Annotated in this window: 51 protein-coding genes and 1 pseudogene (2 of these 52 only partly in view); 24 read left to right on the top strand and 28 right to left on the bottom strand. The window is 71.9% G+C overall.

Going from position 1 to position 57086, the window contains the following annotated elements; all coding sequences use genetic code 11:
• Together DT019_RS09430 and DT019_RS09425 are read right to left on the bottom strand one after the other, a co-directional pair.
• Positions 1 to 610 carry the beginning of a M20/M25/M40 family metallo-hydrolase gene (locus tag DT019_RS09430; RefSeq protein WP_114036257.1) on the bottom strand. 722 nt of this gene lie to the left of the window's left edge, so the window shows 610 of its 1332 coding nt (coding positions 1–610); the start codon lies at positions 608 to 610; its stop codon lies off the left edge, out of view.
• On the bottom strand, positions 603 to 1436 hold the full coding sequence (locus DT019_RS09425; protein ID WP_114036256.1) for a M55 family metallopeptidase: 834 nt from the start codon (positions 1434 to 1436) through the stop codon (positions 603 to 605). Before DT019_RS09425 ends, DT019_RS09430 begins: the two co-directional genes overlap by 8 nt.
• A gap of 255 nt (positions 1437 to 1691) precedes the next feature.
• Between DT019_RS09425 and DT019_RS09420 the strand changes: the two are divergent.
• Positions 1692 to 2039: pseudogene (locus DT019_RS09420) on the top strand (flavin reductase family protein); the annotation flags it as partial.
• A gap of 49 nt (positions 2040 to 2088) precedes the next feature.
• Positions 2089 to 2259, top strand: a complete 171-nt coding sequence (locus tag DT019_RS39480; RefSeq protein WP_189389382.1) for a hypothetical protein — start codon at positions 2089 to 2091, stop codon at positions 2257 to 2259.
• 25 nt (positions 2260 to 2284) lie between these two features.
• Here DT019_RS39480 and DT019_RS09415 read toward each other — a convergent pair whose 3' ends face one another.
• Positions 2285 to 3421, bottom strand: a complete 1137-nt coding sequence (locus DT019_RS09415; protein ID WP_114036254.1) for a hypothetical protein — start codon at positions 3419 to 3421, stop codon at positions 2285 to 2287.
• Positions 3422 to 3622: 201 nt separating this feature from the next.
• Between DT019_RS09415 and DT019_RS09410 the strand changes: the two genes are divergently transcribed.
• The 3 genes from DT019_RS09410 (at position 3623) to DT019_RS09400 (ending at position 5215) form a co-directional block, all read left to right on the top strand.
• Entirely contained in the window at positions 3623 to 3835 is a 213-nt protein-coding gene (locus DT019_RS09410) for a hypothetical protein (protein WP_114036253.1), read from the top strand.
• Between the two features lie 60 nt (positions 3836 to 3895).
• A complete protein-coding gene (locus DT019_RS09405) occupies positions 3896 to 4288 on the top strand; it encodes a response regulator (RefSeq protein ID WP_189389380.1) in 393 nt (130 codons plus the stop codon).
• 102 nt (positions 4289 to 4390) lie between these two features.
• A complete protein-coding gene (locus DT019_RS09400) occupies positions 4391 to 5215 on the top strand; it encodes a VOC family protein (protein ID WP_114036251.1) in 825 nt (274 codons plus the stop codon).
• Here DT019_RS09400 and DT019_RS09395 read toward each other — a convergent pair.
• The 5 genes from DT019_RS09395 to DT019_RS09375 all read right to left on the bottom strand — a co-directional run bounded on the left by DT019_RS09395 (position 5196) and on the right by DT019_RS09375 (position 12706).
• Positions 5196 to 6098 carry a hypothetical protein gene (locus DT019_RS09395; RefSeq protein WP_147267291.1) on the bottom strand — a complete coding sequence of 301 codons (903 nt, stop codon included), beginning with the start codon at positions 6096 to 6098 and terminating at the stop codon, positions 5196 to 5198. The genes DT019_RS09400 and DT019_RS09395 overlap by 20 nt on opposite strands.
• A gap of 137 nt (positions 6099 to 6235) precedes the next feature.
• Entirely contained in the window at positions 6236 to 6979 is a 744-nt protein-coding gene (locus tag DT019_RS09390) for a class I SAM-dependent methyltransferase (protein ID WP_114036249.1), read from the bottom strand.
• A gap of 146 nt (positions 6980 to 7125) precedes the next feature.
• The gene (locus tag DT019_RS09385) at positions 7126 to 9552 is read right to left on the bottom strand and encodes a SpoIIE family protein phosphatase (RefSeq protein WP_189389375.1); all 2427 of its coding nucleotides are present in this window, start codon (positions 9550 to 9552) and stop codon (positions 7126 to 7128) included.
• 134 nt (positions 9553 to 9686) lie between these two features.
• Positions 9687 to 12077 (bottom strand): MFS transporter, encoded by a 2391-nt coding sequence (locus DT019_RS09380; protein ID WP_114036247.1) that lies wholly within the window; start codon positions 12075 to 12077, stop codon positions 9687 to 9689.
• Between the two features lie 185 nt (positions 12078 to 12262).
• The gene (locus DT019_RS09375) at positions 12263 to 12706 is read right to left on the bottom strand and encodes an SRPBCC family protein (RefSeq protein WP_114036246.1); all 444 of its coding nucleotides are present in this window, start codon (positions 12704 to 12706) and stop codon (positions 12263 to 12265) included.
• Between the two features lie 164 nt (positions 12707 to 12870).
• On the opposite strand from DT019_RS09375, the gene DT019_RS09370 reads away from it, so the two are divergent.
• Both DT019_RS09370 and DT019_RS09365 read left to right on the top strand, forming a co-directional pair.
• Entirely contained in the window at positions 12871 to 13908 is a 1038-nt protein-coding gene (locus DT019_RS09370; protein ID WP_114036245.1) for an Rv2578c family radical SAM protein, read from the top strand.
• Positions 13909 to 13975: 67 nt separating this feature from the next.
• Positions 13976 to 14380, top strand: coding sequence for a RidA family protein (locus DT019_RS09365; RefSeq protein ID WP_114036244.1), 405 nt, complete (start codon positions 13976 to 13978; stop codon positions 14378 to 14380).
• Between the two features lie 35 nt (positions 14381 to 14415).
• Here DT019_RS09365 and DT019_RS09360 read toward each other — a convergent pair whose 3' ends face one another.
• Positions 14416 to 15000, bottom strand: a complete 585-nt coding sequence (locus DT019_RS09360) for an adenylosuccinate lyase (protein ID WP_114036243.1) — start codon at positions 14998 to 15000, stop codon at positions 14416 to 14418.
• 378 nt (positions 15001 to 15378) lie between these two features.
• Here DT019_RS09360 and DT019_RS09355 point away from each other — a divergent pair, with 378 nt between their 5' ends.
• From DT019_RS09355 to pssA, 9 genes are all read left to right on the top strand, one after another.
• Complete coding sequence (locus DT019_RS09355) at positions 15379 to 17160, top strand: 3-hydroxyacyl-CoA dehydrogenase family protein (protein WP_114036242.1); 1782 nt, start codon at positions 15379 to 15381, stop codon at positions 17158 to 17160.
• A 91-nt stretch (positions 17161 to 17251) separates the two neighbouring features.
• Entirely contained in the window at positions 17252 to 18058 is an 807-nt protein-coding gene (locus DT019_RS09350; protein WP_223279368.1) for a TetR family transcriptional regulator, read from the top strand.
• Between the two features lie 401 nt (positions 18059 to 18459).
• Positions 18460 to 19797, top strand: a complete 1338-nt coding sequence (ccrA, locus tag DT019_RS09345) for a crotonyl-CoA carboxylase/reductase (RefSeq protein WP_114036240.1) — start codon at positions 18460 to 18462, stop codon at positions 19795 to 19797.
• Between the two features lie 14 nt (positions 19798 to 19811).
• Complete coding sequence (locus tag DT019_RS09340; RefSeq protein WP_114036239.1) at positions 19812 to 21839, top strand: protein meaA; 2028 nt, start codon at positions 19812 to 19814, stop codon at positions 21837 to 21839.
• On the top strand, positions 21836 to 22801 hold the full coding sequence (locus DT019_RS09335; protein WP_114036238.1) for an HpcH/HpaI aldolase/citrate lyase family protein: 966 nt from the start codon (positions 21836 to 21838) through the stop codon (positions 22799 to 22801). The genes DT019_RS09340 and DT019_RS09335 overlap by 4 nt, the downstream gene beginning before the upstream one ends.
• A gap of 5 nt (positions 22802 to 22806) precedes the next feature.
• On the top strand, positions 22807 to 23319 hold the full coding sequence (locus DT019_RS09330; protein ID WP_114036237.1) for a MaoC family dehydratase: 513 nt from the start codon (positions 22807 to 22809) through the stop codon (positions 23317 to 23319).
• Positions 23320 to 23321: 2 nt separating this feature from the next.
• Positions 23322 to 24527 carry an acyl-CoA dehydrogenase family protein gene (locus tag DT019_RS09325; RefSeq protein WP_114036236.1) on the top strand — a complete coding sequence of 402 codons (1206 nt, stop codon included), beginning with the start codon at positions 23322 to 23324 and terminating at the stop codon, positions 24525 to 24527.
• A 173-nt stretch (positions 24528 to 24700) separates the two neighbouring features.
• A complete protein-coding gene (locus DT019_RS09320) occupies positions 24701 to 25366 on the top strand; it encodes a phosphatidylserine decarboxylase (protein WP_114036235.1) in 666 nt (221 codons plus the stop codon).
• Positions 25353 to 26207: a CDP-diacylglycerol--serine O-phosphatidyltransferase gene (gene pssA, locus DT019_RS09315; protein ID WP_189389371.1), complete on the top strand. Its 855-nt coding sequence runs from the start codon at positions 25353 to 25355 to the stop codon at positions 26205 to 26207. The genes DT019_RS09320 and pssA overlap by 14 nt, the downstream gene beginning before the upstream one ends.
• A gap of 447 nt (positions 26208 to 26654) precedes the next feature.
• Here pssA and DT019_RS09310 read toward each other — a convergent pair whose 3' ends face one another.
• Together DT019_RS09310 and DT019_RS09305 are read right to left on the bottom strand one after the other, a co-directional pair.
• The gene (locus tag DT019_RS09310; protein WP_114036233.1) at positions 26655 to 28178 is read right to left on the bottom strand and encodes an MFS transporter; all 1524 of its coding nucleotides are present in this window, start codon (positions 28176 to 28178) and stop codon (positions 26655 to 26657) included.
• Between the two features lie 228 nt (positions 28179 to 28406).
• Entirely contained in the window at positions 28407 to 29561 is a 1155-nt protein-coding gene (locus DT019_RS09305) for a glycerate kinase (protein ID WP_114036232.1), read from the bottom strand.
• Between the two features lie 142 nt (positions 29562 to 29703).
• On the opposite strand from DT019_RS09305, the gene DT019_RS09300 reads away from it, so the two are divergent.
• Both DT019_RS09300 and DT019_RS09295 read left to right on the top strand, forming a co-directional pair.
• Complete coding sequence (locus tag DT019_RS09300; protein ID WP_114036231.1) at positions 29704 to 31419, top strand: BCCT family transporter; 1716 nt, start codon at positions 29704 to 29706, stop codon at positions 31417 to 31419.
• A gap of 25 nt (positions 31420 to 31444) precedes the next feature.
• Complete coding sequence (locus tag DT019_RS09295) at positions 31445 to 31948, top strand: NUDIX domain-containing protein (RefSeq protein ID WP_114036230.1); 504 nt, start codon at positions 31445 to 31447, stop codon at positions 31946 to 31948.
• Between the two features lie 89 nt (positions 31949 to 32037).
• Here DT019_RS09295 and DT019_RS09290 read toward each other — a convergent pair whose 3' ends face one another.
• Both DT019_RS09290 and DT019_RS09285 read right to left on the bottom strand, forming a co-directional pair.
• Entirely contained in the window at positions 32038 to 32535 is a 498-nt protein-coding gene (locus tag DT019_RS09290) for a methylated-DNA--[protein]-cysteine S-methyltransferase (protein ID WP_114036229.1), read from the bottom strand.
• A 12-nt stretch (positions 32536 to 32547) separates the two neighbouring features.
• On the bottom strand, positions 32548 to 34017 hold the full coding sequence (locus tag DT019_RS09285) for a DNA-3-methyladenine glycosylase 2 family protein (RefSeq protein WP_114036528.1): 1470 nt from the start codon (positions 34015 to 34017) through the stop codon (positions 32548 to 32550).
• Positions 34018 to 34101: 84 nt separating this feature from the next.
• On the opposite strand from DT019_RS09285, the gene DT019_RS39475 reads away from it, so the two are divergent.
• Positions 34102 to 34263 carry a hypothetical protein gene (locus tag DT019_RS39475; protein ID WP_189389369.1) on the top strand — a complete coding sequence of 54 codons (162 nt, stop codon included), beginning with the start codon at positions 34102 to 34104 and terminating at the stop codon, positions 34261 to 34263.
• Between the two features lie 93 nt (positions 34264 to 34356).
• Here DT019_RS39475 and DT019_RS09280 read toward each other — a convergent pair whose 3' ends face one another.
• From DT019_RS09280 to DT019_RS09265, 4 genes are all read right to left on the bottom strand, one after another.
• The gene (locus DT019_RS09280; protein WP_114036228.1) at positions 34357 to 35013 is read right to left on the bottom strand and encodes an HAD family hydrolase; all 657 of its coding nucleotides are present in this window, start codon (positions 35011 to 35013) and stop codon (positions 34357 to 34359) included.
• 75 nt (positions 35014 to 35088) lie between these two features.
• The gene (locus tag DT019_RS09275) at positions 35089 to 36084 is read right to left on the bottom strand and encodes a ScbA/BarX family gamma-butyrolactone biosynthesis protein (protein ID WP_189389367.1); all 996 of its coding nucleotides are present in this window, start codon (positions 36082 to 36084) and stop codon (positions 35089 to 35091) included.
• Positions 36085 to 36311: 227 nt separating this feature from the next.
• A complete protein-coding gene (locus DT019_RS09270; protein ID WP_114036226.1) occupies positions 36312 to 37526 on the bottom strand; it encodes a cytochrome P450 in 1215 nt (404 codons plus the stop codon).
• Positions 37527 to 38935: 1409 nt separating this feature from the next.
• Positions 38936 to 40513: an MFS transporter gene (locus DT019_RS09265; RefSeq protein WP_189389365.1), complete on the bottom strand. Its 1578-nt coding sequence runs from the start codon at positions 40511 to 40513 to the stop codon at positions 38936 to 38938.
• A 68-nt stretch (positions 40514 to 40581) separates the two neighbouring features.
• Here DT019_RS09265 and DT019_RS09260 point away from each other — a divergent pair, with 68 nt between their 5' ends.
• Positions 40582 to 42171 carry an FAD-dependent monooxygenase gene (locus tag DT019_RS09260; RefSeq protein WP_114036224.1) on the top strand — a complete coding sequence of 530 codons (1590 nt, stop codon included), beginning with the start codon at positions 40582 to 40584 and terminating at the stop codon, positions 42169 to 42171.
• Between the two features lie 68 nt (positions 42172 to 42239).
• Entirely contained in the window at positions 42240 to 42587 is a 348-nt protein-coding gene (locus tag DT019_RS09255) for an ArsR/SmtB family transcription factor (protein WP_114036223.1), read from the top strand.
• A gap of 97 nt (positions 42588 to 42684) precedes the next feature.
• Here the strand turns inward: DT019_RS09255 and DT019_RS09250 are convergent, their stop codons facing one another.
• A complete protein-coding gene (locus DT019_RS09250) occupies positions 42685 to 44109 on the bottom strand; it encodes a phytoene desaturase family protein (RefSeq protein WP_189389359.1) in 1425 nt (474 codons plus the stop codon).
• Positions 44110 to 44189: 80 nt separating this feature from the next.
• Between DT019_RS09250 and DT019_RS09245 the strand changes: the two genes are divergently transcribed.
• Complete coding sequence (locus DT019_RS09245; protein WP_114036222.1) at positions 44190 to 45008, top strand: nucleotidyltransferase domain-containing protein; 819 nt, start codon at positions 44190 to 44192, stop codon at positions 45006 to 45008.
• A 24-nt stretch (positions 45009 to 45032) separates the two neighbouring features.
• On the opposite strand, the gene DT019_RS09240 is transcribed toward DT019_RS09245, so the two are convergent.
• Complete coding sequence (locus DT019_RS09240) at positions 45033 to 45860, bottom strand: inositol monophosphatase family protein (protein ID WP_114036221.1); 828 nt, start codon at positions 45858 to 45860, stop codon at positions 45033 to 45035.
• Positions 45861 to 46031: 171 nt separating this feature from the next.
• On the opposite strand from DT019_RS09240, the gene DT019_RS09235 reads away from it, so the two are divergent.
• Both DT019_RS09235 and DT019_RS09230 read left to right on the top strand, forming a co-directional pair.
• Positions 46032 to 47087, top strand: coding sequence for a biotin/lipoate A/B protein ligase family protein (locus tag DT019_RS09235; RefSeq protein ID WP_114036220.1), 1056 nt, complete (start codon positions 46032 to 46034; stop codon positions 47085 to 47087).
• 25 nt (positions 47088 to 47112) lie between these two features.
• A complete protein-coding gene (locus DT019_RS09230; protein WP_114036219.1) occupies positions 47113 to 47994 on the top strand; it encodes a hypothetical protein in 882 nt (293 codons plus the stop codon).
• Here DT019_RS09230 and DT019_RS09225 read toward each other — a convergent pair.
• The 9 genes from DT019_RS09225 to DT019_RS09185 all read right to left on the bottom strand — a co-directional run.
• Positions 47958 to 49484, bottom strand: a complete 1527-nt coding sequence (locus DT019_RS09225) for an NCS1 family nucleobase:cation symporter-1 (protein WP_114036218.1) — start codon at positions 49482 to 49484, stop codon at positions 47958 to 47960. The two genes, DT019_RS09230 and DT019_RS09225, sit on opposite strands and share 37 nt — an antisense overlap.
• A gap of 72 nt (positions 49485 to 49556) precedes the next feature.
• Positions 49557 to 50555, bottom strand: a complete 999-nt coding sequence (locus tag DT019_RS09220; protein WP_114036217.1) for a TIGR03842 family LLM class F420-dependent oxidoreductase — start codon at positions 50553 to 50555, stop codon at positions 49557 to 49559.
• 12 nt (positions 50556 to 50567) lie between these two features.
• Positions 50568 to 51971, bottom strand: coding sequence for a dihydropyrimidinase (hydA, locus tag DT019_RS09215; protein WP_114036216.1), 1404 nt, complete (start codon positions 51969 to 51971; stop codon positions 50568 to 50570).
• A 47-nt stretch (positions 51972 to 52018) separates the two neighbouring features.
• Complete coding sequence (locus DT019_RS09210; protein ID WP_114036215.1) at positions 52019 to 53302, bottom strand: aspartate aminotransferase family protein; 1284 nt, start codon at positions 53300 to 53302, stop codon at positions 52019 to 52021.
• A complete protein-coding gene (locus DT019_RS09205; protein ID WP_114036214.1) occupies positions 53299 to 54141 on the bottom strand; it encodes a nitrilase-related carbon-nitrogen hydrolase in 843 nt (280 codons plus the stop codon). Before DT019_RS09205 ends, DT019_RS09210 begins: the two co-directional genes overlap by 4 nt.
• A gap of 173 nt (positions 54142 to 54314) precedes the next feature.
• Positions 54315 to 54815 carry a haloacid dehalogenase-like hydrolase gene (locus tag DT019_RS09200; protein WP_189389357.1) on the bottom strand — a complete coding sequence of 167 codons (501 nt, stop codon included), beginning with the start codon at positions 54813 to 54815 and terminating at the stop codon, positions 54315 to 54317.
• Between the two features lie 90 nt (positions 54816 to 54905).
• Positions 54906 to 56156: an alginate lyase family protein gene (locus tag DT019_RS09195; protein ID WP_223279366.1), complete on the bottom strand. Its 1251-nt coding sequence runs from the start codon at positions 56154 to 56156 to the stop codon at positions 54906 to 54908.
• A gap of 219 nt (positions 56157 to 56375) precedes the next feature.
• On the bottom strand, positions 56376 to 56891 hold the full coding sequence (locus tag DT019_RS09190) for an NUDIX hydrolase (RefSeq protein WP_411292694.1): 516 nt from the start codon (positions 56889 to 56891) through the stop codon (positions 56376 to 56378).
• Positions 56888 to 57086, bottom strand: partial view of a helix-turn-helix domain-containing protein gene (locus DT019_RS09185; RefSeq protein WP_114036211.1) — the 3' portion only. The gene runs 62 nt beyond the window's last position; the window shows 199 of its 261 coding nt (coding positions 63–261); the start codon falls outside the window, past its right edge; its stop codon occupies positions 56888 to 56890. Before DT019_RS09185 ends, DT019_RS09190 begins: the two co-directional genes overlap by 4 nt.

The raw sequence follows: 57086 nt of genomic DNA, 5'->3' as shown, positions 1-57086 counted from the left end.
TGCCGCGCTCCCCCGCGCCGATCGGGTAGATCTCCATGCCCCGCCCGGCGTGGAAGGTGACCCCGCCCGACTCGCTGATCCCCTCGGTGCACCCTTCGAACAGCTCGGGGTGGTGGTCGGCGAGGAAGCCGGAGCCGTCGACCGCGCTGGCCTCCTCGTCGGCGGTGTACGCGAGGACGATGTCCCGCCGGGGCCGCACCCCGTGCCGGGCCCAGGCCCGTACGACCGCGAGGACCATCGCGTCCATGTTCTTCATGTCGACCGCGCCGCGGCCCCACACCACGCCGTCGGCGACCTCGCCCGAGAAGGGGTGCACGCTCCAGTCGGCGGCCTCGGCGGGCACCACGTCCAGGTGCCCGTGCACCAGGAGGGCGTCGGCCGACGGGTCGCTGCCCGCGATCCGGGCGACCACGTTGGTGCGCCCCGCGGTGCGCTCAAGGAGATGGGGTTCCAGGCCCGCGGCGGCGAGCCGCTCGGCCACGTACTCGGCGGCCGGGCGCTCCCGGCAGTCGCCGCCGCCCCGGTTGCTGGTGTCGATCCGGATCAGCTCGGAAGTGAAGGCCACCACCTCGTCGAGCGCCACCTGATCGGCCGTCTCCACCTCAGCCATACTGCTCCTCCACCGCGGACGAGACGATCGTCGTGACCGCCTTGAAGGTGCGAATGCCCTCATACATCGTCAAACTGGTGTAGGAGACGCGGCGTTCACCCGTACGCGCCACGCCGGGCACCACAGTGGCCGCGTCGGCCAGGTGCTCCGCGTCGAACTCGATCTCCACGGTGAACGGCCCGCCGTCCACCGGCTCGGCCCGGCGCGCGAGGGTGGCCGCCTCCTTCGCCGCGGACCGGATGTCACCGGCGGTACGCGCCGGGGTGCGGCACACCGCCGCGTACCGCGAGACATGGTCCTTGACGGCCACCTTGCGGGCGTGCGGCGCGTACCCCTCGGCGTCGGCGCAGGTGAGGTCGTCGCCGGTCACCAGGACCACGGGCACCCCGTACTCGGCGACGACATGCGCGTTGAGCAGCCCCTCGCTCGCGCGGACGCCGTTGAGCCACACCCCGGTGATGGAGTTGGCGAGGTAGGTGTGGGCGAGCACGCCCGCCGTGCCGGCCCCCGTGTGATAGCCGACGAAGGCGATGCCGTCCACGTCGCCGTGCTGGATCCCCTCGACCATGGAGAGCGACTTGTGCTTTCCGGTGAGCATCTGGGCCCGCTCGTCGAGCCGTTCGAGCAGCAGATTGCGCATGGACCAGTGCGCCTCGTTGATGAGCACCTCGTCGGCGCCCCCGTCGAGGAATCCGAGCACCGCCGCGTTCACGTCGGACGTGAACATCGCCCGGCAGCGCTCCCACTGCGGCGTCCCCGGCAGCACGTCGGCCGGCCAGGTGACTCCGGTGGCGCCTTCCATGTCCGCACTGATGAGGATCTTCATGGCGCCCCACGGTACCCGCCGCCCCCTGCCCCGGCCAGGCACCGGGCGGCCACCAGAGGTCCATACCTGTGGAGGCCCTGGCCCGCGTCGGGCCTGGCTGCGGCCCACTGGGTCAAGGGAGTTGAGCGGCGACGCTCTTGCTCCAAGCCACCGGCGCGCGACCGCGTCCCCCCACGGGGATTGCCGTGACCGGTATCGCGGGGCGGACGACGCTTCCGGGGCGTGAAGGGGTCGACGGATACGGGCGGGATGCCGCTCCACACGGAGATCAACGACACGGCGACCGACTTTCCGCGCGGGGTCAGTGAGTTCACGGAGGTGGGCCTCGCCACCGAGCCGAGCCTGCGGGTGAAGCCGCCCCGGGTGGCGCTGTCGCCGGTGGCGCTGGAGTGCGAACTGCACAGCACCCTCGGGATCGGCGACTCGACGGTCGTGTTCGGTCGCGTGGTGCACGCGGTCGTCTCCGAGGAGGTCATGGTCGACGGCCACCCCGAGATCACCCTGCTGCGGCCGCTGTCCAGGCTCGGCAGGGACGAGTGGGGCACCCTCGCCGCGCCGCGCGAGCTCAGCCGCGTGCCGTACACCGGGCAGGCGGGGGCCTGAGCGCCGCGCCCGGCGTGCGGGAGCCGCGCGGGCGGACCACGCTGGGGGCATGGGCAGTCCGAGCACACACAGCACCCGCATGTCCGTACGGCGCGGGGCGGTCCGCGCACGGGCCCGCCGGGCGGGGTGGGCGGCCCGGCTGGGGGGCCGGATCTGGGCGGCCGGGCGGGTGACGGGCCGCTGGGAGGAACGCCTGCGGCGGTTGCGGCGCCGCCGGTAGCGGCACCTCCTGAAGAGCTGCCGCGTTAGCGCCCGGCAGCCGGTACGGCGTGCAGCTGCTCAAGGCGCCGCTGCACCGCGTCCAGCGCGCCGCGCTGCCGCCCCGGGACCTGTCGGCGCAGGGCGACCAGGGCCGGGGCCAGGGACCGGGCGCGTTCCGGGTCGCGCAGCTGCTCCCACTGGTGGTGGGCCCGGTCGACGGCGGCCTGGACGTCGGCGTCGTCCGTGGTCTGCCCGCCGGCGAGCCGGGCCTGGGCGGAGGCCATCCAGCCCTCGCAGGAGCGTGCCGGTTCCCCGGCGAGCCGGGCCAGATCGGCGCGGACCTCCAGCCAGTGAATGGCTTCGAGGGAACCCGGCCCGTGCGCCCGCAGCGCCTCGCTCTCCCACATCGCCGCCATCGAGGCGGCCTCGCCGTGGCGCCCCGCGGCCGCGGCGGCGAGGATCGCCGGATGCGGATCGGTGCCGGGCGCCGCGCCACCGGGCGGCGCGGAATGCCGCGGCTGGTCGGCGGAGTCGGGGGCCGACCCGTCTTCGGCCAGGAAGAGCGCGTCACCCGGGCCCACCTGGTCCGCTGCGTAGGCGTGGAGCTGGGCGAGGGTGGGCCGGGCGCCGCCGCGCCACACCTCGGCGTACACCTTCAGGTAGTCGGGCGCGGTTGTCCCCCGGCGCGGCGCGGGACCGGTCACCCGGCCGTACAGGTGGACGCCCGACCCGAGGCCCAGGCCCTCGTGCCGCAGCCACTGCCAGGCCGCCGCGTCCGCAACCAGGTCGACGACCACCGTGGTGGTGCCGGGCCGCCGCACCTGGAACTCGTGCGCCAGCCACGCCCACGGAAGAGCCGTGTAGCGCAGGGCCGCCTGCGTGGTGCGGGCGAGCGCGACATGCGGGAGGCCCTGCTTGGCATCCAGATGCACCTGACCCGCCAGGTACACGGAGACCGGGCCCGGTGTGGCGGCCACGGCCCGGATCCGGGTCAGCACGGTCTGCGGGTCGACCGGATCGGCGAGCTCCACGACGGTGGCCGCGGCGGTACCTGCGAGCACGCCCGGGGCGACCGCGGCGAGCCCCGGCAGGACGGACGCGGCGTCGACGAGACGGCCCTTGTTCGCCGGAGCGGCCGCCAGCAGCAACGCCGTCCCCGGTCCCTCCCCCTTGATCAGCACACCAGCACCGTATCCGGTCGGCCACGCCCCTCGCCGCACCCGGGGACCAACTCCGCGACAAGCGACGGCAGTTATGGGAACAAACGGCGATCGAGGGCATTCAGGATCATTTCCCCCCACGTTCCCTCCGGACACCCGTATCCCCGGCAAGCGGCCAGGCCCCCAGCCGGGCCACCCCCGCCTCGGCCGCCGACGGACACGGTGGTCGCCTGTCACCACTCCCGCGATTTCCACGCCGCGCTCGTCGAGCGGCACCGGCCCGCCCGGCTGCACGAGGCCGGGACCGATCACGCGGGGGTCATCATGACCACGTACGCCCCGGGGCTCGGTCACTGTGTGCCCGCCACCGACGCGGGTGCGCTGCGGGCCGGGCGGGAGACGGCCCGGCTCGTCGCGCGAGCCGCGCTCGGCTGATGCCGGGGCTGGGTCGGTCCTCGCGTGGCTGCGCCGGGCTCGTGCGGCCATTCTGGAAGCGTGATGACCGTCCTGCTCGTAGCCACCGACGAGGAAGCCTCCGTGCTGCGCGAACTCATCCATCGCAACGCCCACTTCCGCGTCGTCTCGCACACCCCGAGCCCCCGGCACGCCCTGGCCCAGGCCCGGGTTCTGCTGCCCGACCTCACCGTCCTCGACCCGAGCATGAACGGCGATGGCGATCCGGTCGCGCTGTTCACGGGGTTGCGGGCGCTGACTCCGCCCAGCGGTGTCATCCTGCGGACCACCCCGGCCACGGCCGGGCTGCCCGAGCTGGACGCGGTCCTGGAGGAGGGCGCCGTGCACGTGGCGGCGCGGGACGACGACGAGGCCCTCATGGCCGCGCTGATCACGATCGGGCGGCGCCGGGAGAGCTGCGATCCCGACCAGTGACCCACGCTCCGGGCGGCTCCCGGATGGCGGGTGGGGACCGGCGGCGAGACAATGGTCGGGTCTATGTGCCGGTACGCCGAATTCCTGAGAGCGAGGGTTTTCGTGACGCCGTCACCGAGTGATCCCGACGCCACGGCGGAGCGACGCGGCGCGGCCGACGCGAGCGCGGCCGTGTGCGGCGCGCCGTGCTGGGTGAGCCTGATGGCCCGCGACCTGGGCGCCGCGCTCGACTTCTACGGCGCGGTGATGGGCTGGACGTTCCGGGGCGGGTCCCTGGGCGAGGAGTTCCGCGTCGCGCTTGCCGACGGCGTCCCCGTCGCCGGCATCGGAGCGCTCGCCCCCGCCCTCCAGGTGGCCGTGGCGTGGACGCCGTACTTCGCGGTGGAGGACGCGGATGTCACCGCGGCCCGGATCCGGGAGCGCGGCGCGACGGTCGCGGTCGGACCGGTCGCCCTGCACACCGGGCGCGGGGCACTCGCCGCCGACCGGGACGGGGCCGTCTTCGGGATCTGGCAGGGCCACCTCGTGTCCAACTGGGAATCCTGGCGCGACACCGCACCGGCCTGGACCCGGCTGCACACCCGAAACGCCTTCGACGCGGCGATCTTCTACGGCGAGGTCCTCGACTGGGCCTGCGACCGCCCCGGCTGCTGCGACGTCCAGTACGAACACGACGAGGTCGTGCTGCGCCACGCCGGGCACATCGTGGCCCGCCTGACCTCCGGCGCCGTCGAGGCCGCCCCCGACCCCAGCCTGCGGCCCCACTGGCACACCCACTTCGCCATCGAGGATCCCCGCGGCCATGCCGAGAAGGCCCTCGACCACGGCGCGACCGTGCTCGCCGACGGCACCTCGCCCACCGGCGTCTGGGTCCGCCTCAGCGACCCCGACGGCGCCACCTTCACCCTCAGCGACATCCCGCACTGACGCCGTCGGGCCGCCCGCGCCGCCGGCGCAGAAGGTGGCGCAGGACGAGCGCGAGGACGCCGGTCAGCGCCAGGGCCGCGGCCCCTGCGGTCAGCCAACTCCCGTGGTGCGCAAGGGGTTTGCCGCCGACCCGCAGGCGTGCGGTGCTGGTGTGGTTCCCCTCGTGACTGACGACCGTGATCGGGTAGGACCCGGCGGGGAGATCGTCACGCACCGTGGTGTGTCCCGTGTACACGGTGGCGCCGTCGTCGCACTTGCAGCCGGGGTCGTCGTCCTCGTCGTCGGTGCTGATGGTCATGGGCGCCTCGAACGCCGTGGACCGGACGGTGAGGGTGTCCTCGGCGGGGGCGGGGCTGTGGTCGGCGAGCAGCACGACGATCTCGCTGCCCGGCCGTACGGTCACGCGGGGTGTGGCGTCGGCCCCGCCCAGGTTGCCGCTCTTGGGGCCGGCCACGAACCGGGTGATGAGCGCGGGTGCCTGCGGCGTGACCGTCAGCCGGGCGCTCGCCACGGTGTGGCCGTCGCGGGTCGCGGTCACCGGGTAGCTGCCGGGCGCGATGTCACCGCGCACGTCCTGGCCCTCCGATGCGGGGAACCGGCGCGATTCGCGCGCGCCCGCCTTCTTGGGTGTGAGGCGGACCGGAGCCGTCAGGGCGGGCGAGGTGACGGTCACCGCGTCCCAGCCCGGGGGCATGCCGGTGATGGCGACCCCGGCCCAGCCGCCCACCTCGACCTTGTCCCAGTCGAACGCCAGATGAGGCCCGGCCGGGCTCGCGCCGGGTGCGGGTGCGCCCCCGTCCCGGGCGGCCGTGCCGGGTCCGGCCGCCAGGAGTGGCAGGGCCAGACCGGCGACGGCCACGGCGCGGGCTGCTGTGCGGAACACGGTGCTCCTTCTCGCGGGGGCCGGCCCGGCTCCCGGATGTTCTCGGGGGTGCTCGTTCGAGAAGAGGGAGGCCGGGCGCCTTACGTTGCTCCGCACCCGGGTGAAGTTGGGCCGCCCTCAGGTGGACGCCCGCGGTGTCACGCCGGGGCGCCGTCGCTTCCGCTCGGACCCAGCACCAGCCATCTGGACGGCAGCTCGATGCGGCGTCCGTCGGGGTCGTACTCCGTGGTGGTGAGCGGGAGTTCGCCCTCGGCGAGCACGGTCAGACCGGCGGTGGTGAGCAGGTCCACGAGCGCGCTGTCGGAGACCTCGCCCGGCGCGATGCCGTGCGCGAAGACCGGGCGGAGCTTGGGCGGCGGGCCCGCCGGGCTCTGCGCGAGCCCCATCAGGACCGGCTTGGCCGCCTCGGCGAGCTCGACCACGCAGGCCCGGCCGTGCGTGCCTATCAGGGTGGCGATGGCGTCGGCCACGGGCTGGCGGTCGGCGGGTTCGCACTGGTGCAGGACGCCCCGGACGTACACGTTGGCGTCGCCGACGCGGGCGTGCAGCTCATGTACGGCCTTGGCGTCGGTGGCGTCGAGCTGCTCGAACTCCGCCTCGTCCGACGGCACTTGGTGCCGGGCGTGCTCGACCGCGGCCAGGGACAGGTCGGTTCCGATCACCTTCGGGAAGCGGCCCGCCAGGTAGCGGGTCTGGGTGCCGTTGCCGCAGCCGAGGTCCACCAGAGGCAGCTCGGGCCGGTCGATGCGGGCGCCGAAATGCGCCAGGTGACGGGCGGCCGTCAGGGCCGGTTCGGCGTCCCAGAAGACCGCACCCGGTTCGTCGGGCGCCTCGCGCCAGAAACCTTCCCAGGCGTCCTTGTACCTGCTCGTCACGCTCATGACCGACTCCCCAGGCTGCGCGCACAGTGTCAAGATCGGTCTACCGCGTGAGCGCACGCCGGACAAGAACCCGGCGCATACCTTCACCTGCCGTTCGACCGGCCGGAGTTGGGATGTGGTCCCGGCGCACGCCCCGGGGCCTTCCGTCAGCGCGTGCGGCGCTCCGGGCGCGGCAGTGCCACGTCGAACCAGACGGTCTTGCCGTCCCCGGTGCGGCTGGTGCCCCACTCCCGGGCGAGCGCGCTGACCACGCGAAGGCCCCGGCCCGCCTCGTCGTCCGGGCCCGCGCTCAGCAACGACGGCAGGGTGTGGTCGTCGTCGACCACCTCGCACAGGAGCGCCTCGGCCCGCACCAGACGCAGTTCGACCTGGTGGCCGTGCGCATGCCGGATGCCGTTGGTGACGACCTCGCTGACCAGGAGCTCGACGGTCTCCGCGACGCCGGACAGGCCCCAGCGCGCGAGCTGGTCGCGGACCAGGCGGCGGGCCCGGCCCACCTCGGCGGGCTCCGCGGCGAGCCGCCACTCGGCCACGTCCTCGCGGGCGATGCCGTTGAGCCGCGCCATGAGCAGGGCCACGTCGTCCTTGCGGCCGCCCCGGGTGTTGAGGGAGCGGATGATCGTGTCGCAGGCGTCGTCCATGGAGGCGGCGGGGTGCGCCGCCGACTCGCAGAGGGTGGCGAGGCCGACGCCTATGTCCTCGCCGCGCACCTCGACGAGCCCGTCCGTGCACATGACGAGGCGGTCGCCGGGCTCGACCCGGATGCGGGCCGTCTCGAACGGCACCCCGCCGACGCCGATCGGGGCGCCGGTGGGCAGTTCCAGGAGCTCGCTGCGGCCGTCCGCCGACCGTACGATCACCGGCGGCACATGGCCCGCGTTGGCCATGAGGAGCTCGCCCCTGATGGGGTCGTAGACGGCGTACAGACAGGTGGCGAGGTAGTGCTCGCCCAGGCGCTGCGCCAGGTCGTCGAGGTTGCGCAGGAGCTGGTCGGGCGGCAGGTCGAGCGCGGCCATGGTCTGCACCGCGGTCCGCAGCTGGCCCATCATGGCGGCCGAGTTGAGGCCGTGGCCCATGACGTCGCCGACCACCAGGGCGGTGCGCGAGCCGGGCAGTTTGATCGAGTCGAACCAGTCGCCGCCGACCCGGCCGAGCAGGGTGCCGGGCAGGTAGCGGGTGGCCGTGTCGCAGCCCGCCATGCGCGGGGTGACCTGCGGCAGCATCGAGTCCTGAAGCGTTTCCGCGACGCTTTCCTGGTAGGTGTACATGCGCGCGTTGTCGAGCACGAGGCCGGCGCGCGCGGCCAGTTCGGCTCCGGTGACGCGGTCCATGTCGTTGAACTCGGCCCGTTCGGCGTGCCGCAGCAGGATCATGAAACCGAGCACCACGTTGCGCGCCTTGAGCGGAACCACCAGCATCGAGCGGCCGTTGATGAGCGGCCGGATGTCGCGCTTCTCGAACTGCGAGGCGATGGCGGTGCCCATCTGCTCGCTGATCCTGGGCACGAGCACGGGCTCGCCGGACGTCATGCACTGGAAGAACGGGGTGTGCGCGGGGAACGGCATGGACTCGCCGACCGGCACCACGTCGTCCCAGCGGCCCGGCTCGTCGACGTGCTCGACGGCGACGCGGTGCCACAGGGTCCGTTCGTCGGGCGGCCCGTCGGGGAAGCCCTCCCCCGCGATGACCTGCTCGCGCAGATAGGTGCCCGCGACGTCGGTGAACCGCGGCACGACGGCGGCGCTGACCTCGTGGATGGTGCGGGACAGGTCGAGGGAGGAGCCGATGCGGCCGCTGACCTCATTGAGGAATTCGAGCCGCTCGCGGACCGCCGCGTATTCGAGGTCGGCCGCGAACTCGGGCGAGGGCGGGCTGGTCCGCGTCACCGGCTCCATGGGGTGGCGGCGCCCGAGGGGCCGGTGTTCGGCACGTCGGGGCACGCCCCAGTCGGGGGTCACCGGCACCCGGTCGTGCTGGCTGAACTCCAGCACGGGATAGCCCAGTTCGAGGACCTGGGAGACGATGCGGGAGCTCTCGCCGACGCTCATGCTGGGCAGGATGTCGGGCAGCCGCCTGGCCAGTTCGTCGGCCCCGGGGAAGTCGGTGTGCAGGGCGAAGCCCGGCGCTATGCGCTCGATGGAACCGCCGTCGTCGTCGGCCTCGTGGTGCAGTTGCGCCGCGTCGGCGGCGAGCACCAGGAGCCGTTCGGGCCCGGGGCCGATCAGCGGATAGGCCCACCACAGCACGTCGGTCCGCTCGCGGCCGGGCTCGCAGAGCGCGGCCCGGCCCGCGGTGGGGTAGGCGGTGCGCCCGGTCAGCGGGCCGTCGAGCCCGGGTCCGAAGGCGTCGAACAGCTCGTAGTCGTCATAGCTCTGCTCCAGCGCGCCGGAGACCGGGAGCAGATCGGCGGCGGCCCTGCCGACCGCCTCCTCCTTGCCGGGACCGAACAGCCTGCGCGCACCGGAGGACCAGTGCGACACCAGGCCGTCGCCGTCCACGACGATCACGGCAAGCGGGATCCGGCCGGCCACGGCGAACTGGTGCGGCAGCTTCGGCGGAGTACCACTGTCCATGGGTGGGAGGCTCCTTCCCCGCCGCGAGAATCGGCGGCTGTACCACCACCGTACGGCCATCGGGACACCGCGCGCGGGCCAACTCCACAATAGGCGTACGCCCGCGCGCACATGCCGCACGCATTGACCAAAGGTCAGTCCTCGTGGCCCAGTTGGAGATCCCTTTCGGTCCGGCCGCCGCCCGCGACCTGCAGCACCGTGGCCACCGGCGGATAGCCCGCCGCGATCACCGTGTACTCGCCCGAGGACAGGTCGACGAAGCGGAAGGTGCCGTCGGGGCCGGTGGTGAGGGTGTCCACGACATTGCCCGCGGCGTCGAGCAGCGTGACCCGCGCGTCCTCCACCGGCCGCCCGCCGCCGGCCCGCACGGTGCCGCGCAGGACGGCCCCGCCGGCCAGCTCGATGTCCTGCCGGGTCTCGCGCGAGGCCTGCACGCTCACGGGGAGCGCGGCGGGGCGGAAGGCGGGTGCGCTGGCGGCCAGGGTGTACTCCCCCGCCACCAGCTCCGTGATCACATAGCCGCCCTCGCGCCCGCTGCGGGTGGCGGCCACCACCTCGCCGCGTACGTCGGTGAGGGTGACGGCGGCGTCCCGCACCGGGGTGCCGTCGGCGGTGACGACGCTGCCCGCGAGGCGGCCGGCGCCGCCGAGGACGACGTCGAGGTCGACGGGGCGTTCGCCGACGGTCACGGCGACGGCCTGCGGCTGGTGGCCGCCGGCCGCCGCGATCAGGACGTAGGAACCGGCGCCGGGCACGCTGAGCGCGTACCGCCCGTCCGCGCCGCTGGCTCCGCGTCCGACCTGCTGGCCGCGTACGTCGACGAGGGTGAGGGCGGCGCGTGGCACGGTGGTCCCGTCGTGGTGCTGGACGGTGCCGCAGACCGGGACGCCGCCGGTGGGGGCGGGGGCGGCGGTGCGGGCGTGGGGCAGGGGCGCGGTCTCGGCGGCGGGGGCGTTGTGGGACACCAGCGGTTGCTCCTTGAGGAAGAAGGCGAGGACGAAGCCGAGCACGAGCACCGGCACGAGGTAGAGGAAGATCCGCGGCATGGCGTCGGCGTACGCCCGGATGTATCCGTCGCGCAGCGCGGGCGGCATGGCGTGGACCAGCTGCGGGGTGATCGACTCGGGATCGGGCAGGCGGGCCCCGGCCGGGAGCCGTTCGGTGAGCGCGTGGGCGAGGCGGTTGGTGAACAGGGTGCCGAAGACGGCGGCGCCGACGCTGCCGCCGATCTGCCGGAAGTAGTTGTTGGCGCTGGTGGCGGTGCCGAGGTCGGCGGGGTCGACGGCGTTCTGCACGGCAAGCACCAGGACCGGCATGACCAGGCCGATGCCGATGCCGAGCACGGCCATCCAGATGCTGTAGTGCAGCCGCGGGGTGTCGGTGCCGAGCCGGGACAGGAGCCACATGCCGACGGCGGAGACCGCGCCGCCGAGGATCGGGTAGATCTTGTAGCGGCCGGTGCGGCTGATGAGCTGGCCGGAGATGATCGAGGCGCCGACGATGCCGCCCATCATGGGCAGCACGAGCAGTCCGGACCCGGTGGCGCTGGCCCCGTCGACCATCTGCAGGAAGGTGGGCAGATAGCTGGCGGCCCCGAAGAGGGCGACGCCGACGACCGCGCCCACGAGCCCGGAGACGTTGAAGATCGAGCCGCGGAACAGCCGCAGCGGGATGACGGGTTCGGCCGCGTAGTTCTCGACGACCAGGAACAGCAGGGTCGTTCCGGCAGCGCCCGCGGCGAGCCCCAGGATCGGCCGCGAGTCCCAGGCGTACCGCGTGCCGCCCCAACTGGTCAGGAGGACCACGCAGGTCGAGGCGGCGGCGAGGAGCAGCATGCCGAGCACGTCGAGGCGGGGCCGCACGCGAGGCCGGGGCAGTTTCAGGACGACGGTGATGACGGCCAGGGTGACCAGGCCGAACGGCACGTTGATGTAGAAGCACCAGCGCCAGGAGGCGTGGTCGGTGAAGAAGCCGCCGAGCAGGGGCCCGGCCACCGAGGCGAGTCCGAAGACCGCGCCGATCAGGCCCATGAACCGGCCGCGCTGCCGGGGCGGCACGATGTCCGCGATGATCGCCTGCACGCCGATCATGAGCCCGCCGCCGCCGATGCCCTGGACCGCCCGGAAGGCGATCAGCTCGTCCATCGTGCGCGACCAGCCGGCCAGGGCCGAGCCGACGACGAACACGACGATCGCGAACTGGAAGACCGGTTTGCGGCCGAAGAGGTCGCCGAGCTTGCCGTAGATCGGCAGCCCGACGGTGGAGGCGAGGAGGTAGGCGGTGACGGCCCAGGACACCTTGTCGAGGCCGTGCAGATCGCCGACGATCTTCGGCAGGGCGGTGGCGACGATCATCTGGTCGAGCGCCGCGAGGAGCAGGGTGAGCATCAGCCCGAGAAAGACGGTGCGCACCCGGCGGGGCGTCAACGGCTCCCGGGGTGCCGGGAGTTCGCCCGCCGGCTCGGCCGCCGGGGCCGGAGCGGGCTCGGCGGCCCGCTCGTCCTTCACCAGAGTGATCCCGCCCACGAAACTGCTCCCCTCGTCGCGCTTGCGCCGACCATTTCTCGCATTACGCGACAACCGGGGCAAGCGAGACGAGCGGTGCGGGAGGCGTACGCCGGGGGCTTAAGCGCTGGCGGGAGCACCTACGGCGCACAACGGGCCGGAACGGAAATCCACCCGAACCGGTGACCGCGGGGAGGGGTCGCGGGCTACTTCTCGACTTCGGTGGCCAGCTTGTCGAGCATCGCGTCGTAGATGCGGCCAAGTCCCTTGGGCGCAAAGGTCCTTTCGAAGAATCCGCCGATGCCTCCGGCGCCGTTCCACACGGTGCTGACGACGACCTTGGAGCGGCCCTCGCCCGCGGGCGTGACGGTCCAGGTGGTGACCATGGAGGAGTTGCGGTCCTTCTCGACCAGCTGACCGTCGGTCGGCTCCGCGACCTCCAGGAGGCAGTCGCGGACGCGCTTGCTGGTGGCCTGGAGCTTCCAGTGGACGAGGGTGCCCTCGCCGTCGCCGCCCTCGCGGACCTGGTACTCGCTGAAGTGCTCCGGCAGGAGCTTGGGGCGGCTGTCCTTGTAGTCGGCCAGCGTGTCGAACACGGTCTCGGGATCCGCCGCGACGATTCGCTCCGTCGTGGCCTCGACCTGCGCCATGGCACTTCCTCCAGCAGTTGTGTTTCCGGGGTTTCGGGGGTGGGCCAAGCCAACCACCTCACGCTCCGCCGTCACAATCCGGGTTGCGATCAAGAAGGGAACGTGTGTTCTATTCAGGGGTGGGGAGTGATCGACCAGGCCCCACGGGAGCAAAGGAGGCGTGCATGCGCTGGGAGAATCTCGCCGACGACGACGCCTTGGCCGGCCGGGCCGGAGCGGCCGCGCTCTTCGCCGCGGACGCGGTGACGACCCGCACCTTCGACACCCCCGAGTTCCGCGGGATCACCTTCCACGAGATCCGGGCACGCTCGATCGTCAACCGCGTGCCGGGCGCCTCCCGCATGCCGTTCGAGTGGACCGTCAACCCCTACCGCGGCTGCTCGCACGCCTGCGTGTACTGCTTCGCCCGCAAGACGCACAGCTATCTGGACCTGGACACCGGGCTCGGTTTCGACTCGCAGATCGTGGTGAAGGTCAACGCCCCGGAGCTGCTCCGGGCGCACCTCGCCTCGCGCCGCTGGCAGGGCGCGCACATCGCGATGGGCACGAACGTGGACTGCTACCAGCGCGCGGAGGGCCGCTACCGGCTGATGCCGGGGATCATCGCGGCCCTGCGCGACCGGGCGAACCCGTTCTCCATCCTGACCAAGGGCACGCTCATCCTGCGCGACCTGGAGCTGCTCAAGGAGGCGGCCGCGGTGACCGAGGTGGGCATCTCGGTCTCGGTCGGCTTCCTCGACCAGGAGCTGTGGCGCACCGTCGAGCCGGGCACCCCCGCGCCGGACCGCCGTCTGGACGTCGTGCGCACCCTGACCGAGCACGGCATCGGCTGCGGCGTCCTGATGGCCCCGGTGATCCCGTTCCTCGGCGACCACCCCGACCAGCTGCGCGCCACCGTCCGCGCGATCGCCGCCTCGGGCGCGACCTCGGTGACCCCGCTCGTCCTGCACCTGCGGCCGGGGGCGCGCGAGTGGTTCATGGCGTGGCTGGGACACCACCACCCCCACCTGGTGCGCCGGTACGAGCGGCTGTACGCGGAGGGCGCCTACGCGCCGAAGTGGTACCAGCGCCGGATCACCGGGCAGGTGCACGAGCTGGCCACCGAGTTCGGCATCGGCCCGGCCCGTCGGGGCGCGGCCCGCCGCATCCCCGCCCCGCCCGAGCCCGTCGGCCCGGAGCCGACCCAGCTCACCCTGCTCTGAGCCGCGCCGGCCCCAAGTGCCGGGGGCCGGGGCCCGGTTGTCAGTGGTGTGCGCGAGGATGGTCCGCATGACTTCGCTGACTCGCATTCCCGCCCCCGAAGGCGTCGCCCCCGGCCGCGGCTACCACCACGTGGTCTGGGGCACCGGCCGGTTCGTCGCCATATCGGGCCAGTGCGCGCTGGACGAGAAGGGGGACGTGGTCGGCGAGGGCGACGCGCGGGCCCAGGCGGACCAGGTCTTCGAGAACCTGCGCCGCTGCCTGGCCGCGGCCGGAGCCACCTTCGAGGACGTGGTGAAGCTGACCTACTTCGTGACGGACGTGGCCCATCTGCCCGCGGTCCGCGCGGCGCGCGACGCCGTCATCGGCCCCGACCAGCTGCCGGCCAGCTCGGCCGTCCAGGTCAGCGCCCTGTTCCGGCCCGAACTCCTGGTGGAGATAGAGGCCTTCGCCGTGACCGACCAGGCGTCCTGAAGGGCTCGGGGAGCGCTCCAGCGGGCGGCGCCCCGCTATCCGCGACCCCGGCCCGCCTCGATGCGCCGCAGGGCCCAGGCCGCCGACCGCGCCAGACGGGGATGGGCCAGGGCCTCGGTCAGGACGTCGACGGCCCGCTTGTCGCCCAGTTCGCCAAGACCCTCGATGCAGGCCAGGGCCACCCGCCAGTACGGGCTGTGCGGCGACAGCAGCGGCCGCAGCGTCTTGATCAGGGCCGGTACGGATTCGGGGGCCCGCAGCGCGGTGAGCAGCCGCACCGGATGCAGGGCGTACGCGGTGCGCAGCTCGTTCGTCGCGAGGGCGGCCGCCGCGCGCGCGGTGCGCGGGTCCGCGAGCCTGGCGAGCGCGTACGCGGCGCTGACACAGCGCTCCGGGTCCCGGTGGTTGAGCAGCAGGATCAGGGCTTCGAAGGCCCGGCGGTCCCCGGCCACACCGAGCCGGAACGCCGCGATCTCCCGCGCCCAGAGCGGGCGTTCGGGCTCGGTGAGCACCGCCGCGAGCTCGTCCTGGTCGACCGTGGCGATCAGCCGCTCGTACGCCGCCGACCCGCCGGTCTCGGCCCGCACCCGGTCCACGAGCGACCGAAACTCCTCATCCATGCCGAAAGCCTATTGACCTCCGCCTCCCCGCGCTGAGTCACCGGGAATTCTCCGTCCCCGGGTGATCCGGCCCGTCCCGGTCCGGGGGCGAGCCAGATCACACGGGTTCGGCACGACGGAGGGCTGGCGCGCTCGTTACTCGCCGGTTAACCTCAAGTGAGCGGGTAACCCCCGCGGCTCCGGTGGCCTGGTGACGCAGCCACCGCGAGTGATCGTCGGTTCGGCAGTTCTGTACGACGTGCCCCGGGACAGGGCCGTCGGCCCTTGGCACCACGACACAACTCCCGCACGCCGTGCGCCCGTTGGCGTATCCGAGCGCCCCTCGATGCCGGTCGCGTGCGCCCTCTCTCAGTCGTCACTCATCCCTGGAGTCCCGTGATGGACATCCCCCTGAACACTGTCGCCGTGGTCGGCCTCGGCACGATGGGCACCGGCATCGCCGAGGTCCTGGCCCGGGCGGGCCGCGAGGTCATCGGCATCGACATCAGCGAGCGCGCCGGTCGCCAGGCCGTGGCGGCCCTGGAGGCCTCCACCGCCCGTGCGGTGGACCGCGAGCGGATCACCTCGCAGGAGCGCGGCGACATCCTCGCCCGGTTCCGCACCTTCACCGACCTCCAGGCAGCGGCCGAGGCCGAGCTCGTCATCGAGGTCGTGCCCGAGTCGTACGAGCTCAAGCAGCAGGTCTTCCACGCGCTCGACGCCATCGTCGCGCCCACCGCGATCCTGGCGACCGGCACCAACGCCCTCTCGGTGACCCGGCTCGCCGCCGACTCCGCGCACCCCGAGCGCGTGCTCGGCCTGCACTTCTTCAACCCGGCGCCCGCGATGAAGCTCGTCGAGATCGTCTCGTCGGTGCTCACCGCGCCCCCGGCCGTCGACGCGGTCACCGCGCTCGCCCTCGACCTCGGCAAGGAGCCCGTCGCGGTCGGCGACCGGCCCGGATTCGTCGCCGACGGGCTGCTCTTCGGCTACCTCAACCAGGCGGCCGCGATGTACGAGTCCAAGTACGCCTCGCGCGAGGACATCGACGCCGCGATGAAGCTGGGCTGCGGCCTGCCGATGGGCCCGCTCGAACTGCTCGACCTGATCGGCATCGACACCGCCCGCACCGTCCTGGAGGCGATGTACGCCTCCTCCCAGGACCGCCTCCACGCGCCCGCCCCCATCCTCGGCCAGCTCGCCGAGGCCGGGCTCACGGGCCGCAAGAAGGGCCGCGGCTTCTACACGTACGAGGGCGAGGGCAGCCCGGTCGTGGTGGCCGACGCCCAGACCCCGGACGCGATCGCGGGGGCCGGGGGCGGCCGCGAGATCCGCTCGGTCGGCGTGGCCGGCTCCGGCACCATGGCCTCCGGCATCGCGGAGGTCTTCGCCAAGGCCGGGTACCAGGTCGTGCTCGCGGCCCGCAGCCTGGAGAAGGCGGAGACCGCCAAGTCCCGTATCGCCAAGTCGCTTTCGCGCTCCGTCGACAAGGGCAGGCTCACGGCCGAGGCGCGCGAGGAGACCCTCAACCGCATCACGGCCGCGGGCGCCCTGGAGGCCTTCGCCGAGGTCGACCTCGCCGTCGAGGCGGTCGCCGAGGACCTGGAGGTCAAGCAACAGCTCTTCGCCTCCCTCGACAAGATCTGCAAGCCGGGCGCGGTCCTCGCCACCACCACGTCCTCGCTGCCCGTCGTCGCCTGCGCCCGCGCCACCTCGCGCCCGCAGGACGTCATCGGCATGCACTTCTTCAACCCGGCCCCCGCGATGAAGCTCGTCGAGGTGGTCCGCACCGTGCTCACCTCCGACGAGGTGCACGCCACCGTCCGCGAGGTCACCGCGAAGATCCGCAAGCACCCGGTGGACTGCGGCGACCGTGCCGGGTTCATCGTCAACGCGCTGCTCTTCCCGTACCTCAACAACGCGATCAAGATGGTGCAGGAGCACTACGCGACGCTCGACGACATCGACGCCGCGATGAAGCTGGGCGGCGGCTACCCGATGGGCCCGTTCGAACTGCTCGACGTGGTGGGCCTGGACGTCTCGCTCGCCATCGAGAAGGTGCTGCACGCCGAGTTCCGCGACCCGGGCCTGGCGCCCGCGCCGCTGCTCGAACACCTTGTCGCGGCCGGCTGCCTGGGCCGCAAGACGGGCCGCGGATTCCGCGAGTATGCCCGGCGCTGATCCGGAAGCAGGATGGGGCGGGCTGCTGCAACCTCCGGGCAGCTCGCCCCCGTGGGCACGGCTTCCCACAAAGATGCAGTACGTTCGGTCCATGCCCCAGCCAGCCAGGTCCTCCCGTACGAACGCCGTGCCCGACGCCCCGGAAAGCGCCGCGGGCAGCCGGGCGGCCGCCCAGCGGCTCAAGATGCGCCGAGAGCTGGCGGCCGCGGCCATGGACCTGTTCTCCGCGAAGGGGTACGAGGCCACCACCGTCGACGAGATCGCGGCCCGGGCCGGGGTCGCCCGGCGCACCTTCTTCCGCCACTTCCGCTCCAAGGAAGAGGCGATCTTCCCCGATCACGACGACACCCTCGTGCGGGCCGAGGCGGTCCTCAACGCCGCGCCCCCGCACGAGCACCCGCTCGACACGGTGTGCCGGGGCATCAAAGAGGTCATGAAGATGTACGCGGGCTCCCCCGCGGTCTCCGTGGCGCGCTACAAGCTGACCCGCGAGGTGCCCACCCTGCGCGAGGCCGAGATCGCCTCGGTCGCCCGCTACGAGCGCCTCTTCACCCGCTATCTGCTGGGCCACTTCGACGAGCACGACCACCAGCCGGGCAATGACGACCCGCTGCTCGCCGAGGTCGCCGCCTCCGCCGTCGTCACCGCCCACAACCACGTGCTGCGCCGCTGGCTGCGGGCCGGCGGCCAGGGCGACGTGGAGTCCCAGCTCGACCACGCCTTCGCGATCGTCCGGGAGACCTTCGGCTCGGGCATCGGAGCGGGCCGCACGGCCAAGCCGAAGCAGGCCGCGGCCTCCGTCTCGGCCGGCGACGAGGTGCTGGTCGCGGTGGCCCGCACGGACGCGCCGCTCGACGAGATCATGCAGACCATCAAGCAGGCCCTGCAGACCAGATAGCCCGCTCGCCCTTCCTGTTCCGCGCCGGTGGCCGCATCCCTCGCTCAGGGATGCGGCCACCGGCGTATGCGCTGACCTGCAACGATCGATCATCGCTCATCTGTGCAGGTCATTCCGCAATTGAGAGAAACTCTTGGCACGCAGTGTCTTGTCACTTGGCACCCGGTGCCATACGTTGATGTTGTCCGGGCGGCCGGCGTGCAGAGCAACCTCGTACGCCGGCTGTCCCCACAAGCCGCCACTGGCGCGTGCGCCCGGACGCCTGCGTCACAGGCAACCCTCCCGCGCCCACCAGGCGCTGCCGTACTCGCACCACACCGCCGAACCGACGGCACACCTCCACAGCACCACCCCCGAAGACCCTCAACGCCCCTCAGGGGCGCTTCGCCGGAGGCAACACCGTGAAGGAAATCCTGGACGCGATCCAGTCGCCGGAGTCCACCTCCGCCGACTTCGCCGCTCTGCCGCTCCCCGACTCGTACCGCGCGATCACCGTGCACAAGGACGAGGCGGAGATGTTCGCCGGGCTCAGCACCCGCGACAAGGACCCCCGCAAGTCGATCCACCTGGACGAGGTCCCGGTGCCCGAACTCGGCCCGGGCGAGGCCCTGGTGGCCGTCATGGCCTCCTCGGTCAACTACAACTCGGTCTGGACGTCGATCTTCGAGCCGGTCTCGACCTTCAGCTTCCTGGAGCGCTACGGCCGGCTCAGCGAGCTGACCAAGCGCCACGACCTGCCGTACCACGTCATCGGCTCGGACCTCGCGGGCGTCGTGCTGCGCACCGGCCCCGGCGTGAACGCCTGGCAGCCGGGCGACGAGGTCGTGGCGCACTGCCTCTCGGTCGAGCTGGAGAGCTCCGACGGGCACAACGACACGATGCTCGACCCCGAGCAGCGCATCTGGGGCTTCGAGACCAACTTCGGCGGGCTCGCCGAGATCGCGCTCGTCAAGTCCAACCAGCTCATGCCCAAGCCGCGGCACCTGAGCTGGGAGGAGGCGGCGGCCCCCGGCCTGGTGAACTCGACCGCCTACCGCCAGCTGGTCTCCCGCAACGGCGCCGGGATGAAGCAGGGCGACAACGTCCTGATCTGGGGCGCCAGCGGCGGACTCGGCTCCTACGCCACGCAGTTCGCGCTCGCGGGCGGCGCCAACCCCATCTGCGTGGTCTCCAGCCCCGAGAAGGCGGACATCTGCCGCGCCATGGGCGCGGAGGCGGTCATCGACCGCAACGCCGAGGGGTACAAGTTCTGGAAGGACGAGCGGACCCAGGACCCCAAGGAGTGGAAGCGCTTCGGCAAGCGCATCCGCGAGTTCACCGGCGGCGAGGACATCGACATCGTCTTCGAGCACCCGGGCCGCGAGACCTTCGGCGCGAGCGTCTACGTCACCCGCAAGGGCGGCACCATCACCACCTGCGCCTCCACCTCGGGCTACATGCACGAGTACGACAACCGCTACCTGTGGATGTCCCTGAAGCGCATCATCGGCTCGCACTTCGCCAACTACCGCGAGGCGTGGGAGGCCAACCGCCTCATCGCCAAGGGCAAGATCCACCCGACGCTCTCCAAGGTGTACTCCCTGGAGGACACCGGGCAGGCCGCCTACGACGTGCACCGCAACCTCCACCAGGGCAAGGTCGGCGTGCTGGCGCTCGCGCCCCGCGAGGGCCTCGGCGTCAGCGACCCCGAGCTGCGCGAGAAGCACCTCGACGCCATCAACCGCTTCCGCAACATCTGAGGCTGGGAAGGTTCATGACTGAGCGTCAGAAGGATCGGCCGTGGCTCATGCGGACGTATGCCGGGCACTCGACCGCCGAGGCGTCCAACGAGCTCTACCGCAACAACCTCGCCAAGGGTCAGACGGGTCTGTCGGTCGCGTTCGACCTTCCGACGCAGACCGGATACGACCCCGACCACATCCTCGCCCGCGGCGAGGTGGGCCGGGTCGGGGTCCCGGTCTCCCATCTCGGTGACATGAGGCGGCTGTTCCAGGACATTCCCCTGGAGCAGATGAACACCTCGATGACGATCAACGCCACCGCGATGTGGCTGCTCGCCATGTACCAGGTGGTCGCCGAGGAGCAGGGCGCGGACATCACCAAGCTCCAGGGCACCACCCAGAACGACATCGTGAAGGAGTACCTCTCGCGCGGGACGCACGTCTTCCCGCCGGGTCCTTCGCTGCGGCTGACGACAGACATGATCTGTTACACCGTGAACAACATCCCCAAGTGGAACCCCATCAACATCTGCAGCTACCACCTGCAGGAGGCGGGAGCGACCCCGGTCCAGGAGATCGCGTACGCGATGTCCACCGCGATCGCCGTGCTCGACTCGGTGTTCGCGTCGGGCCAGATCCCCGAGGACCGCAAGGGCGACGTCGTGGCCCGCATCTCCTTCTTCGTGAACGCGGGCGTCCGCTTCATCGAGGAGATGTGCAAGATGCGTGCCTTCGGCCGCATCTGGGACAAGATCACGCGGGAGCGGTACGGGATCGAGGACGCCAAGCAGCGCCGCTTCCGCTACGGCGTCCAGGTCAACTCCCTCGGCCTGACCGAGGCGCAGCCCGAGAACAACGTCCAGCGGATCGTCCTGGAGATGCTGGCCGTGACCCTCTCCAAGGACGCCCGCGCCCGCGCGGTCCAGCTCCCGGCCTGGAACGAGGCCCTGGGGCTCCCCCGCCCCTGGGACCAGCAGTGGTCGCTGCGCATCCAGCAGGTCCTGGCGCACGAGAGCGACCTGCTGGAGTACGAGGACATCTTCGCGGGCTCGCACGTCATCGAGGCCAAGGTGGACGCCCTGGTCGACGAGTGCCTGGCCGAGATCGACCGGATCCAGGAGATGGGCGGGGCGCTCGCGGCCGTCGAGTCGGGCTACCTCAAGTCGCAGCTCGTTTCCTCGCACGCCGAGCGCCGGGCCCGTATCGAGGCCGGTGAGGAGAAGATCGTCGGCGTCAACTGCTACGAGTCGACCGAGCCGAGCCCGCTCACCGCGGACCTGGACGGCGCGATCATGACGGTCGACCCCGCCGTCGAGGCCCGCGTCGTCGCCTCCCTCAAGAACTGGCGCGACACCCGCTACCAGCCGCCGTTCAACCATCCCCGCCCCTGCAAGGCGCTGGAGAAGCTGAAGGAGGCGGCCCAGGGCACCGGCAACCTCATGGAGGCGACGCTGGAGTGCGTGCGCTCCGGGGTCACCACCGGCGAGTGGTCCCAGGCGCTGCGCGAGGTGTTCGGCGAGTTCCGGGCGCCCACGGGCGTCTCCTCCGCCCCGGTCGCGGTCACCGCCGAGGAGGGCACGCCGCTCGCCCTGGTCCGCGAGAAGGTGGCGCGCACGGCCTCCGACCTGGGTGCCGGGCGGCTGCGCCTGCTGGTCGGCAAGCCGGGCCTGGACGGGCACTCCAACGGCGCCGAGCAGATCGCGGTGCGCGCGCGGGACGCCGGCTTCGAGGTGGTCTACCAGGGCATCCGGCTGACCCCGGAGCAGATCGTGAGCGCCGCCCTCGCCGAGGACGTGCACTGCGTCGGCCTGTCCATCCTGTCCGGCTCGCACGCCGAACTCGTCCCCGACGTCCTGGTGCGACTGCGGGAGGCGGGCGCGCCCGACATTCCGGTGATCGCCGGCGGGATCATCCCGCCCGCGGACGCCGAGGAGTTGCGCAAGGCGGGCGTCGCCGCCGTTTTCACCCCGAAGGACTTCGGTATCACGGAGATCATCGGCCGTATCGTCGACGAGATCCGGAAAGCGAACAAGCTCGACCCGTTGGAGGTCCCCGCATGAGCACCCCCGTCAACCGTCTCCGCCCGCGCCGCTCCTGCCTCGCGGTTCCCGGGTCGAACCCGCGCTTCCTGGAGAAGGCCCAGGGCCTCCCGGCCGACCAGGTCTTCCTCGACCTGGAGGACGCCTGCGCGCCGCTCGCCAAGCCCGAGGCGCGGCACACCATCGTCAAGTTCCTCAACGAGGGCGACTGGACGGGCAAGACACGGGTCGTGCGGGTGAACGACTGGACGACCGAGTGGACGTACCGCGACGTCGTCACCGTGGTCGAGGGCGCCGGCCAGAACCTCGACTGCATCATGCTGCCGAAGGTGCAGAGCGCCGACCAGGTCGTGGCCCTGGACCTGCTGCTCACCCAGATCGAGAAGACGATGGGCTTCGAGGTCGGCAAGATCGGCATCGAGGCGCAGATCGAGAACGCGCGCGGCCTGAACAACGTCAACGCGATCGCGGAGGCCTCGCCGCGCACCGAGACCATCATCTTCGGCCCGGCCGACTTCATGGCGTCGATCAACATGAAGTCGCTGGTCGTGGGCGAGCAGCCGCCCGGGTACGGCGCGGACGCGTACCACTACATCCTGATGAAGATCCTGATGGCGGCCCGCGCCAACGACCTCCAGGCGATCGACGGCCCCTACCTCCAGATCCGCAACGTGGACGGCTACCGCGAGGTCGCCCAGCGCGCGGCCGCGCTCGGCTTCGACGGCAAGTGGGTGCTGCACCCGGGGCAGGTCGAGGCGTCGAACGAGATCTTCTCGCCGTCGCAGGAGGACTTCGACCACGCCGAGCTGATCCTGGACGCGTACGACTACTGCACGTCCGAGGCGGGCGGCAAGAAGGGCTCGGCGATGCTCGGCGACGAGATGATCGACGAGGCCAGCCGCAAGATGGCCCTGGTCATCTCCGGCAAGGGCCGTGCGGCGGGTATGCAGCGCACGTCCAAGTTCGAGATCCCGGAGGCGTGAGCGACATGCAGTTCGGCCGTACCTACGAAGAGTTCGAAGTCGGCGCCGTCTACAAGCACTGGCCCGGAAAGACGGTCACCGAGTACGACGACCACCTCTTCTGTCTGCTCACGATGAACCACCACCCGCTCCACATGGACGCCAACTACGCGGAGAACACGACGGACTTCGGCAAGAACGTCGTGGTGGGCAACTACATCTACTCGCTGCTGCTCGGCATGAGCGTGCCGGACGTGTCCGGCAAGGCGATCGCCAACCTGGAGATCGAGTCGCTGCGGCACGTGGCACCGACCTTCCACGGCGACACGATCTACGGCGAGACGACGGTCCTCGACAAGACCCCCTCGAAGTCGAAGAACGACCGCGGGATCGTCTACGTGGAGACCAGGGGCTACAAGCAGGACGGCACGCTGGTCTGCGTCTTTCGCCGCAAGGTAATGGTGCCGACCGAGACGTACATCAAGGAGCGCGGCGGCGAGCAGCCCGGCCGCCCCGAGCTCAAGTCGCAGGAGAAGTAGCCATGGCCCGACTCGCGCAGACCGCCGGTCTGACCGACGTCCAGCAGGAAATCCTGTCCACCGTGCGGGACTTCGTCGACAAGGAGATCATTCCGGTCGCGACCCAGCTGGAGCACAAGGACGAGTACCCGACGCAGATCGTCGAGGGGCTCAAGGAGTTGGGCCTGTTCGGCCTGATGATCCCGGAGGAGTACGGCGGTCTCGGGGAGTCGCTGCTCACCTACGCGCTGTGCGTGGAGGAGATAGCGCGGGGCTGGATGTCGGTCTCCGGCATCATCAACACGCACTTCATCGTGGCGTACATGCTCAAGCAGCACGGCACCCAGGAGCAGAAGGACACCTTCCTGCCGCGGATGGCGCTCGGCGAGGTGCGCGGCGCGTTCTCGATGTCCGAACCGGCGCTCGGCTCCGATGTGTCGGCGATCACGTCGAAGGGCGTGAAGGACGGCGACGAGTACGTCCTGAACGGCCAGAAGATGTGGCTGACCAACGGCGGAACGTCGTCCCTGGTGGCCGTTCTGTGCCGAAGTGACGAAGGACACCCCGAGGGCACGGCGCCCCACAAGTCGATGACGACCTTCCTGGTGGAGAAGGAGCCGGGCTTCGGTGAGGTCCGCCCGGGTCTGACCATTCCCGGCAAGATCGACAAGATGGGCTACAAGGGCGTCGACACGACCGAGCTGGTCATGGACGACCTGCGCATTCCGGCCAATCGGGTGCTCGGCAGGAAAACCGGCCGAGGCTTTTACCAAATGATGGACGGCGTCGAGGTCGGCCGCGTCAACGTCGCGGCCCGTGGCTGCGGTGTCGCTCAGCGTGCATTCGAACTGGGTGTCTCGTATGCCCAGCAAAGGCACACTTTCGGCAAGCCGATCGCCCAGCACCAGGCGATCCAGTTCAAGCTCGCCGAGATGGCTACCAAGGTCGAAGCGGCGCATGCAATGATGGTGAACGCAGCACGCAAAAAGGACTCCGGGGAACGAAACGACCTCGAAGCAGGGATGGCGAAATACCTCGCCTCCGAGTACTGCAAGGAGGTGGTGGAAGACGCCTTCCGCATCCACGGCGGCTACGGCTTCTCCAAGGAGTACGAGATCGAGCGCCTGTACCGCGAGGCGCCGATGCTGCTCATCGGTGAAGGTACCGCCGAGATCCAGAAAATGATCATTGGGCGCCGACTTCTTGAGGAGTACCGGTTCCAGGGTTGATTGTCGCTTTTGAGTCGGTTTGGCCGCGAAGAACATCACACCCTGTCATCGCCTTCCGGCCGCCGACTCGGCTTCTGGCTTGCCCAGTTGCGGCTCGCAACCGATACCATCGCCGGTAAACCTGCCGCCGTCCCCCGTTGCCAGCGCGGCATCATCCGCTACGAAGGTCATCCATGCCCCACAGCCAAACCTCTGCACCACGCGACGGCTTCCTCAAGGGACGCCTTGCTCGCGGAGCATCGCCGTGGCTTCTGCCGACCGTCGCCACCGCAGCCCTCAGCCTGGCCCGATCCCTTCGCGCCCCCAAGTCGCGAGGTGCCGCGATCGTGGCCGTGCCCACCACCGCCCTCGCGGCGGGCATGCTGTGGTTCTTCCGCGACCCCGAGCGTGAGATCACGCAGGGGCGGGTCATCTCCCCCGCCGACGGTGTGGTGCAGAGCATCATGCCGTGGAAGGACGGACGGACCCGCGTCGCGATCTTCATGAGCCCGTTGAACGTCCACGTCAACCGCGCGCCCCTCGCGGGCACGGTGACGTCGGTGGAGCACATCCCCGGCGGGTTCGTCCCGGCGTTCAACAAGGAGAGCGAGAACAACGAGCGCGTTGTCTGGCACTTCGACACCGAGCTCGGCGACATCGAGATGGTGCAGATCGCCGGCGCGGTCGCGCGGCGCATCGTGCCGTACGTCCCCCAGGGCACCAAGGTGGAGCAGGGCGAGCGCATCGGCCTCATCCGCTTCGGCTCGCGGGTCGACATCTACCTCCCCGAGGGTGTCGAGGTCGCGGTCGAGGTCGGGCAGGCGACCACGGCGGGGGTGACTCGAATTGACCGTGATTGATCCCGAGACGCAGGCCGGCTGGGTCCCCGAGGCAGAGTCCGAGGACGACGTCGAGGAGATGCCGCTGTCGCTGAGGCTGTCGATAGCGGACACCCTCACGCTGGGCAACGCCACGTGCGGCTTCATGGCGGTGTACTTCACCACCACCGGCATCCTCATCCCGCACCTCTCCGGCAGCCAGGAGACGGGCATGGCGCGGCACTCCGCCGCGACCGCCGTGATCCTGATGCTGCTCGCGGCGATCTTCGACCTCTGCGACGGTCTGGTCGCCCGGAAGCTGCGCAGCTCCCCCATGGGCGCCGAGCTGGACAACCTGTCCGACCTGATCAGCTTCGGGCTCGCCCCGGCCTACTTCGTGCTCGTGTACGGAATGGTCGCCGACGACGCCCACCAGCGGGTCGCCGCGGTCGCCGCGATCACGGTGCTGCTGGCCGTGGTGCTGAGACTCGCGCGGTTCTCGTGCGTGACGATGAAGGACGGCATGTTCCAGGGCATGCCGAGCCCCTTCGGCGCCCTCACGGTCGTCTCGATCGTCCTGCTCGAGCTGCCGTTCGTCCCGACGCTGCTCGCCGTCATAGGAGTCGCCTGGCTGATGGTGAGCCGGGTCGAGTACCCCAAGCCGCGGGGCATCCTCGCGGTGGCGATGCTCAGCTGGATCATCGGCGCGATGGGGCTGCTCGCGGCGTGGGCGTTCGACGCTCCGGGCGGTCAGATGCTGCTCCAGACCGGCTGCGCCCTGCAGATCGTCCTGGCGGCCACGATCCCCCTCTTCGCGACGGCCCGTCGGGTCAACACGTTCCGTGACAACCGGCGTGAGGCTCGGGCGGCTCAGCTGCCGTAGTTGCTCTCGCCGCGGTAAAGGGGCCCAGGGTTTTTCGACCCGGGGCCCCTTTTTGTATCCCGATACGTCGGGGGCTTTGTGGCTGCGCGCCGCTGGGGGTCTCTTGCGCTGTTCCCCGCGCGCCTCGCCTGCGGTTATCTGCGGACCGTGGTCGCTTCTCGCGCAGTTCCCCGCGCCCCTGGCACCCCCTCGGCCATCTGCGGACCGTGGTCGCTTCTCGCGCAGTTCCCCGCGCCCCTGGCACCCCCTCGGCCATCTGCGGACCGTGGTCGCTTCTCGCGCAGTTCCCCGCGCCCCTCAAGCCCGGTCATCTGCGGGCCGTGGTCGCTTCTCGCGCCGTCCCGCGCCCCTGGCACGCCGGTCTGGCCGCGGGCCGTGATCGGTTCTCGCGCCGTTCCCCGCGCCCCTGGCACCCTCGGTCGGGCGAGGGATTGAGGCCCTCGGGGGTTAGTGGGTGTTCTCTGTGGGGCGTAGGTCTCGGGGGATTCTGGACCAGGCCAGGGCCGCGGCGGACAGCGGCAGGACCGCGGCGAGCAGGAACGTCGGGGTCATGCCCGCGGTGAAGGCCGTCGAGGCCTTCTCCAGGAGCAGCGCGCCGGCCGGGCCGCCGATCGAGGCCGCCACATGGGCCGCCTCTCCCACCGAGTCCCGTACGGAAGCGGTCGCGCCCGCGTCCAGGGCGAGCTCGGGCAGCCGCGCGCGGTACAGCGCCCCGGCCACACTGCCCAGGATGGCGACGCCCATCGCCGCGCCCAGTTCGTAGCAGGTCTCCTCGACGGCCGCGGCCCCGCTGACGTGTTCCTTCGGCGTGGAGGCCATCAGGGTCACCGACGCGGCCGTGGTCCCGATGCCCACCCCGCAGCCGAGCACGCCGAGCGCCACGGCGACGCCGGGGTAGGCCAGGGGTCCGGACTGCTGGAACAGCCACGGCAGCGCGAGGCCCGCCGTCATCAGGAGCAGCCCGCCGCCGATGACGTGCCGGATCGGCAGCCGGTGCATCAGGACCGGGGTCACCAGGGAGGTGACCACCAGGCCGAGCGGCGCCGGCAGCAGCCGGATGCCCGCCTCCAGAGGGGTGTAGCCCTGCCCGTACTGGAACCACTGGGTGACGAGGAACAGCGCCGAGCCGAGCGCGATCATCCCGAGGAAGATCGAGGCGGCGGCGATGCTGAACGAGCGGTTGGTGAACAGCCTCACGTGCAGCAGCGGTTGGGGCAGTCGCAGCTGACGGCGGACAAAGACCGTCAGCGCGACGGCGGCCACCGCGAGCAGCACCCAGGCCACCGGGTCCGTGGGACCGCCCTTGCCGAGCTGCTTGATGCCGCCGGCCAGGGCGAGCATGCCGACGATCGACTGGCCCACGCCCCACCAGTCCCAGCGGCCCTCGCGGGGCCGGCGGGACTCGGGCAGCAGCCAGACGCCCAGCGCGATGATCACCAGGGCGACCGGAACGTTGATCAGGAACGCGGACTGCCAGCCGTTCCGCTCGACCAGCAGACCGCCGACCACCGGCCCGAGCGCCATGCCGCCGCCGAAGACCGCCGCCCACACCGCGTAGGCGAGGGCGCGCTCGCGGGCGTCGGTGAAGACGTCGCGCAGGATCGACAGGGTCGACGGCATGATCGCCGCGCCGCCGACGCCGAGCAGCGCCCGGGCTCCGATGACCTGCCAGGCCGCGGTCGCGAAGACCGCCATCAGCGAGGCCAGCGCGAAGATCGTGAAGCCCGCGAGCAGCAGCCGCTTGCGCCCCCAGCGGTCGCCGAGCGCGCCCGCGGTCACGAGCAGGCCGGAGAGGGCGAGCGCGTAGACGTCGATGATCCACAGCTGCTGTACGGAGCTGGGCTGCAGGTCGCTGACAAGCGAGGGGAAGGCGACGTTGAGGATGGTCGTGTCCATCGCGATCAGCAGCAGGCTGCCGGAAAGAATCGCGAGGACGACCCAGCGCCGGGGGTCGAGAGGCGGCGGCGTCATGAAACACTCCAGTATCGAATGAGACATCATTGTCTCACGAGTGGAGGGGGCGCGCATGCGCGAGCCCGGACGGGAGCCCGATCGGCTCGGCAGCGCGGGACCGTGCGGAGGCTCGCGCTCAGCGCGTACTGCTTCAGGGAACGACACCACGGCCCCCGTCGCGACTTGCGACGGGGGCCGTGGTGCACGCACCGGCTCGTTACGGGGCCGAGGCCCCTGGGGCGGGAGCTAGCGCAGGAAGTCGTTCGCGATGTTCTCGGCGACCCGCTCCAGGAGCGGGCCGGCGTTCGCCATGGAGCGGGCCGGGTCGGACTCCAGGTCGGTGAGCGCGTAGGCACGGCGGATGCCCGCCTCGCCGAGCTGACCCGGCTGGAGCAGGAGGCGGCCGCACACCGCGACGACCTCGATACCGGCCGCGCGGGCCGCCGCCGCGACGCCCGCCGGGGCCTTGCCGTGCAGCGTCTGCTCGTCGAGGGAGCCCTCGCCGGTGATGACCAGGGTGGCTCCGGCCAGCGCGGGCGCGAAGCCGAGCACGTCGAGCATCACCTCGATGCCGGGCCGGAACGTGGCGTCCAGCGCGACCAGCGCGCCGTAGCCGATGCCGCCGGCCGCACCGGCGCCCGGGGCGAGCGCCGCCTCGGCGGCCTTCGCTCCGAGGACGCCTTCGAGGACCTTGGCGTAGTGGGCCAGGGCCGCGTCCAGGGTCGCCACGTCCTCGGGCGAGGCGCCCTTCTGCGGACCGTAGACGGCGGGGGCGCCCTTGGGCCCGGTCAGGGGGTTGTCGACGTCGCTGGCGAGGACGAGTTCCACGTCCTTGAAGCGGGCGTCGAGGCCCGAGAAGTCCGCCGTCGCCAGGTCGGCGAGCGCGCCGCCGCCCGGACCCACGGGCTCGCCCGCCGCGTCCAGGAAGCGCGCGCCGAGCGCGGCCAGCATGCCGGCTCCGCCGTCGGTCGTCGCGCTGCCGCCGACGCCGAACACGATGGTCCGGGCGCCCGCGTCGAGCGCGGCGAGCAGCAGCTCGCCGGAGCCGTACGTGGTGGCGGCCAGCGCCGCGAAGACGCCCTCGGGGAGGTGCTGGAGCCCGGAGGCCTCCGCCATCTCGACCACGGCCACGCCGTCGCGTACCGCGTACGCGGCGGTCACCGGGGTGCCGACCGGTCCGGTGACGCGCGCCTCGCGGCGCTCGAATCCGGCCGCCACCGCGGCCGCCACCGTGCCGTCACCGCCGTCGGCGACCGGCAGGGTCTCGACCCGCAGATCCGGGACGACCCGCCGCAGCCCGGCCGTCACCCGCTCCGCGACCTCCACGGCCGTGAGCGAGCCCTTGAACTTGTCCGCCGCCACGAGTACGCGGGCGGTCTCCAAAACTGCGCCGTCCGTCACCTTGCTATCCCTTGCTTTCGAACAGGCAGTCGCGCCGCTTCAGACCCTATCCGCCCGGCGCGCGCCTGCCCATAGCCGCCGGGCTCCACGGACGGCGCGCCACCCTGAAAAATAGGCTGATTCCCCACCATAGTGGGGCGCCATGAGTATGGATTCGATCGATCGTTCCGGCTCCGGCATCCCGCCGGGCGACGCGCCCGCGGCCCCCGATCCCTCCCCCGACCACAGCGTGATCACCATCGGTGTGCTCGCGGTGGTGGCCGTGGTCGCCTGGGCGGCACTCGGCAAGAGCTCCTTCGACAGCGCCTCCTCAACGGCCCTCTCCTGGGTCCTGAACAACTTCGCCTGGCTCTTCGTGGTCGCCGCGGACACCTTCCTGGTGCTCTGCGTGGTCCTCGCGATCAGCCGGTACGGGCGGATCAGGCTGGGCGCCGACGACTCCGAGCCGGAGTTCACCAATCTGGCCTGGATCGCGATGATGTTCAGCGCCGGGATGGGCATCGGCCTCATGTTCTACGGGGTCGGCGAGCCGCTCACCCACTTCCTGAGCCCGCCTCCGGCGACCGGCGCCCAGCCCGGTTCGGGCGACGCGGCGCGCACCGCCCTGGAGTACTCCTTCTTCCACTGGACGCTCACCCCCTGGGCGATCTACGGCATCGCCGGGCTCGCGCTCGCGTACGCGGGGTTCCGCAAGGCGCGCGGCAACCGGCTCTCGTCCGCGTTCGTGCCGCTCATCGGGGAGCGGCGGGCGGCCGGGTGGCCCGGCCGCTGCATCGACCTGCTCGCGGTCTTCGCGACCGTCTTCGGCACCGCGACGAGCCTGGGCCTGGGTGCGCTCCAGGTCGCCGAGGGCCTCAACATCACCTCGAACGTCGACAACTCGCGGACGACCCAGCTCGTCATCATCGCCGCCCTCTCGGCGGCCTTCGTGCTCTCCGCCTTCTCCGGCCTGCACAAGGGCGTGAAGTGGCTGTCCACCCTCAACATCGTGCTCGCCGCCGTGCTGATGGTCTTCGTGTTCCTGCTGGGCCCCACCGTGTACGTCCTCGACACCATCCCGGCCTCGATCGGCGGCTATCTGCACGACCTGCTCCCGATGGCCAGCCGCACCGGCGCCTTCACCGACCGCGACTGGCTGGGGGCCTGGACGGTCTTCTACTGGGCGTGGTGGCTGTCCTGGGCGCCGTTCGTCGGCACCTTCATCGCCCGGATCTCGCGCGGCCGCACGATCCGCGAGTTCCTCATCGGGGTGCTCCTCGTGCCCAGCGGGGCGACGGTGGTCTGGTTCTGCGTCATGGGCGGCACGGCGATCCGGCTCGCGTCCACCGGCGCGGCGGACCTCGCCGGCGCGGTCAAGGACGGCGCCGAGGCGTCGCTCTTCGCGATGCTGGACGCGCTGCCGATCGGCACGGTCACCTCGTACATCGCGATGGCCCTGGTGATGACGTACTTCATCACCAGCGCGGACTCGGCCTCGCTGGTGATGGGCTCGCTCACCAGCCGGGGCTCGCTGCACCCGCCGACGTGGCTGGTGGTGATGTGGGGCGTCCTGATGGCGGCGGTCGCGGCGGTGCTGCTCGTCGCGGGCGGCCTCAAGTCCCTCCAGACGGCGACGATCCTGGTCGCGCTCCCGTTCGTCCTGGTGATGCTGGGCCTGTGCTGGTCGCTGGTCAAGGAGCTGCGCGAGGACCCGGGCGCGGGGCCCTCCCGCCACGGCGCCCTGCACGGTCTGCGCGACGCGGTACGGGCGATGGTCGGCGACGCGATCACCGAGCAGGGCGCGGCCCGCCACCACCGGCTGCGCCGGGCCGCCAAGTCCCGTACGGGTGACGACGGTTCGGGCCCCCAGCTGCCCTGACGCCGGGCCCCCTACCCTGGCGACCATGACGACCGACAACGGCTACGCCGCCTACATCGCCGGACTCCCCCGCGTGCTCGCCGGAGCCGCCGCCCTGTTCCGGGACGCCGGGGGCCGGGTGCTGCTGGTCGAACCCAACTACCGCGAGGGCTGGGCGCTGCCGGGCGGAACCGTCGAGTCCGACACCGACGAGACCCCGCGCGGGGCGGCCCGCCGCGAGACCCTTGAGGAGATCGGCCTGGACGTGGAGCTGGGCCGTCTGCTCGCGGTGGACTGGGTGCACGGCGCGGCCCGCCCGCCGATCGTCGCCTACGTCTACGACGGCGGGGTGCTCGACGAGGGCGCCCTGAAGTCGATCCGCCTCCAGGAGGAGGAGCTCCTGTCCTGGCGCCTGGTCCCCCGCGAAGAGCTCCCCACCCACCTCCAGGGCGCCCTGGGCCACCGCGTCATGGCCGCCCTGGACACCCTGGCCGAGGGCCAGGGGACGGTGGAGCTGGAGAACGGACACCGGGTGGCGCCGGGGGCTTGAATCCCTGGCGCCCCGCTCACAAGGCGGCTGCCTTCGCGTCCTCGTCGCCGACCTGGACGACCCGCGCCCCGGACAGCGCCTCCCGGCGGCTAGAACAGCGCCTCCTCCGTCTCTCCCCGCTCGAACGCGAGCAGCCGCTGCTTGCGGTCGAGGCCGCCGCCGTAGCCGGTCAGGCTGCCGTTCGCGCCGATGACGCGGTGGCACGGGACGATGATGCCCACCGGGTTCTTTCCGTTGGCCAGGCCCACCGCGCGCGAGGCGCTCGGACTGCCGAGCGCCTCGGCCAGCTGGCCGTAGGAGCGGGTCTGCCCGTACGGGATCTGCTGGAGCTGGTGCCAGACGCGCTGCTGGAAGGGCGTGCCCTGAAGAGCCAGGTCCAGCTTGAACTCGGTGAGTTCGCCCGCGAAGTACGCCTCCAGCTGGCGGACGGCTTCCGGGAAGGGGCCGCCCTCGTCGCGCTCACCGAAGGTCTCCTGCGGCGGCCGGTGGCGCTGGCCCTCCATGTAGAGGCGGCTCAGGACGCCGTCGGCGGCGACCAGGGTCAGCGGGCCGTACGGGCTGTCGATGACCGTGTGCGTGATGTGCACGACTGAACTCCCTTATGCGGGCAGGTGGTTGATGGCGTGGCTGTCGGTCGCCCAGAGGTACTGGACGGCGTAGGCCCGCCAGGGGCGCCAGGCCGCGGCGCGCGCCGTGAGGGCGGCGGGGGTGGCGGGCAGGCCGAGGTTCTCGGCGGCCCGGCGCATGCCGAGGTCGGTGGGCAGGAAGGCGTCCGGGTCGCCGAGCGCCCGCATCGCGATCGCCTCGACGGTCCAGGGGCCGAAGCCCGGCAGCTCCATGAGCTGGGCCCGGGCCAGGTCCCAGTCGCTGTCGAGGCCCAGGCTGAGGCTGCCGTCCGCCAGGGCCGCGACCAGGGTGGTGAGCGTGGTGCGGCGGCTGCGCGGCAGCGCCAGGCGTTCCGGGTCGATCTCCGCGAGCTGGGCGGGGGTCGGGAAGAGGTGGGTCAGGCCGCCCGCCGGGTCCTCGACGGCCTGGCCGTGGGCGACGACGAGCCGGGCCGCGTGGGTGCGGGCGGCGGCCGTCGAGACCTGCTGCCCGAGGACGGCGCGGACCGCGAACTCCGCGGCGTCGACGGTACGCGGCACCCGGCGCCCCGGCGCCTTGTCGACCAGCGGCGCGAGCAGCGGGTCGGTGCGCAGCCGGTCGTCCACGGCGACCGGGTCGGCGTCCAGGTCGAGCATCCAGCGGCACCGGCTGATCGCGATGGTGAGGTCGCGCAGATCGGTGAGGCGCAGCACGCAGCCGACGTGCTCGGGCTGCGGGGTGAGTTCGGCGATGCCGTGCCCGTACGGCAGGGACAGGGTGCGGCGGAACGCGCCGTCGCGCCACTCCTCGACGCCGGGCACGCCCGTCGCGGCGAGGTGGCCGAAGAGGTTGTCCGGGGTGAGCGGGGCCCGGAAGGGCAGCCGGAGGGTGATCGCGCCCGGCGTCTGACGGGCGATGCCACGCGCGGCCCGGGCCCGCAGCTCGGTCGGGGCGAGCGCGAACACCTCGCGGACGGTGTCGTTGAAGGTGCGGATCGAGGAGAACCCGGCGGCGAAGGCCACCTCGGCCATCGACAGCGGGGTGGTCTCGATCAGGAGCCGCGCGGTCTGCGCCCGCTGCGCCCTGGCCAGGGCGAGGGGCCCCGCGCCGAGCTCGGCGAGCAGCTGGCGTTCGATCTGGCGGGCGCTGTAGCCGAGCCGGGCGGCGAGCCCGGGGACGCCTTCGCGGTCGACGACTCCGTCCCGGATGAGGCGCATGGCGCGGGCGACGGTGTCGGCGCGGGCGTTCCACTCCGGGGAGCCGGGCGTGGTGTCGGGGCGGCAGCGCTTGCAGGCCCGGAATCCGGCCTGCTGGCAGGCGGCCGCGCTCGGGTAGAAGGTCATGTTCTCGACCTTCGGCGGCACCACGGGGCAGCTGGGGCGGCAATAGATGCGGGTGGTCAGGACGGCCGTGAAGAACCAGCCGTCGAAGCGCGCGTCCTTGGACTGGACGGCGCGTACGCAGCGCTCGGTGTCGTTGTGCATCGGTGCGGGTGCGACGGGGGGCATGGGTCAAGCATCGGGCACGGACCGCCCTCCGGGCTGGCAAGAATCCGACATCGACCTGACGTGGCCTCGGACGCGGGGGCCGCCGCGGAACCCGGCAGCACCCCGGAGCCCGACATCGCCGCGCTGCGGCCCCGCACCCGACGCCCCCAGCGCACCCCACCGGCCGACGCGGTGGCCCGGCCGATGGCCCGGCGGGATCCGGATGCCCGGCGGCCCGGGTGATGCGGCCGTCCGGGCGGACCGGCCGGGTGGTGGGCAGGGAACCGACGGGTGTGCTCCTGGCCCACCCGCATGATGCCCGCCCCCGGCAGCCTTTCAGACGATGCTGGGCACCCCGGTGTGGAACGCGATGTCCCGGGCGGCCTGGATGTCGGACTGGAAGTGGACCGCCTGCCAGCCCTCCCGGCGGGCCGCCTCGCAGTTCTCCAGGACGTCGTCGATCAGAAGGCAGTCGGAGGCTCGGGAGCCGACGGCTTCGGCGGCGACGTGGAATATCTTGGGGTCGGGCTTGCGCACGCCGACCTTGCAGGAGTCGATGACGGTCGCCACGTCGTCCGCGACGCCGATCAGCTCCTTCCAATGGGGCTCCCACTCGACAACGTTGTTGGTGAGAAGGCCCACCGTGAATCCCGCATCGCAGAGCTGCCGCAGGGTCGAGATCATCAGGAAGTTCGGTTCGAGTCCGCCGAACCACTGCCTGCCGAATGTCTCGAACTCGCACCTGGAGAGGTCGATTCCCGGATGGCGCCGGGCCAGGCTCCGTGCGACGCGCCTGCCCCAGTCGATCTCGGTGACCGCGGCGACCTCCAGCGCGGCGAGGCCCGGCATGCCGAGTTCGGCGCCGACGTCCTCCATGGCCGCCCACAGCTGCTCTCCCGTGACTCCCGTCTTCCTGTGGTACGCGTCGAACAGCTCCGGGATCGGGGGCGAGAGCACACCACCGAAGTCGAACCAGACGGTCTTGAGCGTCATGACGTCCTCCTTGTGGGACTGCCTTGTGTCGTGCGGGGGCCGGCTTGTGTGGTGGAGGGGAAGAGGAGCGGCGGGCTACCAAGCGCCGCGCACCAGGGCGAGGCCGATGTCCGCGGCGGCGATGGGCACGCCGTCCTGGGACACGGTCAGGCGGGTGCGGAGGGCGTCGTCCCCCGCGCTCAGGACGGGCACCTCCGCCCGGCAGGTGGTGGGCAGTTCGAACTCGCCGAAGCGGCTGAAGGCCACATGGCAGGTCTCCACCGCCAGCCGCTGCGGAGCGAAGCCGAAGTGGTCGTGCGCGGCCGCGACGGCCAACTGCCGGCATGCCTCCTGCAGCAGCACCCCCGGGATGTGGTCGAGCGGGTGGTCGAAGAGGGCGGCGTGCGACTGGTCGACCACGACGTCGGCGGTGAAGCCGGAGGCGTCGGCGCACGGAGTGCCGATGACCACGTTCGCGGGATCCAGCCGGCCCACGACCGACGGGTCCGCGGCGCGCGGGGCGCGCACGGTCTGCCCAGGGCTCACGGTCAGCTGGGCGCGGCCGCGCTCCCTGAGCTTGTTCCAGGCGCTGCCCGGCATCCACTGGATCGTGATGTCGAGCGCCACCACGGAGCGCCCGTCCAGGTCGACGTGCATGGTCGCCGTGTAACCCACGGTCTCGGTGCCGCGCAGTTTCCGGTCGGTGACGGTGACTTCGACCACCGATGTGCCGGGCGTGTCGCCGACGCGGAGCCCGGCCCGGTCGATCACCCGCAGGTCGCTGTGGTTCAGGACGAACTTCTGGTCCAGGGGGACACCGAAGTACTCGTGGGCGAGAAGGATCGAGGACTGCCGGCACACCTCCGCCAGGAGCAGCGGGTCGTAGTTCCGCGGCGCCAGGAGGAAGTCGCTGTAGAAGCTGTGCACCCGCGGCAGTTGGGCTCCCACGACGAAGGAATCGGGACCCACCTGGGCCGAGTCCGTCAGAAACACCTCGCACACGGCTTCCCGGTGCACCTTCACGCGCGGCACCGTCGCGGCGAAGGAGAGCTGCGAGGAATCCAGGCGGCGCTCACGGGTCATGACACTCATCACGTAAACCTCCATGCGTCCGGGCAGACTTGGTTGGATTTCACGGTTTTTCGGGCATGCCGGGAGAACCCCGGGAGCCGAGGAGGGCGGGATCACCGAACGTCCGGGATGTGTCTTCCCTGATCCCGCGCCGGGGGTGGTTCGGTCGAGCGGGTGGCGCCGGGTGGGGCCGCCGGACTCACTCCGGCGGCCCGCCACCGGCGGTGTTCAGCGAGCGGACCTGCTGATCACCAGGTGACCGGGAGCGAGGAGGGGCGGCGCAGTCCGATGCCCAGGTCCCAGGGCACTTCGTCGACCGCGCAGGCCAGCCGCAGGCCGGGCATCTCCTCGATCACCTTGGTCAGTACGAGGGTCATCTCCAGCCGGGTCATGGCCGCCCCCATGCAGTGGTGCATGCCGTAGCCGAACTGGAGGTGGCGCTTCGCGTCGCGGTCGAGGTCGATCGACAGCGGGTCGGGGAAGACCTCCGGGTCCCGGTTCGCCTGGTTGACGTTCGGGTAGACCACGGTGCCGGCCGGGATGGTCCCGTAGCTGGTGGTCAGGTCCTGCGTGAGCAGGCGGGGGAACGTGCCCGGGGTGCCGAGCGGCATCAGCCGCAGGACCTCCTCGATGAGCGCGGGTACGGCCGCGCGGTCCTGGACGAGCCGGGTCCAGATGTGCGGGAGGCTCAGCGCCACGCACGCGGTCTTCGCCAGCATGGTGGCCACGTTGTTGTCCCCGCCGAGGACGACCCCCATGACGATGCCGTCGAGGTCCGTCGGGGTGAGCCGGGGCTCCACCTCCGTCGCGCGGCGCCGGTAGTGGTCGATGAGCCCGCCGGGTTCGGCCGGCTCCTCACCGCGGACCAGCCGCTGCACGTAGCCGTACAGTTCGGTCCAGTTGGTGGCGAGGCCCTCGATGTCGGTGGGGTCCGCCATCTGGATGATCCGGCCCGCCGTGTGCATCCAGGCCCACTTCTCGGCCGGTACGCCCAGCAGTTCGCCCGTGACGGCGGGGGCGACCACCTCGAACACCGAACGGACGAGGTCGGGTTCGGCCGTGCCGTCCCGCAGGGCGGCCAGGCACTCGGCGGTGACCCGCTCCACGATCGGTCCCAGCCGGGCGACCCCCTGCACGCTGAAGTCCTGGGAGATGAAGGTACGCATCCGGGCGTGGACGGGCTGGTCGAGGTTGATCAGCACCTCGGGGGCCCACGTGGTGGGCATGAAGCTGGGGCCTCCTTCGACGTTGCACTCCGCCCGGCTGGAGGTGGAGTCGGCGAGGACGGCGCGGACGTCCGCGTAGCCGGTCAGATTGATCGCCTCGTGCCCGCTGGGCAGTTCGATCCACGGCAGGCCATCGCTTCGCGTCAACTCGCGGTAGGGCGGCGGGGTTTCGAGACGGGGGACGGCGTGGACGGTGGGCTTGTCGGCGACAGGGGTCGCGACCGTGGCAGAACTCATGACTCCTCCTCGTGGGGCGAAAGACCTCGTGGGGACGGCGGCGTCGGGCACCGGCCGGGCCGCGCCAGGGGCGGCGGCGAGCCGGGACGGCAGGCCGGAAGAGGCTCCGGCGGCGGGCAGGGCCGCGCGCACCGGCGCCTGGACAGAACGCGGGCGGGGAAAGGACCGGCTTGGGCGCCGGAGGCAGGGAAAGGGTGGCGGAAAGCGGTCTCATCAGAGACCGGACCAGGGCGGGGCAGGGCGATACGGCCGACGGCCGGGCCGCGTCATCGGGCCGCTTCCCGCAACAGCCCACGGACAGAGCGGAGTTGCCCGCGAAGCGGTGCTGCGCACTGGCGTGCCAAATCCGCTCGCGACGCGCACTGCGCAGCAAAACTCATGCCCGGGAAAAAGGGTGCAACGCCGCACCGACTCCTGGGAAACCATGAGGGAATGGAAATTTCTAAAGCTTACCGACGTCTTCGGAAACAGCCGGAAGCCGTACGGAATTCTTTACGCGCACAGGGCAGACAAATACCCCGTCTGAAATCTTTGAGTCTCTGTTGCATGCACACTGCGGCAGCACTGATCAATGGATCCATGACTGACATACCTCAGGCGACGGAAAACCGTCGCTCCCCCATTCCATGTAACGCAGAGGTTTCTGCGGACTCAACAGCGGTGCCTAGTGCCGCACGCGACCGAGACATCGGGAGGCGGGACAGTCCGACGAGTCGACCGCGCCCTGCGGCAGGTTCGGCCCGCGGCCTGTCGATCCAGGCCAGGACGTGTCGACAGGCAAGGAACCGAGAGCCGGACACGGGACTTCTACCCGACATCCGAACAGCGGCAGCGCCATACATCCCCCTCTCCCCGTTGAACCCTTCAAGCCTCTTCGGCATTTCGACGCGGGAAGCTCCGGGAGATCCCGCGTCCAGGGGCACCGATATCGGCCACCCCCTTGGTTCTATCAAGATCGTACTTGAATGCTCGACGGTCGCACTATGAACCAAGTCACAGGAAGCTCAGAGGGACTGTAAAACCCGGTGAGCCACTGAAGATGTTGCGTACAACTGCCGGTGGAAGCATCCGGCACGTACACCTCGAAGCTCTGGTGGATGCAGGCGCCAATCAAGTCGCACGCATGGGCCGGGAGTTTCGCAGTGGCACCGGTCCCGGGCTGCTTGTCGCTCGTGACTCCACTCACCTGGAATCGCGCAAGGAAGCAACTCGCTTGCCGCCATGGCGCTTTCGGTCAGCAGAGGTGAGCGAATGAGTGGGAACCGGCGCCAACTCGCTTCGCGCGCCCATGAGATACGCGCTCGACGTACGCGGGGTGCGGTGGAACAGGCCCGCCCCTGGCCGGAAACGGGGGATGGCGGCCAGGGGCGGGAGCAGGGGGCCGCTTTGCCGCGGCCGGAGAGAGGCGGTCAGCGGGTCCGGGGGCTGGGACGCAGAAGGCTGACGACCAGGACGGTCAGGACGGCGCCGACCGCGACGAGCACCCAGAGCATGGTGTGCAGTGCCGCGTCGTAGCCGGTGACGAGGGTGTGGGCGAAGTCGGCGCGGTCGGCGGCGGGCGCCTGCGCGGCCGCTTCGGTGATCTTGCCGGTGGAGACCTGGTCCGCGATCTCGTGCGGGTCCGCGTCCGGGCCGGCGGCCCGGTGCACGCTGTCGGCGATCTTCGAGGCGGTGAACGTGGTCAACAGGGCGCCGTAGATGGCGACGGCGATGGCCTCGCTGCCCAGCCGGGCGGTGTTGACCAGCCCGGCGGCCATGCCCGACTTCTCGGGGCTGACCAGGCGCAGGGCTTCGCCGTCCACGAGACCGACGCCGAGGCCGAACCCCGCGCCGATCAGGATCATCGGGACGACGACCGAGAGGAACGAGGCCTCGGGTCCGATGACGAGCAGCCAGGCCGGTCCGACCACGAAGAACAGCAGCGAGCAGGCGAGGATGTGCCGGGGAGCCACTCCCCGCTGGGCGATCCAGCCGGCCAGGACCGGGGCGATGACGATGGGGATCGTCATGACGAGCATCTTCAGCCCGGCGGTGCCCACGCTGTCGCCCCACGCCGTGGACATGTAGGTGGGCAGGTAGGTGAGGAGGGTGACGAAGCCGAACGACGCGGTGACCGGCACCATGATGAGTCCGACCATGCGCCGGTCGCGCAGGACCGAGAAGTCGAACATGGGGTGCTCACGGCGCCGTTCGACGGCCACGAAGACGGCGAGCAGGACGACACCGGCGGCCAGCAGGGCGAGCGTTCCGGGCGCGGTCCAGCCCCAGGCACCGCCCTGGACGATGGCGAAGATCAGCAGCAGCAGTCCGCCGACGAAGGTGGCGGAACCGGGGGTGTCGATGCTCGCACCGTGCCGCAGGGTCTCGGGGGCGGACTTGGCGATGGCCACCAGGACCAGCACGACGGCAATGCCGACCGCATTGAACACGAAGATGGTCTGCCAGCCGAGCCGGTCGACGAGCAGACCGGAGATGGTGGGGCCGAGCCCCAGGCCCAGACCGGCCGCGGTGCCCATGAAGGCGAAGGCACGCACCTGGCTCTTGCCCTCGAAGTTGGTGGCGAGGAGGGCGCCGCCGCAGGAGAAGATGGCGGCCGCGCCGATGCCCGCGAGAGCGCGGGCGATGTCCAGCACCACGATGTCCGTGGTGCTCGCGCTGAGGACGGCGGCCACCAGGAACGTGCTCGCGCCGGTCATGAAGAGGCGCTTGCGGCCGAAGATGTCGGCAAGGGAACCGGCGAGCAGGGTCGAGCAGGCGAAGGCCAGGTTGAAGGCGTTGACCACCCACTGGAGGGTGGCGGCGCCCGCTCCGGTGTCGGCGGCGATGGCCGGCAGGGCGACGCCGGTGCCGGACACGCCGGTGGGCACGATGAGGCAACCCAGCAGGACGGCGGCCAGCAGGATCCTGCTGCTGACAGGGGCCGCTTCGGCGGCAATCGGCTGTTCAGTCAAGGGCGTTGGGGCGAGGTTCGGGGCAGCGTCGGGCATGGCGTGCTCCATAGGCAGGACGGACTGGTACGGCGAACACCGAACCAAGGTACGGTCCGTAACGTACCATGAGAGGTACGCCGAACATCGTACCCACCGGAGGTCTCTCCATGCCTTTGTCGCCTCTTCCCCCCGCAGCGGACGTAGTTGTCGTCGGAGGCGGTCCCGTCGGCATGCTGCTCGCGGCGGAACTCGCCCTGCGCCAGGTGCGGGTGGTGGTTCTGGAGCGGGCGGAGCGGACCGTGGACGAGCCCCGGGCCGGCACCCTGCACGCCCGCACCGCGCAGTCCCTGGTCCGGCGCGGCGTGCTGCCCGGCGGTCCCGCCGACGCGTCGGCCGGGGAGTGGACGAGCACGCCCTTCCACTTCGCGGGGATGCCCGGACTCACCATCAGCGCACCGGCCGCCGAGGGCGCGCCGGTGGTGGGCATGCCGCAGGCCCGGATCGAGCGCTACTTCGAGGCGCGCACACGGGAGTTGGGCGGCACCGTCGTGCGCGGCGCGACCGTGCGCGCGGTCCGGCAGGGCGCGGGGAGCGTCGAAGTGGAACTGAGCGACGGCTCCGCCATCACCTCCGGCTGGGTCGTCGGCTGCGACGGCGCCCGCGGCACCGTCCGTGCCCAGGCCGGTATCGGCTCGTCCGAACACCCCGCCACCTGTGCGGCACTTGTCGCCATGGTGCGGCTGACCGACCCCGCCCGCGCGTTTCCGGGGTGGCACCGGACGCCCCGCGGCTGGATCATGATGAACGTCAACCCGTTCGGCATCAGCCGGGTCCTCACCTTCGACTTCGACGCGCGCCACGACGACCGGCGCGCGCCGGTCACCCTGGCGGAGCTCAGCGAGACCACGGAACGCATAGCGGGACGTGCGGTCCCCATGACCGGCCTCGGCCCCGCCGGGCGCTTCAGCGACTTCGCCCGCCTCGCCGACACCTACCGCGAGGGGCGCGTCCTGCTGGCCGGTGACGCCGCCCACGTGCACTTCCCCGTCGGCGGCCAGGGGCTGAACCTCGGTCTGCAGGACGCGTTCAACCTGGGCTGGAAACTCTCCGCCGTCCTGCGCGACGGCGCGCCCGAGGAACTCCTCGACAGCTATACGCAGGAGCGGCGGCCGACGGCACGCCGGGTCATCGACAACACCCGGATCCAGGCGACCCTGATGGATCCGTCCAGCCGGTTCGACCCGCTGCGCGCCCACTACCGCGAGCTTCTCACCCTCCCCGAGGCGAACCGCCGCATCGGCGACATGATCAGCGGCCAGGAAGCGGCGTACGGACACGGGTTCGCCCAGGACCGTGCGCTGGGCGGCGCCCACGCCGGGCTGCGCCTCAGCGATCTGCTGGCAGGCGGCCGTGCGGTCCTGCTCGACGAAGGGGAGGGGGCGGGTGCCGCCTCCCAGGCCGCCGAGGCCTGGTCCGACCGGCTGGAGACCGCCGTCGCCGCCCGGCCCGAAGGCCCGCGGCCCTGCGTCCGGCTCGTCCGCCCCGACGGCTATGTCGCCTGGTCGTCGCCCTCGCACGCGGTGCGCGCCCGCGAACTCCAGGACGTACTCGCCCGACTTCTCGGGCCGCACCGGCCGCGGACCGCGGCAGGGCAGGGCACAGAGCCCCCGGCGGCCGGGCAGCACGCCGAAGCCGCCACCGCGCGCGGAAGGTGACGGCGGCGGGCCTACAGGTACGGCCGACAGCGTACCCTAAGGGGCAGGGAGAGCCAGAAAGGGCCGACATGACCACAGAGTTGTTCCACCCGGAGCTCAAGGACGTCGAGCTGGGCCGGGTCCTGACCGCCCTGACCGACCCGCTGCGCCGGCGCGTCGTCACCGATCTCATCCGGGAGGAGGACGGGGTCGAGCGCACCTGCATGTCCTTCGGCCTGCCGGTGGGCAAGTCCACGCTCACCCACCACTTCCGCATCCTGCGCGAAGCCGGACTGATCCATCAGGTCGACCGCGGCAACAGCCGCAAGGTCCAGCTGCGCCGTGCCGAATTCGAGGCCCGCTTCCCCGGCATCCTCGCGCTGCTGCTCGCCGAGGCCCCCACGGACCTGGGCTCCGACACCCGGCCCGCCGCCTGATCCGTCGCCCGGCCCGGAGCGTGAGGCACCGCTCCGGGCGCGCCGGGCAACGGCACGCCACGCCACGCCGCAGCCTCCGTCGGAGGCTGCGCCGGCCTCATCGCCGGTCCGCCTTCCGCAGGCTGCGCCACACCGCCTTCGCCGCGTTGTGGCCGGACATACCGTGCACGCCCGGGCCCGGCCAGGCCGCCGACGAGCACAGGAACACCGACGGATGGCGGGTGGCGTAGGGGAACAGGGAGATCTTCGGGCGGAGCAGCAGCTGAAGGCCGCGGGCCGCGCCGCACGCGATGTCGCCGCCCACGTAGTTGGCGTTGCGCTCGGCGAGTTGGGGCGGGCCGGCGGTGGCGCGGGCGAGGATCCGGTCACGGAAGCCGGGTGCGAACCGCTCGATCTGCCGCTCGATGGCGTCCGTGAAATCACCCTCCCACCCGTTGGGAACGTGTCCGTACGCCCAGAACACGTGCTTGCCCTCGGGCGCGCGGGACGGGTCGACAAGGCTGGGCTGGGCGGTGATCAGGAAGGGCGTCTTTGGCGCGGTGCCGCCGGAGGCCTGGCTCAGGGCGGTGCCGATGTCGCGGCTGGAGGGCCCGATCTGGACGGTCCCGGCCAGGCGCGGCTCCTTGGCCGTCCAGGGGACGGGCCCGTCCAGGGCGTAATCGATCTTGAACACGGCGGCGCCGTACTTGTAGGTGTCGTAGGCCCGGCCCAGGCCCGCGATCCGGGCGAGCGCGGTCGGCGAGGTGTCGAAGAGGTAGGTGCGGGCCGGTGGCAGGTCGTCCAGGCGCTTCACCTCGAACCCGGTGTGGACCACCCCGCCCAGCTCCCGCAGATATCCGGTGAGCGCGTCGGAGATCGACTGGGAGCCACCCCTCGGCAGCGGCCAGCCGTTCTCGTGCGCGGCGAGCGCGAAGAGCATGCCGACACCGGCCGTGGCCACGCCGCTCAGCGGGGCGATGACATGGGCGACGAGCCCGGCCATCAGGGCGCGCGCCCGGTCGTCCCGGAACCGGCGCATCAACCAGCTGTACGGCGGCAGGCCCACGGTCCCGAACCGGGCGAGGCCGACCGGATCGCGCGGCAGCGCGGTCAGCGGCAGCGACATGAAGTCCCGTGCCAACACGTCCCACTTGCCGAGGTAGGGGGCGACGAGGCGGCGGTACGCGCCGGCGTCGCGCGGCCCGAAGGACGCCGCGGTCTCGGCGACCGAGCGGGACAGCACGGCGGCCGTGCCGTCGTCGAAGGGATGCGCCATCGGCAGCGCGGGGTGCAGCCACTCCAGGCCGTACCGGTCCAGCGGCATGGTCCGGAATGCGGGCGAGCCGATGCCCAGGGGGTGGACGGCGGAGCACGGGTCGTGTCGGAAGCCGGGGAGGGTGAGCTCCTCGGTCCTGGCGCCGCCGCCCACGGTGTCCTTGGCCTCGAAGACCTCGACGCGCAGTCCCCTCCTGGCCAGTTCGACCGCAGCGGTCAGCCCGTTGGGGCCCGCCCCCACGACGACGGCATCGAGCATCGACGGCACCTAGGACTCCTCACGCCACGGCCAGTGCCCCCAGGATATTCCGGTGCACCGACAACCCGGCCCGGGGTAGCGTCCGCCTGGTGAACTCCCCCACGGACACCGCCTTCGGCCGACGCGTCGCCGCCCTCGCCGAGCGGCTCACCGAGGTGCCGGGGGTGCGCGCCGTCGCCCTCGGCGGCAGCCGCGCCCGGGGCGCGCACCGGCCGGACTCCGACTGGGACCTGGGCCTCTACTACCGGGGCGAGGTGGACGTCGGCGCCCTGGCCCGGCTGGCCGAGGAGACCACGGGCGCGGCGGTCGAGGTCGCGGGCCCGGGCGGCTGGGGCCCCTGGGTGAACGGCGGCGCGTGGCTGACCCTCGACGGGGTCGCGGTCGACTGGATCCTGCGTGACCTGGACCGCGTCGAGCGCGTCTGGGCCGACTGCCTCGACGGGCGGTACGAGGTCGGCGTGCAGCCCGGCCATCCGCTCGGCTTCTGGTCGCCGGCGTATCCGGGCGAGGTCGCCCTCGGGCAGGTACTGGCCGATCCCCAGGGCGAGTTGACGGAGCTTCAGGAACGGACGCGGTGCTACCCGGAGCCGTTGCGGGCGGCGCTGGTCGGTGCGTCCTGGGAGGCGGAGTTCTCCGTCGCGCTCGCCCGCAAGTCGGCCGGGGGCGGCGACCCGCTGCACGTGTCGCTCTGTCTGTCCCGGGCCTTCGGCATCCTCGCCCAGTCGCTGCACGCCCACCACCGGCGCTGGCTTCTCAACGAGAAGGGCGCGCTCGCCTCGGCGGCCGCTCTGCCCGCCGCTCCGGCGGGCTTCGCCGAGCGGGCGGCCGCGGCCCTGGCCGGGCTCGACGCCGAGGCGGTCGGGCTCGCGGCCGCCCTGGTCAGCGACGTACGGGCAGCCCTGTCCTGAGCCGCCGCGCGCCCAGCGGTGGTCTCACTCCCCCGCGAGGAGGCTCCGCACCCGCTCGGCCGTCGCCGCGTCGCGGGCCACGGTGAACGGGAGCGCGTTGCCCCCGGCGATCCGGAACGGCTCCCCGGCGACCGTGGTCTGCGCGCCGCCCGCCTCGGCGACCAGGAGCAGCCCCGCCGCGTGATCCCACGCGTACTCCCAGGAGAACGCCACCGCGTCCAGCTCGCCGCGGGCTATCGCCAGGTATTCCAGGCCCGCCGAGCCGCAGGGCCGGGCCTGCACACCGTCGGTGCGCAGGCCGAGCAGGGCGCGCTTCTGGTCGGGCGTCGTGTAGTCGGGGTGGGAGGTCGCCACATCGAGCGCCGCACCGGGCGCGGGTGAACCGGCGTGCAGGGGCTCGCCATTGAGGGTGGCACCCCGGCCGCACACCGCCACGGCCATCTCGTCGAGCGCGGGTGCGTAGGTCCACGACGCGAGGAGCTCGCCCTGGTGGGCGAGGGCGACCAGGGTGCAGAATCCGGCTTCGCCGCGGACGAACTGGCGGGTGCCGTCCACCGGGTCGACGATCCACACCGGGGCGTCGCCGCGCAGCTCCGCGTACACCTCGGGGTCGGCGTGCACGGCCTCCTCGCCGACGACCACGGAGCCGGGGAGTATCGCGGTGAGCGAGGCGGTCAGGTGCTCCTCCGCCAGCCGGTCGGCGACCGTCACCAGGTCGTGCGGGCCGTTCTTCTCGACGATCTCGTGGGCGGCGAGCTGCCGGAAACGCGGCATGATCTCGGCGGCCGCCGCCTTGCGGAGCGCCTCTTCCACTGCTGCCAGGTCACCTGCGAGAAAACCTTCGTCGATCATGTGTCCAGGAAAGCACGCGGCACTGACAGTCAGCGAGCCCCGGGGAACCGCCCGGTGAACACCGCCCGGCTTCGCCGTGAACGCCCCCGCCCGGCAGCGCCCCGGCCCGCGACCGGAATACCCGCCGTCCGATTACCGTTGATCCCGCCCGGAACAGATGGAGGCACAACGGTGCACGGCGAATACAAGGTCCCCGGCGGCAAGCTCGTCGTCGTCGACCTGGACACCCGCGACCAGGTCCTGCGGGACGTGAGGGTGGCGGGCGACTTCTTCCTCGAACCCGACGAGGCGATCCTGGCGATCAACGGGGCACTCGAAGGCGCCCCCGCCGACACCGACGCCGCCGGGCTCGCGGCCCGCGTCGAGGCCGCGCTGCCGCCCGGCACCACCATGTACGGGCTGACCTCGGAAGGCGTGGCCGTCGCCGTGCGCCGGGCGCTGGCGCATGCCACCGACTGGAACGACTACGACTGGCAGCTGATCCACGAGGCTCCGCAGTCGCCCGCGCTGCACATGGCGCTCGACGAGGTCATCACCGCGGAGGTCGCGGCCGGCCGTCGCCCGCCCACCCTGCGGGTGTGGGAGTGGGGCGCGCCCGCGGTCGTCATCGGCAGCTTCCAGTCGCTGCGCAACGAGGTCGACGCGGAAGGCGCCGAGCGCCACGGCATCACCGTCGTGCGACGGATCAGCGGCGGCGGGGCCATGTTCATCGAGCCGGGCAACACGATCACGTACTCGCTGTCCGTGCCCGACGCCCTCGTGCAGGGTCTGTCCTTCGCCGACAGCTACGCCTACCTCGACGACTGGGTGCTCGGGGCGCTCGGCGACATGGGCGTCAAGGCCTGGTACCAGCCGCTCAACGACATCGCGACCGAGGCCGGGAAGATCGCGGGTGCGGCGCAGAAGCGGATGGTCGCCGACGACGGCGCGGTGCTCCACCACGTGACGATGGCGTACGACATCGACGCGGACAAGATGACGGAAGTGCTCCGCATCGGCCGGGAGAAGCTCTCCGACAAGGGCACCAAGAGCGCCAAGAAGCGGGTCGATCCGCTGCGGCGGCAGACCGGGCTGCCGCGCGAGGCCGTGATCGAGCGGATGATCGCCTCCTTCCGCTCCCGGTACGGTCTGTCGGAGGGCAGGGTCACCGACGACGAGATGGGCCGGGCGCGCGAGCTGGCGGCGAGCAAGTTCAGCAGTGCCGAGTGGACGGCGCGCGTGCCGTAGCCCGGGCGGGACGAGGGAGCGGGGCATGGCGGAGCAGTCGCTGTACGTGGAGGGGCCCGCCGTCCCCGCGCTGCGGGTGGAGGCCGCGTCCGGCAGGCGGCTGCTCGTGCGCCAGGGCGCGGACCCGGTCCAGCGGTCCAGTCACCGGGGCCTGCACTACGCGCGGACGGGCCGCTTCGTCTCGCCACTGCCCCCGCCGCGCGCCTTTCTGGCCCGCTCGCTGCGGGACTCGCCGGACCGGTCGGCCCGCTGGGCGCACCACTTCACCTCAGCGCTGCGTTCGAGCCCCAACGGCCCTCTCCACCAGGGGGATTGGCAGGTGCTGCGGTCGCTGACGGGCTGGTTCGCCGACGCCAACTGGGCCAAGCTCCTCGCCCACGACCCCGACCGTGGCCACCTCACCTGGTTCGGCTACGGCGACCCGGCCGAGGACGCCCGCGACCTGCTCCCCCTGCGCGCGCTGTCCGCGCCGGACGCCCCGCGCGTGAAGGCCTACCGGCGCCAGTACCGCGAGGGCGTGCTCCCTCCGGTGCTGCTCTGGTGGGTCAGCGGGCTCAACTCACCCGTGGTGCTCGACGGCCACGACCGCCTGACGGCCGCCCTCGCCGAAGGCGGCCGCCCCGAGCTCCTGGTCCTCACCCGCGCGAGGCCGATCGGCTGGGCCGAGCGGGCGGTGCGCGGGCGGGTCGAGGCGTACGAGCGGCAGGTGCGCGGGCAGCGGGCGACGGGCGGGCCGCTCGCCCCGGTGCTGATCTCCCAGGAGTCACGCCGGTTCGCGGCCGACCTGACCGCCCTGGCGGAAACCCCGGACCTCACCCGCGCCTGGCCCCTGCCGGGCGGTCCCGCGGCCTGGCAGCGGGCGGTCGACGTCTACGCGCCGGGCTGGGTGGCGGGCCCCGGGGACTGACGGCGCGCGGCGGGTGTCCCGGTCATGAGCGCGACGTACAGCAGCAGCGCCGAGCCGAGCCCCACCGCCCAGCCGTAGTCCGCGAGCGGTTTGAGGAAGGGGATGAGGCCGTCGGTGGGGAACGGGCCCGCCTTGGCGCCCTTGTCGTCGAGGGTGGAGTACGAGCCGCCGACCGCGAGCACCCCGCCCACCAGGAACGCGGCCACCGCGCGCCAGTTCCAGCCGCCCGTGTACCAGTAGCGGCCGCCCGGACGGTACAGGTCGGCGACGTCCAGGACGGTGCGGCGCACCACCCAGTAGTCGGCGATGAGGATCCCGGCGACCGTGCCGAGCAGGCCGCCCACCACGCCGAGCCAGGTGAAGATGTACAACTCGGGGGTCGAGGTCAGCTTCCAGGGGAAGATCAGCACGCCGACCACGCCCGTGATGAGCGCTCCTCGGCGGAAGTCGATGAGTTTGGGGGCCAGGTTCGCCAGGTCGTACGCGGGTGAGACGACGTTCGCCGCGATGTTCACCGAGACCGTCGCGACCAGCACGGTGATCAGCGCGAAGAGCAGCCCGAAGACGTTGTCGGTCTTGGCGACCAGGTCGACCGGGTTCCAGATCGGCACCCCGTACACCGCCTGGGAGCCCGAGGTGACCAGCACCGACAGGAGCGCGAACGCGGTCATCGTCGTGGGCAGCCCCAGCGTCTGGCCCCAGACCTGGGCGCGCTGGCCCCGGCCGAAGCGGGTGAAGTCGGGGATGTTCAGCGACAGCGTCGCCCAGAAGCCGATCATGCCCATGAGGGAGGGGAAGAAGACGGGCCAGAAGCCGGGGCCCCAGCCGTGCCGGGCGGGCTGGTCGAGGAGCGGACCGAAGCCGCCGGCCTTGTGGGCGATCCAGACCAGCAGGACCAGCGCGCCGACGAGGACGAACGGGGCCGCCCAGTTCTCGAAGCGGCGCAGGGTGTCCATCCCCCGGTGGATGATGGCGAGTTCGAGCGCCCAGAACAGCACGAAGCACAGCCAGAGCGTCCAGGGCCGACCGCCGATCGACGCGACGTCGGTCCAGCCGCCGAAGACCTTGCCGAGCAGGACGAAGATGCCCTGCCCGCCGATCCAGGTCTGGATCCCGAACCAGCAGCAGGCGACGGCGGCGCGGATCATCGCCGGGAGGTTGGCGCCGCGCAGCCCGAAGGAGGCGCGGGCCAGGACCGGGAACGGAATGCCGTACTTGGGGCCCGCGTGCCCGGTCAGGAGCATCGGGACCAGGACGATCACATTGGCGACGGCGATGGTGACGACGGCCTGCTTCCAGTCCATGCCGAGCGCGACCAGACCGGAGGCAAGCGTCCAGGAGGGGATGTTGTGGGCCATGCCGACCCACAGGGCGGCGAAGTTGTACGTCGTCCAGGTGCGCCCCTCGGGCGGTACGGGCCGCAGGTCCTCGTTGGCGAACCGGCCGTCCTGGGGGCGGGCCGTGGTGGGTATGGGGGTGGTGTCGGTCATGGGCAGGCCATTCGTTCAAGGTGGCGGCGAGGACGGCGAACGGGCCGTGCGGTGGGGCGGGTTGGCGGGGGCTCAGCGCAGGGCGGGGATGACCTGCTCGCCGTAGGCGTCGATGACGGCTTCGCGGGCGTCGTGCATGGCGTACACCGCGAACTGGTCGACGCCGAGGTCGCGCAGTGCCTTCAGCTTCTCGATGTGGGCCTGGGGCGGCCCGAGCAGGCAGAAGCGGTCGACGATCTCGTCGGGCACGAAGGCGGTGTCGGGGTTTCCCGTGCGGCCGTGGTGGCTGTAGTCGTAGCCCTGGCGCTGCTTGATGTACTCGGTGAGGGCTTCGGGGACGAGGCCGGAGTGCTCGCCGTAGCGGGTCACCAGGTCGGCGACGTGGTTGCCGACCATGCCGCCGAACCAGCGGCACTGCTCGCGGGCATGGGCGAGGTCGTCGCCGACGTAGGCGGGCGCGGCCACGCAGATCGTGATGGCCTCGGGATCGCGCCCCGCGTCGGCGGCGGCCTTGCGGACCGCCTTGACCATCCACTCGGTGAGGAACGGGTCGGCGAGCTGGAGGATGAACCCGTCGGCCTTCTGGCCCGCGAGCGCGAGGGCCTTCGGTCCGTACGCGGCCATCCAGACGGGGAGTCGGCCGTTCTTCACCCAGGGCAGCTTCAGGCGCTGCCCGTCGACGTCGGCCTCGCGGCCCTCGGCGAGGTCGCGGATGACGTCCATGGCCTCGCCGAGCCGGGCCAGCGTGTTCGGCTTGCGCCCGGCCACCCGCATCGCCGAGTCGCCGCGCCCGATGCCGCACACGGTGCGGTTGCCGTACATGTCGTTGAGGGTGGCGAACGTGGAGGCGGTGACCTCCCAGGTGCGGGTGCCGGGGTTGGTCACCATCGGGCCGACGGTCAGCCTGGTGGTGTGTTCCAGGATGCGGCTGTAGATGACGAAGGGCTCCTGCCAGAGCACCGCCGAGTCGAAGGTCCAGCCGTAGCAAAAGCCGTTGCGTTCCGCGCGCCGCATGAGGCCGACGACGGCCGAGGCGGGCGGATCGGTCTGCAGGACGAGTCCGAAGTCCATGGTGCGGTGCTCCTAGCCGAGGTACTGACAGGTGGCGCGCGGTACGTAGCAGCCGTGCCCGGCCCGCCCGGTGAACTGGCGGTCGTGGATGACGGGTTCGCCCCGTGAGAGCACCGTCTCGACGCGGCCGGTGACCCGCCTGCCTTCGTACGCCGAGTAGTCCACGTTCATGTGGTGGGTCTCGGCGGAGATGACCTGCTCGGCGTGCGGGTCGTAGATGACGACGTCGGCGTCGGCGCCCGGCGCGATGGTGCCCTTCTTCGGGTAGAGGCCGAACATCCGGGCCGGGCTCGCGCAGGCGATCTCGATCCAGCGGCGGCGCGAGAGGTGGCCGTCGACGACGGCCTGGTGCAGCAGGTCCATGCGGTTCTCGACGCCGGGCAGCCCGTTGGGGATCTTGGAGAAGTCGCCCCGGCCGAGCTCCTTCTGCCCCGTGAAGCAGAACGGGCAGTGGTCGGTGGACACCACCTGGAGGTCGTTGGTGCGCAGACCCCGCCACAGCGCGGCCTGATGTTCCTTGGGGCGCAGGGGGGTCGAGCAGACGTACTTGGCGCCCTCGAAGTCCGGCTCGGCGAGGTTGTCGGTGGACAGGAACAGATACTGCGGGCAGGTCTCGCCGAAGACCGGCAGCCCCTTGTCGCGGGCCCCGGCCAGTTCCGCGAGCGCCTCCTCGGCCGAGACGTGGACGACGTAGAGCGGCGCGCCCGCGACCCGGGCGAGCTGGATCGCCCGGTGGGTGGCCTCGGCCTCAAGCAGGGCCTTGCGGACCTCGCCGTGGTAGCGGGGGTCGCTCTCGCCGCGCGCGAGGGCCTGCTCGACCAGGACGTCGATGGCGATGCCGTTCTCGGCGTGCATCATGATCAGCCCGCCGTTGGCGGCGGAGCGCTGCATGGCGCGCAGGATCTGCCCGTCGTCGCTGTAGAAGACTCCGGGGTACGCCATGAACAGCTTGAAGGACGTGATGCCCTCCTCGACGAGCAGGTCCATCTCCTTGAGCGAGGACGCGTCGACGTCGGAGAGGATCATGTGGAAGCCGTAGTCGATGGCGCACTGCCCGTCGGCCTTGGCGTACCAGGCGTCGAGACCGGCCCGCAGCGACTGGCCGCGGGACTGGACGGCGAAGTCGACGATGGTGGTGGTGCCGCCCCAGGCCGCCGCGCGGGTGCCGGTCTCGAAGGTGTCGGAGGCGAAGGTGCCGCCGAAGGGCAGTTCCATGTGGGTGTGGGCGTCGACGCCGCCCGGGATGACGTACTTGTCGGTGGCGTCCAGGGTGCGCTCGGCGGTCCAGCCCTGGGCGACGGCCGAGCCGTGCGCCGCGATGGCCGCGATCCGGCCGTCCTCGATCAGTACGTCGGCGTGCGTCTCGTCGGCGGCGGTGATGACCAGGCCGCCGCGGATGAGGGTGCGGGTACTCATGGGTGGAGCTCCCTTTCGTACACGTACATGTGCGTGTGCTGGGTGAACTACACGGTGCGCAGGGCGCGTTCGAGGATCGCCGCGCCCTCTTCGGCCTCGGCGACGGTGAGCGTGAGGGGCGGGGCGACACGCAGCACGCTGGTGTCGTGGCCGCCGCCCTTGCCGATGAGGAGGCCGCCTTCGCGGGCGGCTTCGAGGACCGCGGCCGCGGCTTCGGGGTGGGCCTCGTCGGTGCCGGGCTTGACCAGCTCGATGCCGGCCATCAGTCCCCGGCCGCGCACCTCGCGGACGACGGGAAGCTGGGCGCCGATCGCGCGCAGCCGCTCGATGAGCAGTCCGCCGACGCGGCGGGCGTTGCCCTGGAGGTCGTGTTCCAGGAGGTAGGTGAGGTTGGCGAGGCCGGCCGCCATGGTGACCGGGGAGCCGCCGAAGGTCGAAATGGAGTTGCTGTCCAGGCAGTTCATGACGTCGGCGCGGGCGACGACGCCGCCGATGGACATGCCGTTGCCGATGCCCTTGGCGAAGGTGAGCAGGTCGGGCGGGCCGCTGCGCGCGTGGGCCTGCCAGCCCCAGAAGTGGTCGCCGGTGCGGCCCCAGCCGGTCTGCACCTCGTCGGTGATCCACAGGATGCCGTGCCGGTCGAGGACCTCCCGGAACGCGGCGTACAGGCCGTCGGGCGGCGAGGTGAAGCCGCCGACCCCCTGGATGGGTTCGGCGATCAGGGCGGCCACGTTCCGGGTGTGGCCGAGCAGGTCCTCCAGGTCGGCGACGCAGGCCTCGATGAACTGGCTGTCGCTGAGGTGCGCGTACGGGCCACGGGCGCGGACGCCGCCGTGCACGTACAGCGTCTGGAGCGGCGAGAGGCTGGTCGGGGACCAGGCGTGGTTGCCGGTGATGCCCACGGCGCTGAACGAGCGGCCGTGGTAGCTGTTGCGCATCGCGAGGATCTGGTTGGAGCCCCGGTAGGCGGTCGCGAGCAGCAGAGCGGTGTCGTTGGCCTCGGTGCCGGAGGTGGTGAAGAAGACCCGGGCGTCGGGGATGCCGGACAACTGGGCGACGCGTTCGGCGAGTTCGACCATCTGCCGGTTGAGGTAGAGGGTCGAGGTGTGGATGATCCGCCCGGCCTGTTCGGCGACGGCCTTGGTGACCTCGGGCAGGGCGTGGGCGGTCATCGTGGTGAGGATGCCGCCGAAGAAGTCGAGGTACTTGTTGCCGTCGGCGTCCCAGACGTGGCGGCCCTCGCCGTGGGTGATCTCCAGGGGCCGCTGGTAGTAGAGCGCGAGCCAGTCGGGCAGGACGGACCTGTGGCGTTCGTGGAGGGGTCGGTTCACGGCTTCACCAGGCCTTCGTAGGCGTCGGGACGGCGGTCTCGGTAGAACGCCCACTGCCGGCGGACTTCCTCGATGAGGCCGAAGTCGAGGTCGCGCACGAGGAGTTCCTCCTCCTTGTCGCTGGCCACCTCGCCGACGAACTGGCCGCGCGGGTCGACGAAGTAGCTCGTCCCGTAGAAGTCGTTGTCTCCGTACTCCTCGCGGCCGACCCGGTTGATCGCGGCGATGAAGTACTCGTTGGCGACGGCGGACGCGGGCTGCTCCAGCTGCCAGAGGTAGGCGGAGAGACCGCGCGAGGTGGCCGAAGGGTTGTACACCAACTGGGCGCCATTGAGGCCGAGTTGGCGCCACCCCTCGGGGAAGTGGCGGTCGTAGCAGATGTAGACGCCGACCTTGCCGACGGCCGTGTCGAAGACGGGCCAGCCGAGGTTGCCCGGCTTGAAGTAGTACTTCTCCCAGAAGCCCTTGACCTGGGGGATGTGGTGCTTGCGGTATTTGCCGAGGTAGCTGCCGTCGGCGTCGATGACGGCGGCGGTGTTGTAGTAGAAGCCCTCGCCCTCGATCTCGAAGACCGGGACGACGATGACCATCCCGGTCTCGCGGGCGAGTTCCTTCATCCGGGTGACGGTGGGGCCGTCCGGGACGGGCTCGGCCCAGCGGTAGTGCTCGGCCTCCTGCACCTGGCAGAAGTAGGGGGCGTTGAAGACCTCCTGGAAGCCGATGATCTTCGCGCCCCGGCGGGCCGCCTCGCGGGCGTGCTCCTCATGTTTGGCGATCATGGAATCGGTGTCGCCGGTCCAGGTCGCCTGGACCAGTGCGGCGCGCACGACGTTGGCCATGAGCTGCTCCTTCGACGGGTCGTCAGCCAGCCAAATCCACACGCGTAGATCCGTGTGTGGATGAGACCGTAAGGCGCGTCACGCACCGTGGCAAGACCATCGCCGTCACGGCGAGGCTGATTGCGGCGTCACAGGTCAACCCCGGATGGACCAGGCCGGGACCTGACGCCGTGTCACCTGTCGTGGGGAGCGGGCCCCGGCAGGCGGTCCCAGACGCCGCGCCGCGCGTGGCGCAGCAGGACCGGGTCGTCACCCACCACCACGGGATGGCCGACCTCGGCCAGGAGCGGCAGGTCCGCCGCCTCGTCCGCGTACGCGTAGCAGTGGGCGGCCAGGATGCCGCGGTCGCGCAGCAGGGCGCGGACGGCGTACCCCTTGCCCTGGCCGAGCATGGGCGCCCGCGGCCGGGAGCAGAGCACGGCGTCGGGCGCGAGGTGGCGGGCGACCGGTTCGAGTTCGGCCGCGCTCGCGCGCGCGACCAGCACGACGAGGTGGCCGCGCGCGGCGTGGTCGTGGAGCGCGGCGAGGACCGGCGGGTGCCACAGCCGGCCGAGCGGCCCGGTGGCCCCGGCCAGGTCCGGCACGGCGAGCAGGGTGCCCTCCACGTCGAAGAAGGCGGCGGCGGTGGGCCGCCGCGCAGGGTGCTTCGGCCCGCGCGGGCTGGTCGTGTCCATTGCACGCTCCATGCCCAGGCCCGCCGGCCGCCCAATCCCCGATCTTCAACGTTCTGTTGAATACGTCCGGAAAGGGGCGGCTCTTTTCGGCTACACGGCCGCCCCGGGGTTCTGCGCGTGGGTCAGCGTCTCCCAGGCGACGAAGAGGTCGTCGGTGCCGGCCGGACGCTGCTGCTCGGCGAGCCTGCGGGTCTGGGGCAGCGCCTTGTGCAGGCGGTTCTCCAGGTGGTTGAGCAGCACCTCGACGTCCGGGCCCAGCGTCCGGTCGACCTTGCCGCCGCACAGCCAGGGCGGGACCCGCGCGCCGAGCTGGTAGCGGGCGTGGAACTCCAGGGCCGCCGCCAATCGCCCGGCCGTGGGCCCGTACAGGTCGACGCCCTGCTGCCAGGCCGTCTCGGCGATGTGGCCGGACGCCGCGAGGGAGTACCCGATGTGCAGGAAGTTGCGGCAGGTCTCCTGGCCGAGCCCGTCCGCGTAGGTGCGCTGGCCGAACCAGTACGTCGCCAGCTGGTCCGGGGTGTTCATCGAGCCGCCGGGCGGCGCCTTGGGCAGCCTGCCGTCCGAGGCGAGGTAGAAGTAGGCGGGCACGCGCGCCCGGTAGCGGTCCAGGGCGTCCTTGAAGACCTGCCGGTCCTCGACGAACACGGCGATGCCGATGGCCGCGTCCGTCATCGCGAGTTCCCAATTCCCGTTGTAGTCGGGGACCTTGGCGGTCACGGCGGGCAGGTACGCCTTGCGCAGCATCCACTTGAAGCGCTGCACGGCCGGGGCCTGCCACTGCGGGTAGCCCGCGTGCACGATGTCGGCCGCCCGCGCCCACGACGATCCCGCCCAGGCGGTCTGGAGGTCGGCGTTGCCCTCGGTGTGCCGCTTCACCACCCGGGCCCAGCCGTCCATGATCTCGACGGCTTTACGGGCGTGGGCCTCGTTGCCGTTGACGGTCCACAGCAGCGCCTGGGTGTAGGCGGCGATGGCGTCCTCGCGTTCGGCCAGGCAGGCGGGCGGCCCGGCGTTCGGCGGGCACGGGACGACCTCGGCAGGGTGCGGGGTGTAGCGCAGGGAGCCGTAACGGCTGGTCCGCATCTGCTCGTACGCCGAGCTCCACGGCTCCTGACCGGCCCGCACCCTCGCCCGTACCGTGTCGAGCTGGCTCCTGCCGACGACCACGCCGGGGTGATGGAAGACCAGGGTCGCGGGGTCCGCGCTGCCCACGGCGGAGGCGGTGGAGACGTGCGGCCGGGGGGTGCAGGCGGCGAGCAGGGCGAGGGCACCGAGGGCCGCGACGGCGGCCGCCCGCAGGGGGCGGCGGCGCCCCCGGGGAGAATGAGACGGATTGACCACGCTCCCACGGTCGCTCCGGGCCCGCGTCCGCGCAGGATCTGTTGCGCCGAACAGGCAGCCGGGGCACGCCTCCTGGCGGGGTGACGGTCGGCCGCGGCATGTCGAGGCGGTCTCAGCCGGACGCGTCCGAACGGCTCCGCGCGGGCACGTGGCCCAGGTCGGTCGCGGGAGCGCCGGGCGAGCCGGGGCGCCGGTCGGGCGCGGCATGCCGAGGCGGTCTCAGCCGGACGCGTCCGAACGGCTCCGCGCGGGCACGTGGCCCAGATCGGCCGCGGGAGCGCCGGGCGACCAGCCGTCGAGCAGTTCGTGCAGGGTGGGCGGCCAGATCTGTTCGTCCGTGCGGCGCAGTTCCGCCGGGCTCCACCAGCGCGAGCCGAGTATGCCGTCCGCGAGGTGGTCGGCCGCGACCTCGGGGCCGAGCTCGCGCCGGGGCCCCGGGGCGTCGGCGAGGTAGATGTGCTCGTGCTGGCGGACGGTGGTCCCGGCGCGGGTGAAGTCGTGGGTCCAGGTGCACAGCAGCGGGCCCGGTTCGACGTCGTGCCAGCCGGTCTCCTCGCGCAGCTCGCGCCGGGCGCCCTCGCGCGGGGACTCCCCCGGGTCGAGGCCGCCGCCGGGCAGCGCCCAGTGCGGGCCGACCTCCTTGTTGTCGTAGCGCAGCAGGAACACCGCGCCGAGCGCGTCCCGCACCACGGTGCGGGCCGCCCGCCTCGGCGTCCGGGGTCGGGCAAGTGTCACGCGGCGACCGCGGGCGGCATCGCGCAGTCGCTCACGATCTCGTCCATGGACAGGCCGAGGACCGAGGCGAGGGCCGCCACGGTGAAGAACGCGGGGGTCGGGGCGCGGCCCGTCTCGATCTTGCGGAGGGTCTCGGCGGAGAGGCCCGCGGCGGCCGCGACATCCGCCATGCTGCGGTCGGCCCGCGCCGAGCGC

The organism is Streptomyces sp. SDr-06, assembly GCF_003324565.1.
Lineage (GTDB): Bacteria > Actinomycetota > Actinomycetes > Streptomycetales > Streptomycetaceae > Streptomyces.
Note: the sequence above shows the minus strand (reverse complement) of the source record. Positions and strands in the feature narration are given on the sequence as shown.

Excerpts from the sequence above, each read along its gene's own strand:
- DT019_RS09425 (WP_114036256.1), bottom strand. The coding sequence starts at position 1,436 with ATGAAGATCCTCATCAGTGCGGACATGGAAGGCGCCACCGGAGTCACC.
- DT019_RS39480 (WP_189389382.1), top strand. The coding sequence starts at position 2,089 with ATGGGCAGTCCGAGCACACACAGCACCCGCATGTCCGTACGGCGCGGG.
- DT019_RS09390 (WP_114036249.1), bottom strand. The coding sequence starts at position 6,979 with ATGAGCGTGACGAGCAGGTACAAGGACGCCTGGGAAGGTTTCTGGCGC.
- DT019_RS09385 (WP_189389375.1), bottom strand. The coding sequence starts at position 9,552 with ATGGACAGTGGTACTCCGCCGAAGCTGCCGCACCAGTTCGCCGTGGCC.
- DT019_RS09375 (WP_114036246.1), bottom strand. The coding sequence starts at position 12,706 with ATGGCGCAGGTCGAGGCCACGACGGAGCGAATCGTCGCGGCGGATCCC.
- DT019_RS09370 (WP_114036245.1), top strand. The coding sequence starts at position 12,871 with ATGCGCTGGGAGAATCTCGCCGACGACGACGCCTTGGCCGGCCGGGCC.
- DT019_RS09365 (WP_114036244.1), top strand. The coding sequence starts at position 13,976 with ATGACTTCGCTGACTCGCATTCCCGCCCCCGAAGGCGTCGCCCCCGGC.
- DT019_RS09360 (WP_114036243.1), bottom strand. The coding sequence starts at position 15,000 with ATGGATGAGGAGTTTCGGTCGCTCGTGGACCGGGTGCGGGCCGAGACC.
- DT019_RS09355 (WP_114036242.1), top strand. The coding sequence starts at position 15,379 with ATGGACATCCCCCTGAACACTGTCGCCGTGGTCGGCCTCGGCACGATG.
- DT019_RS09350 (WP_223279368.1), top strand. The coding sequence starts at position 17,252 with ATGCCCCAGCCAGCCAGGTCCTCCCGTACGAACGCCGTGCCCGACGCC.
- DT019_RS09340 (WP_114036239.1), top strand. The coding sequence starts at position 19,812 with ATGACTGAGCGTCAGAAGGATCGGCCGTGGCTCATGCGGACGTATGCC.
- DT019_RS09335 (WP_114036238.1), top strand. The coding sequence starts at position 21,836 with ATGAGCACCCCCGTCAACCGTCTCCGCCCGCGCCGCTCCTGCCTCGCG.
- DT019_RS09330 (WP_114036237.1), top strand. The coding sequence starts at position 22,807 with ATGCAGTTCGGCCGTACCTACGAAGAGTTCGAAGTCGGCGCCGTCTAC.
- DT019_RS09325 (WP_114036236.1), top strand. The coding sequence starts at position 23,322 with ATGGCCCGACTCGCGCAGACCGCCGGTCTGACCGACGTCCAGCAGGAA.
- DT019_RS09320 (WP_114036235.1), top strand. The coding sequence starts at position 24,701 with ATGCCCCACAGCCAAACCTCTGCACCACGCGACGGCTTCCTCAAGGGA.
- DT019_RS09310 (WP_114036233.1), bottom strand. The coding sequence starts at position 28,178 with ATGACGCCGCCGCCTCTCGACCCCCGGCGCTGGGTCGTCCTCGCGATT.
- DT019_RS09300 (WP_114036231.1), top strand. The coding sequence starts at position 29,704 with ATGAGTATGGATTCGATCGATCGTTCCGGCTCCGGCATCCCGCCGGGC.
- DT019_RS09295 (WP_114036230.1), top strand. The coding sequence starts at position 31,445 with ATGACGACCGACAACGGCTACGCCGCCTACATCGCCGGACTCCCCCGC.
- DT019_RS09285 (WP_114036528.1), bottom strand. The coding sequence starts at position 34,017 with ATGCACAACGACACCGAGCGCTGCGTACGCGCCGTCCAGTCCAAGGAC.
- DT019_RS09280 (WP_114036228.1), bottom strand. The coding sequence starts at position 35,013 with ATGACGCTCAAGACCGTCTGGTTCGACTTCGGTGGTGTGCTCTCGCCC.
- DT019_RS09275 (WP_189389367.1), bottom strand. The coding sequence starts at position 36,084 with ATGAGTGTCATGACCCGTGAGCGCCGCCTGGATTCCTCGCAGCTCTCC.
- DT019_RS09270 (WP_114036226.1), bottom strand. The coding sequence starts at position 37,526 with ATGAGTTCTGCCACGGTCGCGACCCCTGTCGCCGACAAGCCCACCGTC.
- DT019_RS09265 (WP_189389365.1), bottom strand. The coding sequence starts at position 40,513 with ATGCCCGACGCTGCCCCGAACCTCGCCCCAACGCCCTTGACTGAACAG.
- DT019_RS09260 (WP_114036224.1), top strand. The coding sequence starts at position 40,582 with ATGAGAGGTACGCCGAACATCGTACCCACCGGAGGTCTCTCCATGCCT.
- DT019_RS09255 (WP_114036223.1), top strand. The coding sequence starts at position 42,240 with ATGACCACAGAGTTGTTCCACCCGGAGCTCAAGGACGTCGAGCTGGGC.
- DT019_RS09240 (WP_114036221.1), bottom strand. The coding sequence starts at position 45,860 with ATGATCGACGAAGGTTTTCTCGCAGGTGACCTGGCAGCAGTGGAAGAG.
- DT019_RS09230 (WP_114036219.1), top strand. The coding sequence starts at position 47,113 with ATGGCGGAGCAGTCGCTGTACGTGGAGGGGCCCGCCGTCCCCGCGCTG.
- DT019_RS09225 (WP_114036218.1), bottom strand. The coding sequence starts at position 49,484 with ATGACCGACACCACCCCCATACCCACCACGGCCCGCCCCCAGGACGGC.
- DT019_RS09220 (WP_114036217.1), bottom strand. The coding sequence starts at position 50,555 with ATGGACTTCGGACTCGTCCTGCAGACCGATCCGCCCGCCTCGGCCGTC.
- hydA (WP_114036216.1), bottom strand. The coding sequence starts at position 51,971 with ATGAGTACCCGCACCCTCATCCGCGGCGGCCTGGTCATCACCGCCGCC.
- DT019_RS09205 (WP_114036214.1), bottom strand. The coding sequence starts at position 54,141 with ATGGCCAACGTCGTGCGCGCCGCACTGGTCCAGGCGACCTGGACCGGC.
- DT019_RS09200 (WP_189389357.1), bottom strand. The coding sequence starts at position 54,815 with ATGGACACGACCAGCCCGCGCGGGCCGAAGCACCCTGCGCGGCGGCCC.